We start from the raw sequence: 49,814 nt of genomic DNA on the forward strand, positions 1-49,814 counted from the left end.
TTCCTCGCCTCAAAATAGACCTCTTAATTAAGCAAATTGGTATTAGGTTATCTAGCCAGATATAGTTTTGGCGATAACACCGCTTGCGCGTCCTGCTCTCGCTAAGGCCTCTGCCTCCTGTAGGAAAGGTTAGCTTATGCAGCAATAGCAGGCTCTTGGAAGTAACGCCTTCAGATTGGCCAAGTATTAAAAGATAATGAGTATTAAATTCAGCCACAAATATGCAAAAACTAATGACTGAATTGGAGGCTTGTAATGAGTAACATACAATATGCAACGAATGACAATGTCCATACGCTAATCAATCAAGGTTACACATTGGTTGCCTACTATGCGCCTTGGTGTGGCCCTTGTAAACAGTTGGGACTCGCACTAGAGGCGCTGCCCAACACATTGACGCAACATCTTACTATTGTGAAAGTGAATATTGACGAATGTGGCGATGCGTTAAAGAATGCGAGCGTTGATGTGATACCAACTCTGCACTTTATGCTCAATGGCAATGTTATCGAGAAAAACATTGGTGCAGTGATCAAACCAAAACTGATGCAGCGGATCGCAAAAGAGATCCATCGCTGAGCAAGTCCAGTTGATGTGTCACTTTCAAACTGCATTATCTGTGCAGGCTTTTACGTTACTAACCGTAGCCTCCTTGCAAGCACATTACTCTACGCCATATTGGCTTCGTATGATCTTTCTCGCCGAAGCCAGTGCGGTCTCTAACTTTTTATGACCCAAAATCCGTGTAACCTCAGATCGTCGCTCTACATCAATAAAATCGTCTAAGCTTGCAATTCCCGCTTTCACAAGCTTGCGGATATTCATCACCCCCACTTCCTCAACACAAAGCAGCTTCGCGGAATCAGCCGTTGTGCCATATCTAAATCGGGTTTCTAACATATGCCAATATCCATCAGGACGCGAGATAGCACAGGCTTTAGCGATTTGTCTTAAGGCTTGAAAGACACGTGAAAGGTCATATTTAAAACCGTTTATCTTTTGGTATTGCACCGTTTTGCCACTGAGGTATGTCGCCATATCCGCTGGCAATGCCATTTCCGACGCAAATGGTACCACCCGTTGCAAACGCTTCATATAGTCATCGACTAGCTTCGCCTGACTACGTTGAATGTAGTCTGTGTTATAAGAAGGAGCCCCAGCGATAGCCCAGGCCAACGCATCATCGTTATCCCAAATCTGAGCATGGTCTACAAATCGTAACGCCGTATGCCAATGAAAAACATCCTCTGGCTTGTAGTACCAACGCGATGAAACTTTGCCAATCTCAGTTATTTCGTACTGTTCGTCATGTCCTTTGAGCATCTGTGTACGCAGTAAATCTCCCAAGACGCTCTCAACCACTTTTTGCTCAACCAAGCCTTGCAGTTTCGCTAAAGAACGGTCAAACCAGTTAACCAAATCTAGTTGATTATGAATCGTACCCGCATCTACTTCAGCGAGAATATGAAAGCCGAGGGTAGCTTCATTGACCAGTTGACTATGGACAGGCTTAGCTTGCTGTATACGATGTTCCCAAACTTTTGGCTGCGCACAAATAAGATAACAGTGCCCATGATAGCGTGCTAGATACTGGGGATCATTGTGTGCGATCCACGCCTTGGCTTCTTCGACGCTTTGAGCCAGGATAACCTTTTGGTGGTCTTTGACCTGTCGCATGTTCACTTTACGCTTTCTTCTCTGAAGGCGCGCTTCATTGTTCACGGCTTTGATATCTTGTTGATTACCTGCGTGGCGGATATCTATTATCGACTCCGCAGTGGACATATCTAACTCAGCAACACTATCTAATATTCTTAACGACAATCTATCCAAACTAGACTGGGCGTAACTATTTCCATCAGGAGCAACAACAAAGTAATCAGCTGGAAGGCTGCGCCCTGCACGGCCAGCCATTTGTAAAATATCTTCTATTTCCACTGGAGACAAACCTCGAGTTGTGCCCACAATTACAACATTTTGTGCTGGCACATTACACCCCCATGCAAGGGTTGAGGTGGATACTAAAACTCGTAGTTTTCCGTGCGGATCTTTAAATTCTTTTTCAATTTGTTGTCTGACATTTACTTTCAAATCGGCACTATGAAACTCAGCTTCAATACCCTGCGCCCTGACCTTTCTTAATAGGTCTGCGCCGGTTGCCTTATCATGGACAAAAAGAAGATATTTCTCATCTGACTTTTCGGCATCTGTCACTTTCTTGAGCGCTTCATTGATGCGACAGTCTCTACTTTGTTTGTAATTACCATTGTCTACATAGCGCGGAAAATGCCAAGTAAGGGGAGTTGGCCGCCAAGGAGAATTAATGATCTCACTTTGCAAACCATTTAATACACTTAGCCACTGTGCAAACTGCTCCACATTGGGCATCGTAGCAGACATAAATAGAATTTTCGCTTGATTAAACTGAGTAAAACGCATCAAACCAGCTTCTACAGCATGGCCACGTTCCGTGCCAATAATGTGAGACTCATCAACCACCAATAAGCCAACCCTGTCGATCCAAGCACTACGCTCACTGCCATACTTTCTAGTCCGAGAGTCCAGCATTTCAGAGGTGATACACAAGATATCCGCTTGATTTATTTCATCGTTTTTATCTGGTGATAAGGCGTAGTCTCCCGTCAATATCGCTATCTTGTATTGAGCACCGAATGTGTGTGACCAATCATCGTATTTTTCTTGGGTTAATGAGCGAAGCGGAGACACATACACAACCACTTCTCCTTTGGCTAATGTATGCGCCATACATAACTCGGCACACACCGTTTTACCACTACTGGTTGCAGTGCCCAGTACCAAGTTCACGTTTTTCGTATGTATCTGATTTTTAAGCAGCGTCGATTGCACTCGGTTAAAGTGACTAAACGGGTAATTAAGTAAAGTAAATTCAGACGTTTTGATAAGGTCATGATCTTCAACGAGGGACAACCCTACCGTTGACTGCGACAACTCTTCGCCCGTAGTTAAACCCAATTTGCGTGTCATAGACGCACAAATTGCGCCTGCGGGATAACCTAAATCATCATTGCCATGAGACAATAGAAAGAGCTGCTGATCAGCATTAAGGTGCTCTAGTGGATAAATTCTACCATTGGTTTTTGACTTTCCTGAACACACTGCATAATTACTACATAACTTCATGGCTCGACCCTGAGAAAACTGCACCATTTTGTGGGCGTAGCATTTTGGGCAATAGTCTAATTCGCCAATATCTATGTCTTGCTCGTCTGCAGCACTATCTAGACAACGAACGGCATGTTCAGTACGCCATGCAACCTGATACTCTCGATATGTGAGATTAGACACCGAGTCAAATATAACTAACTGAACCGCTTGCTCGACGAAATCGAAATGCGCATTAATACCTGTACATAACCAACGTTCACATCGGCCATCTACCGTTTTAATGACGACAAACCCGTCTGAATCTAATGCCAGTCCTACGTAACCCCAACGATTTCGGGCCCAGTCAAGCATATCATTTAACATAGTACCTCAGATCACTTACTCATTATGCAATGAGAAATAACGCTCCCACAGTAATAACTATCGCACCGTTAAAGGCTAGATTATGCAATAATCACCTGTATTTATAAGATATTTAGAAAGTCTATTAAACTAAATGGTTTTGGATCACGCTATCCGTATGTGCAATAAGCAAATGCTCGCTTTCTATAAAAACCATATAGTTAACTTCAGCTCCTGGTATAATTGATGCCAGCACATTCTCTAATGTACCTTCAAACTTTTCAGTAGCAATGCCCTTGAATGTTGCCAATTTACTAAGCCTTTGTGCTAGAGAGTCTTGTTCAAGAAATGACGCTGCATCAAACAACCAGTTATCCTTGGAAAAGTAGCGAGCAGCTTTTGTTTCAACTTCCACAAACCTTGCTGTTTCTCCCCCATTTACAGGCAAAACGAGTACAGCCGACGTATTGGGCATAACGATATAATTTGCATTTTCTAAATTCATACTCGCTCCATTCAAAAAGCCTGCCGCGCACCATTACACGAATTGTATAATCGTATGCTAAGCGTGTTAGAATGTCACGCATTAGGGAATACAAAGCTATCAGATTGGCTGTTATTCAAACATTTTTGACAAAATATCATCACTTATCGATACCTCCTTTTTTAAAAGTTGCCTAAAATGACTTTTATTGTACAATGAACTGAAAGTTACTGTTGTGCAGTCATTTTGGCTTGCTTCAACCTTCACTTTAAAAAAACCATCATGCTTACATAAAGGTGACAACATGACGCAATCAGCAGCTGAGTTTAACGGGATATTAGCGATAGCTCACGACCTCTTACCCGCAATGCACAGCGGACTTTCACAACTTAAGCCCAACGATACAGCCTTACTTGTTGCCGCTAAGCTTCATTATGCGTTTTGGTTTGCCACCTCAGAAGAGCAAATCATCGAGCTAACAAAACAAGCACAGGGGTCTGATAAAAAACGCAAAGACCTTGATAAACTCACAACTTGGGCAGAATCCGCCTCCAGCGTTTTCGATACCGAGGTGCAATGGGAAAAAATGCCCCGCCAATATCACAAAAAGTTTGAGAAATTCCCAAGCAAAGCACAAGCGACAATTGACAACCCGCTGCCTTCATTGTCAGAGACATTGATTGCTTTAGATGATTTACCAATACCGGAGCTATTAAAAACATTAGCGCAGCAGGCATCCCCTTTTCTAATGCCAGATACCGACGCTTTTCTTTCCTCTATGTTTGGCCAGCAAAGCCGCGAAAAACCTATCGACATTGTTGACGAATCAATACCAACAGAAACCGATCCACTCAGTAACAACAGTGATCTAACACCCGATGCGATTGCGGATATTCAAAATGCCTACATAGTTAAAAGCTATGTTGACGTGCCAATGACAGATGCTGCCGAGCAGCATGCGCTAACACAAACCACAGTGGAAGAAAAAACAGCGGCCAGCGAAGCGTCTAATGACACGGAGTTCACAGCGTACACACCTACCACAACTAAGAAAAAGATCCGTAAAATAGCACGCGCTGAAAAAGGTCACGGTGCAATGATCCGGATAGTACGCCATATGCTGGTTTTAAACGAGCAAGCATCAAAAGCTCAAATCATGGCTGTGTTAGATTTGCTGGGTATAAAATATGCGGCTTCAGCATTACCAGCTAAAATATCAGATGCTCGTAAAATGCTCTTGTATATGGGTGATATGGGTCTTGTAGACGAGGAACTGGCAAATTCATATGACTCAATGGTTAAAATATCTCAATACGATGAAAACCTCAGTATAGAAGATGCCAAGCGTATTGATGCACTATTAAGTGAATTGGAATTTAAACCCGTTAAGCGCAGAACTTAGATTAAATTTATCATTAATATATACAGAGTAATTTTTACATATTTAGCAATAAAACCATTGATAATAAACATAAAATACTGTTAACATCAGGGTACAGACCATGATGGTTTATCTAAAGTAATGCGGTTATTTTGGATAATAGGTATGTAGATTTTTTTGCCGCAAATTGCATTATATTTGAGCAACCCGCCTTATCAACTATGTGCGGGTTTGTTTTTAGTTAGCGCCATTATTTTCTTATCTCATTCACCAACTTTTAAATTCGCTTAAATAAAGCAAATGCGTAAAAACAAAAAAGGCCGCAACACATGCGACCTTATGAAGTATGTGTATCGCGAGCTTATACTAAGCGGATCTTGGTAATAAAACTTGGTACAAGCACATCAATTGCAGACCATACTGCAGCCGCTCTTTGGTTAACCAGCGGGTTAACACCATGCGGAAGTGCCGATGTAACAACAAGTGGCATATAAGGCGCGCTAACCAATGCACTTTCAAAATTTGACTTACCTTTATAAACACAGACTGCCGTATCAGCATCCATCACCTGTTGATTAGGCACACGTACAATTAAGATACCATCTAAGATACCGAAAATGTGTGGACCTACAGCAGCGCCGTCAGAAAGCTTAGTAAAGCCAGGTAAAGTTGCTGCCAATGCACAGACATTACGTCCCGCAACCATTGCCGAAATAGTGCCTCTGCCTGCATTATTTAAAATAGTCGCTTCAGCTTGCGCAATAGCATCTTTAAACCCTTGTTTGTGATCATTATAACTAATACCACTGGGTGCATTTTTCTTAAATGTCACCTCCCCCTGCGCTTTGGCTAATAACATGCGCGTAGCCGTATTCATTTGCTCTGAGTTAATGGCAGCGACGAGGTCTTGTGCAATTTCATCTTCGGCTACCATGCCAAAACGGCGGCGTAAAGCATAGGACTGCTGTAAACCAATCGTGTCTTTTAACGCCCATAAACGTGCTTGAACCGTTTTAGATGCAAACTTCATCCCTACTTTTGGAATGTCATCTGCCGCGTCATAATCACCACTATATGCAGCGGTAATGGTATGCTCCGCCTCTGGCGCATGCTTTGTTGATAAAGTAACCGTACCATTGACGTAATCAATTGTGCCTTGAATATCGAAACCAATTAACTGACCTAACCCATTGTCTTGCGCAACTAAATTCAACTCTGCGATTTCAACACGTACAGAACCTACTTGCACAGGCGCATTTTTTAGCGAGAAACTGTAGTCGCTCTCACCTGCTTGGGTTTGACCAAGTGCTTCACCCATCACATTTGACGTTGCAGACACACCTGATAATAACTCACCTGAGTTAAGCTGTGAGTCGCCGGATACAATATTTTTGAAGTAAATGGTGCCTTGTTCTTCATCAATTGGTTGAATTGACGCAATAGCAGATAAAGGTGAAGTACCGTAGGCAACAGTAAGCACATCCAGTGCAACATCTGGGATCTTACCCAACTGAGATAATGTGCCATCTTCTTCACAAAGCCGCTTATACACTTGGAAGTTTTCAAGTTGTTTACCCAGCGCATAGACATCCGTTGTATTAATTGCACGCACTTTACTCAATAAAGAGTTTCTTTCTAATGCTTCGACAAAAGGCTTGTATTTCGTGAAGTAGTGATCTGCTTTGCGCTCAATTGCTTGGCCCGTTACGGTTTCTTGTAACATGGTATTGTCCTCAAAATTCATAAAAAACTATCAACAGCACTCGTTGGATATAACGAGCATTCATATTAGGAGTAAGCTGTATTACTGTGTCGACTCAAACAACGAGCTTAATCGACTTGTGCCTGTATTATCTTGGCTATCTGACAGCACTACGCTGTCTTCATAATTGACGGAAAAGTTTGCATATAACTGCTCAGACAAAGAGCCTACTCGTGTTCGTGCAGTCGAGTATTGCCCACCTATTTTGCTTAACGCTGCTTGAACTTCACATACGCTACCTAGCTTTTTATAGTCTTCTAACTGCGCCATCATACTCGAGTTGAGCTGGCGAACTTCCGCCAGTGTTTGTTCCAGTAACTCAATATGCTCAGCCTGTGTTTTTGCCTGCTCATTTAGCGAATCATTTTTGCTACGCAGTGTCGCATGTTCGGCATAAGCTTTTGCCAGACTCTCTTCAACGTGGCTTTTCTGTTTCGCTAGAGCCGCAATAGTAGATGCACTCTCACTCATTACAGTATCCTTAACGGGGTTAGTCTTTAACGGGGTCTCATTCTTTTCATCCACACTCGTTTGAATGCTGGTATTGGCCAGCTCAAGAATGGACTGATGTAATTTCGTGGCCTCATCATCGAGCGATTCGACCAACGAGGGAATAGCTTGAGCAACACCTGGCTCTTGCACGAAATCAAAGGTTTCAAGTACAAAGCTGGCTTCATCTATCACCGGGGCATTGTCTCGTTTGTATGGCGTATAGCCTCCATAACCCCGACTAGATACAGGAAATTGCACACCGCCTCGAAGATAGGCGTTCAGTACTCGACCAGCTGGGGTATTTAACACTAAGATTTCACCCATTCCTATGCTGTTTTTCTCATCAATCCATAATTTAGAGATCCGATGCGATGCCCTTCCTTCCAATAGAGCCTGATCATCAAGTGCCTGCGTATGGCCGATTGTGCCTAGCATAGTTCCTGATGATATTTTAGCTTGGCTGCGCTCGATAGCAGTACGCCATAATTCACGCGTATAAAAACGGCCATTGCGAGATGTACCATCGACTAGAAAAAATGGCCCTACAACACGCGCCAATATGCCGACTCCATCTACCTGTGATGTTTCTTGCAAACCTTGTGTATGTTCAGACGCTTCACTGATCTGGTAGATCACATTAGACGTATCGAACGCGTCGATAAATAGTGTACGCTCTGTCATGCGCTGCCTCATTTAAACTCTAATTTTTCACGCAGTCGTTGTACAATGTCTTGCTTAGAATCATTGTTGTACAAATGGTGCTGTGAATCTTGCAACCACTGCACAGCATCCACTGTACAGTTGGCTTTGTTGAACGCTTTTCCTAGCTCAACCGGATGGACCAAAGCTAGCAAAATACATAGTTCGTCTTCTTGCAAGGGTAAGTTAGCTTCACCCTTTGTCGATAAGCTGTCTATTTGCAACCATTTCTGCTCAATATTGAGCAGCATTGGGATGGCGACATCCGTCACCTGCTGCCACTCTATGTGGTGACTTAACGTCTGGTACTCCTCATTCCCAGTGTATAGCAGGCTGCGTAGGGACGACACTGCATTTAACAAACGCTCCCGAACAATTAGCAGGCTTTTTTCATCCTGCCCGCTGATCCGAACAGCTAAATGTCGTCCCAAAATTTTGTGCATTCGTTTTCCAGCCGTACGACCATGAAATCGGCTAGCAACACGCATCAGCATCGCATTATTTACAACTGAGCCATGCGCTATGCACTCACTTCTAGCAAAGTCACTGGCGCCATAAACTAAGCGATTTCTTCGCTCAATAAAAGCATCCAAAACATCTTCGGGGATCTGTTCTGGCGCCCTCCCATCCTCATCAATCAAGTCAAGCTGACCCACTTCGCACAATAACAGTACCCGCTCAGCAGGCTTTGCAAACCTCATCACTTCTCATTACTCATCTTCACTCTAGCGTCGCATTTTACTGGTGTTTCACTTTGTATTGGCTCAGCATTATTTGCTGTTTTGCTTTGTGATAATTGCTGAACTGCGGTGTCTACTAACTGCCTTAGCGAAGCTTCATCCATATGCAATGCTTCTAATGGCTTGCGTTTAGGCTGGAGATTTTTTTTTTGCTTCTACGGGCTGTTTCTTGGCCCCTGAAGCCGCTTTTTTTTTCTGGTTTATCGAGCACAACGCTTTGGGGTTCATCGGTTTCTCTAGAAACCAAAAACGGGTCTAGCACACCAACCATATTTAATTGACGCCTGATCCACTCGAATACGGCTTTGAAATCAACTTTATCTTGAAAATGTGCCGAATCATCCAGATCCTGCATAAACGCCAGTAAATTTGATACAGAGAACAATACCTGTTCTGTTGACTCGAGCTGATCAAGCGCCTCTAAGCCCACTCCCTGACGGCTGAAATGAACTTGGATCTCTTGTACAGAACACTGAATGCCTTTTTTCGCTAAGTGCGTCATTGCAAGCTGTTTTAAACCATTTGCCAAGGCACCTTGAATTGATTTTACCTTTCGTAAGTAACGCGTATGACGTTTTTCAAACTCTCCTTGAGATTGTAAGGTTTCACCACCAAAGAGTAATTCAATAGGCACTCCTATCGACGCGCATACTGCTGCTCTAATATCACGGATACACGCGAGTAAATCATCAATATTTACGGTGTCCGGTACATCCATTCCCTGCAGCGTCCCCCTATCACCAAACACAGGTAACACTGTGGCTTTCCCTGCGGTGGCCATAATATCTCCCACCGCTGTCAGTGACTGCGCCTCACCGTTAAACGTGGTTTTCTGATTCAATAAACTTTCATAACGTCTGGCGATATTAAAGGCTTCTTTAGGCTCCGTGGCGCTTGGGATCGACACCCCAACCAAAGACCGAGTACTTAATTGATGCAACTTACTTGCCGGCACCAGCGCTTCAAGTAGTTGAAGCTCCTTTAGTTTTGACTGTACACCAAAAAGCAGCGGTTTACCCACTCGCACATAGTTAGGTAGCATTTTGGTGGCAAGGTGCTGCTTATCTCGCACCGATACTCCCAATTCATCGCCTAGGTCGACACGAAGTTTATTTCGCCCAAGTGCAAAATGCAGGTGAGAATTTGCGGGTGTGATACGGATACGCTCTTGTTCTCGAACTAAGAATTTGGCTGGCATTCCATGACGATATAATGCCACTACATCATTTTGTGTAACATCATCGATCACTTCGCTCACGCCATTGGCATCAGCAATAAGACGTAGTGTGTAGTCGCCATACTTTAGCAGATCTGGAGTCACATCTTCACAAAGTTGATCAAAATTAATCTCTTTTTGTAACGCGCTCAAAGCAGCTTCAACATCCTTGTTGCTACTATGGAGATTTACGATACAACCATGCTCGGGGTCGGCCACCAATACTTCATCACATATCAGTGAGTGCATTGCATCAACAAGGTAATAAGTGGATAGCTCTTCAACTGTACGGCTGTAGTCACGCTTGGTGCTCGCAGCTTTAGTAAAGGTACTCACCATTGCCAATGCTGCTGCGCCATCGGTATTACTTGCAGCAATTCGTTGTTCTATTTCTTCTTTTACAGCAGCCTGAAAGCCAAATAATGACTGTTTAGCAAAATTTGCTTCGTGGTGATGAGTCGAAGACTCAGTTAATTTATCAAACTCAACAGCCTGCTTTGTGTCATACAGATTAGTATTCACTAAGGGTACCGCCCTAAATTCACGTCTCATTAGTTCATATAATTGTACAAGGTAAGTTACAACTACAATTGTACAATGAAATGGTTGGTTCTAGTTTATCAAGACTGATGCTGTACAACAAGTTGCAAGAGAGCTTCCAATCTAGTTTTATTTTGATGCTGAACGCAAAGCACTATAAGGCAGGCAGTTACAATACATGAAATAAAACAATGCACATAGGTTAGCTGTACAGCCTTATATTCTCTCTCGGTATCAGTCTAAATTTACGCAAGCAACGTGTCACCGTATGTATATGCGAGCCATACATTCAAAGCGGCTTTTCTATTAATATGGATACGACGTACAGCGAAACCCCAACTATTGTACAATGGTAAAATCCTCCTTATCTGTCGACAAAATACCTGCGCCGCAGTGTGTTATGCTTGATTAGTGATTGTAGCCCAAGCTACACTTATCATTATTGTATAAAAGTATAAGTTGCTCTCATGGCGTTAAAAGAATATCAATCGTTCAAAAGCAAACTCAGCTCACGGGGTGACCGACGAGCATTGAATCTGCTATCGACTTTGAACCTATTACGCCATGATATGCTCATTGATGAGCAAACAATTATCAAAGCCTGCCTCTGTGCAAAGACTTTAGCATCACTTAAAGCGAGGTTGTCCGCGCATTTACAAGCCCATGCCTTTACTAAAAATTCAATCACAACTTATCGCAGCCGCCTCACTCAATTGGCAACCACATACAAACAACACATTAATCCACACGTATTAGATGAACAAGCCAATACGGGGCAACGTTTAATGCACTATGCCGCTAAATATTGGCCTAAAAAAAACAAAGGACAACTACATACGTTAATCAATGAGTACAGTGGTATTCCAATTGGGACAATAAAACGCTGGACGAGTCACGACGTGCAGCCAAGGGCACAGCATGTTGTAGCTCTGGCAAAATTAGAAACGCTCTTTGGATTGGATATGGGCACGCTCACACAGTGCGCTCGCATCAATAAGCAGCGCTCGCTAAGCAAGCACATTAAACCAAAGGTACCGTTACCAAAACAACAACCCGAAATCGACACCTTACCAGCACACTTGCAGTTACAAATTAACGCCCTGCTAGATTTCAAAAATAAGTTAGTCGCGCCGCCGCTTTCACAAGCTAGCTTTGCGATGAGAAAGCGCGAAGCGCTTCCCCTACAAGGCGCAGGGCGGTGGACTACAACCCCTGATGGCATCAACAGCAGCGCTGAAAATTTTTGCGCTCAAGTCTTACGTTTCTTCCGGTGGGTTGTGACCTCACATGACATTAAAGTTCAGCAGCTTGACCTTAGCATGCTTACTTGTGTTGAACTCCTTGAGGGTTACACACACGCATGTTTTCGAAGTGAAGTGTATAACACGCTATTAGCTTTTCTTACGCCGCTATATGGCCTATGTGAGGCAAACTCAGGTTATTTAACCAGGTATCATGCTCCGAAGTGTACCTGGATACTCTACGATGGCCATAGCACGGAGCAATTTGATGGCCTCGACGACTGGCTGAGTCAATCCATATATTTACATCGACAAATTGGTACTTGGATCAGAGATACAAAACATAAAATCAATGAAAGGCGACATGATAAGCAAAGCAGTGGCAGTCGAAATATTCACTGGTTACTCGATAGGCCGGATGCAGACTTATCACAGAGTATGGCAGAATTACAGTTAATGATTGAAGCCATGGTAGAGTTTGCTGATAAAATAACAGAACCTGCACGACAGTTACTGCCTTTACAGGTGGCAGTGTGGTTATCACTTAGCATAAAAACGCCATTACGCATTTCAAACTGGTGCGCTATGCAATGGCTTGATGCACCTTTTGCAGCTCAAGCGAAAACACCCGTTTTGTATAAAGATGCAGGCACATATTATTTAAAAGTTCCCCGCAATTGGCTCAAAAATCGCCGTAGTCTTGAAGTCACTATGATTGAGGCTAAAATAGAAGATCCATTTACAATCAAACTGCTAAATCGATTAGCAGCCATAAGGACGCAATTGGCCTGGCCAACCATGAGCGATGCGGTATTTATACAAACCAGAGACAGCAAAACGCGCGACCGTGGTGCGCCATACACACGTAAGGCACTTGCCAAAGTGATCCAACAGTGGACAGCTAAGACCGCCAAAGCACTTTGGCCAGAGCGGTTTATTGAAAATGGCATAAACCCCCACGCCTTGAGACATTTTATGGCCACCTTTGTTCTCGATAAAACCGGTGATTATGGCATGGCAGCAACCAAACTGATGGATAGCGTGGCAGTAGTGATTAAGGTCTATGGTAAAAACGACCATGAAACAAATACCATCAAACTGAAGCAGCTTGGTTTATAGTGAACATAACCTTTTGATAAATAAAATTTTCTGACAGGACATTTTAGCGATAATTGCGTTGAATCGACTTCCAATAGCGAGCTATTGGTGCATAGTGCAATATTTTACCAACTCCGAGATCTACTGAAAAAAGACCTCTGGTTCCAGACGATTTAACCCATCGACGCGACAAAAAGGCCACTATGAGAGATAAACAGATCATTGTCTTACCAGCTAAAAACAGCTTCAACAGGGCGAGACGATGTTTAAGATAGCGTGTATGTCATGTAAACGGTTTTGCACTTTAGGCCTTCTTACTCTATCTTTTCTTCGCAAACTTGCAACAGGCAAGGAAGTGGCCGCAGCCAAAGTTTCAAAGTTCGTGTGTAATGACCCAACCCAAAATTTAGGCTCTTCATATTGCCGATAGTTAACAGGGGAGCTTAGTAAAATGTCCACAAAAGTCCTAATTGACGACACTAATTCCGCCACATATTTGGACGTAAAGTGGATAAAGTACACTTTTTGTTGACTGAGCTCCTAGCCTCTCAATCGCAGTTTAGTGGTACCCCACACTACGGAGCTGGTCTTATCGTTACTTAGCTATAGTCTGAAAAATATAAATCGCTACTACGGTCATTAAGCTGAGTAGCACATAGAAAATGGTGATAGTCCCCTTGCCAGTAACCGACTATTTTTTCAAAATAAGTAAAGTGTAGTGACGACTCAGGCTCTTTATCTTGAGAAGGGGTTTGTGGCGGACTAAACAAATCACTTACCAATTTCAGCTGTGTTAGCGAGTCATTGTGTTGATCCAGGGGTAAATTGAAGCTCATATTAGTAACATCACAGCATGTCGGTTGATACATGCCAATGCTATCGCCATATTGATAAAATGACGTGCAAAAATTATCAGTATTCATCTTATTTAGTCTCTACTTTTTGACCGACTGGAATTATCATCTCTGGTGCTAAGGTCGTAGATCGACGCTTACGCTTAATCAGTATCGTAGGTTTGCCCACTGTTTTCTTAAGCCCCCCTTTTGACTTGCCAATATTCGGTTTTGATAGTCGCTTGGGCTTGTCATTGATAGCTGCATGAACTTTGACTAGTGAGTCGGATAAATAAGGCCGCGGAGCAATACGCTCACATAGATCTCGCCCATTTTCAGCCAGCAATTCGTATGTCTGTGCGGCGCTATCTTCTTTCGCGACCCGAAACAAGTAGCTAGCATATTTGTTGCGGATCTTAGCACGGGTAAGATCGCTACGAGTAAGCTCTGCTCGCATAATCCCAAGCACTATTTCACGCTCTAACCATTGTGCATAGCGTTCACTTTGCAACGCGTTATGCTGCTTAGTCAATCCAACAAGTTGATTAAGAGTATAAATCATTTCTCGGCGCGTGATTTTCCCATCTCGCTTACCATGCAAGTCAACCCGAGCAGCGCCAACGCCCCACAAAACGCAACATGTTAAATATCTTTTTGAGCGCGCCACATATGCCAACGTGTCTCTGATCACCTGCGCTGAAAACTCCCCTTCAAGTTTACGCAATAATTGCGCATGTAAAGCCAATGACCAAGGCCGAGGATCTTTACCAAAGTGTTGGGGGTACACCTTAGATAAGTGTTTTTGTAATTGCTTTCGCGCATTTAGCATGACTGCTTTTTGACTGCTCAGTCTAGCAGTGATGTCGTCAGCTGGTATTTGCTTGGTTTGACTAGGTGGCAATCGGTTTTCCATCTTGCCTCCCTCAAACGTTTTTAGCAAAATTAAGCAGGCACGTATATACGCATTGCGCTATCAGTCCTTTATTTACGATGCGCTTGTCATTTAAAGCAAAAATACAATAGTGCATTGTTCTTATCTCATTATGTTCACAGCAAAATAGCCGCTGCGATATCTCAAGTCTCATGTTTGATTTAAGTTGTACAATATAGCAACTTGGGTACAAGGATACGGTTATTCGAGTGCACTGTAAAGCATTTGCTAAAGCCCAATCTATTTTTTACTGCTCGGTAGTCTAATATTGTACAACTAAACTCCCTACCTCTCTGTGTCATGTCTCAAAAGCATCATCGATGTTGGCCACCTAACACATTTAGACAAACAAATGGTCCGTATTGATCTGATAGCCAGAGGACTTCAACCTATCAACCAGGTGGTTTGCTCGGCTCTTAAAAGCACTTTCATTTAACCCTAGCCGTGATGCAAGCGCACCAACCGATACCCCTTGCACTAGCCCCATGATAACTTCCTGATCCGAAAGCTCCATATCCTCAATAACAGCTTTGTGCACTTTAGCTCCCCCCAGCACAACGATATCTTTATCGTTTCGTTGTATTGATGTTAAGTTAGGCTGCTCTTTTGTTTGATTATTTATTTGCAAGCTACCCGATTTGCCTTGGGCTTGTGCTAATGCGGCATCCATTTGCTGAATGCTAGGCGCTTGTTGCTTTGCCATCTGTCGGACCTGCGTCGGAATATCTGGCGCTCGCTTTTGAGATACTGGAGCGATTTGTTCATTCACAGTTTTAGTTGAGGGATCAGAGGTAGTAGGCTCGCTTGTAATACTCTGCTGCACTTCGTTTTGCTCCCTCTCCGACTTTTTGTGTTTCGATTCATTCTGTTTTTGCGCTAATGCACCATTGGTTGCCAATGTTAAAATCACAGCTAAAGGATCAAACACGATAATAATGGCAAAAATAAAATACTTCACCGCTTCGTCTTTATCGATGTTAAACATATCAGCCACATACAATATCGGGCCTACATGTGACTTGGCTTCAAGTATGCGTTTGTTTAATTGAGTTAACACCTCAATCAAGCGGCCCTCTCGTTCTGCTAACACTTCCAGCTCAGGTCGACGTTCTCGCTGCAATTCAATTCTTTTGGTCACATAGGTATTCGGTACATTTCCTATTTCCGTATGTATACGCTCAATATCCTCACGAACGATGGCAAGTTCAATCTGTTTTTGCTCGACAAGCAACTCTATTTCGTTCAGTTGCTTGAGTGAATCTCCATAACCTTGTGATAGAAAACCAAATATTCCTAATGAAGTGATGGCCATAAGCACCAAGATAGCACTCACAAGATACCCTTTCATGGCTCTGCTAACGTCATCCCACGCGCGATAAACATAAGATGCAGCAACGAGTTTACCTAATTCAAGGCTTGCCCCCATAAATACCACTGGCCAATAGCTGGCAGAAAACATCGCGGCTAAACCTAAGATAGAAAAGTACGCCGCATTCCCTGCGATCAACAGCGCAGTAAAAGCCAAAATAGTTATAAAAATCATCATATTCTCCGTGTTTTACTGAGTACTACTCAAAAGAAGGGATAGTCATCGGCTGGCTAGATTGCGGCTGAATAGGTGTCAGCATCTCAATGACATAATCACAAGCAGCTTCAAAATCGAATTGTTCTAAACTCGTCCCAACCGAGTCATCTGCTATCGTCAACGCTACACAGCGCACACTCGCAACATTGAGTTTTTCGACTTCATTCCTAACGTGGGTGCGCAGCTGAAGCTGAGCTTGTTCACTTTGAAACTGACTTGGGAATAAGCAATACACTGTCGCAGCAGTATTGCACAGCCAATCTGTTAGTTGTTCACGGCTGGGAAACCCTTTGACTAACACCAAGTCATTATTCGTTTGCTCTATTCTATGGCGTTTAAATTCAGTGCTTTTCATTCATCACTCCTTTTATCATAGCCTGTGTAAAGGCGCCGAATAGGCAACCAACACTCTCACCACTGTACTTAACGTGCTAGTAATTAATATACTTGCTAGCATAACCAGTAAGCTGATACTGGCGTCTAATGCCTCAAAACTCATCGATAAACGGATAACCCTAGGTTTGGAGTATGCCAGTATCGCAGTCTAATCAATTACGGCTACAAAAAAGCCGCAGTCTACATTCGCTGCGGCTATTGTACAACAGATATTGAGAAAGTGTATCTCTCTGTCTAAATTGCTTGGTAACCCTTAGCTAGCGCTCTTGAGTCAACTCCTTGGCTGATAAGCGTAGCAGCTGCGTTAATTTCGTCTAAACGCGATAATGCACGCGCATCCATGCCAAGAGACTGAATCATATGCCCAGCTACTGAGCCATCTGCAAATATTGAGCGCGTATCCATACCACGCGAAGTAATATAGGGAGCAGACTCCATGTTTGCTTGATTGAAATACTCAGTATGGAAACCAAATCGAGCCAGCAGTAAGTTACCCTGAGTAGTAAATCGCAAAGGCTGTAAAGCAATCGCCCTTCTTTCTACAGCAGCAACAGCAACTTTGTTTTGCTCAGGTAAACCGGTGTTGGTTAAGAGCGCTTCCGAAGCTACTTGGGGGTGACTGATAAGCACTTTAGGCCGTATTCTATGCGTACCATGGAGAAGCGCAGCTTCTTGAACCTGAGATACATTACACAGATACTCTGGTTTTATATGTACGGTGTTATATAAAAGAGCATCACTATTGGCAATGGAGTCAAAGAACACATATTTAGGTTTAATAGACGTAGTATTAAACAGCAACGGATCTGAATTAACCGTTGTGTGAATAAATATATAGCTAACTTTGGGCGACTGAAAGCTGCCAACTAAAACCGGCTCTTGAAGTTCACCAGTATAATTAGTTAGCACACTCCACCTGGCCGTATGCGCCGTTTTGACAACCAGATCTGAATAATTAGCATCGCCAAAAAACAATAGCTGTTCTTGTGGATAGCCAATAAACTCTGTAGTGTGCTGTTTTGCCTTCACCCAATGTTGTCGGTAGCGAGAAACAGGCTTCTCCTCACCGTTCCAACTGTCGCGTAACGTGATCCCTTTGTATCGTAAAGTAACGTGCATAATGTCTCCTAGCCGTCAGACGCAAATGGTAGGTAATGCCTACCATCACTATCACTCTCCCAAAGCCTCTATTTCAGCACCGCTTTTGAGTGTATCCACAGAGGAAAGGCGGTTAAGTGCCGCTTCCATTTGTGCTTTTGCATCTGACCAATCATGAAACATATTGGTGAAGTAAACATCGATAAATTTACTCACTAGAGGTAAATTCACATCACTTTTGCTCATATCCAATCGTGTTAACTGCAACGGAGCCTGTGAATCGTGTAAGCCAACCGCCATATCAAAATATTTATAAGTTAGCTGCGCTACATCCAGCGGTGCAGAGCCATCCCAGATTTCATTAGGCCAATCCGTAATGTCTGTCTTGCTACGCACTTCGTCTTGATCAACAATGATAAAGGCCTGTGCTGCGGTACCACTGTTACGAATATCAATTGCAAATTTAGAGGTGGGGTTAAAGCGCAGTGCCGGCATAATAGGCAAACGCCTCTCTTCTGTATCAAAGTTCGTAGCTGGATCTCCCTTATCAGCGGCCTTTCGATATGTATATGATACGCCGAATTCAGCTAAAGGCAGTTGAGGTCGGCCCGAAGACCATTGGGTATACCCCACACTCGATGCTAATACCTGCTTATCTGCATCTAACACCACCAATAACGCGGGTTTACCTTCAACAATCCGCATTCTTTTAAGATCTTCCGATGTATCTTTGAACTGAGACTGGGTAGCATACTGTGGCTGCTCAGATGCAGCCAAGATATGTGGTAGTATAATAAGTGACATACAAAATACTCCTATTGCATCATGATGCGCAGTGAAAGTGGCGTAATAGTTTCAAATTCGTAACCCCGTCTTGGCAGCTCTATTTGCAAATCGGCACCGCTACCAACCAGGCCAATTGTACCAACAATAATCGGTCTTCTTTCGGGTTGATAATCATAAAACATGTGTGAAACATAGCCTGTTACTTTTGTGCCATCAGGATTTGTGGCACTCTTTGGCGCATACACTTTGTAGCTTTGCATTGTTGGTAAAGAACTTGATTCGCTAATCATAAACCACGTGGGCAGATCACCAGATGTAAGTTTGTTCTCTCTACCGGCCTGTATAACACCATTGCGATTACCCGCATTCCAGGTATATTCCTTCTGCCCGTCAAAAGAAAAGTCCATCATCCACGATGTCGTTACTCCTTCCAAAGGTGGCAGCGTTTGCATACCTTCAATCGCTGACTCCAACCGCACTCCCTCCGGCAGTATCAAGCCGCTAGCTCGAACCGACTGACCAAATACAGCTCGAGAACGGTTGTCAGTATGGTCACAGGACAATTCAATAGACCCGAGGTGAGGAAAGTCAAGGTCAAGAGAGAAACCATATTTTTCAGTTGCATCCGCAGTAACGACATCACCTTCTTTCATCGCAAAGGTGCCGTAAAGTAATTCTGCTGGGGTAGGCACTCTACCTACAAAACCATGCAAATAATAATTACGTGCATCTTTGTTTTCTGAAGACGTGTCAATGTATGCAGGGCTGCCCCAACGATGTACAATTTCTTTAACCGCCTCATCATTAATCAGTGTGTTTAATGTAGACATATATTCTCCAAAAATTTAATTACTATGTGAGGCTAAAGGCCTGCGTCCAACATCTCTTGTGGGCTTTGCGTCGTGCTTACCGATTCAATACTATTTAATCGCGCTTCTAGCTCCGCTTTAGCATTGGACCAATCACGTAAAAAGTTAGTGAAATACACATTGATATGGGGCTCAATCAACTTTATGACTTGATCGTTTTGATCAACGTCTAAAGAGGAAAATCGCAACGTGGCATCCGACTGCTCAGTACCAACCGTTAACTCTAAATATTTATAACCACTGGTTGTTACGTCAAACGGTTCATCACCACGCCACATCTCACTAGGCCAGGTTTCTATATCTATTCTGCTATATTGTTCATTTCTATCGGTAATCAAATAGGCATTCGCTATGGTGCCCGAATTTCTAAGTGCTACATCGAAATCCTGATATGGCGTAAACCTCAGCGCAGGGGTAAGCGGTTGCAAATTCACAGTTTGTGAAAAAGCAGTAACAGCATCAGCGTTGGATGTACGATATGTGAAGTTAACACCATGCTGACTAGGAGAAAGGTTTGAACGTTCCTTTGTTGACCAATAAGTCGTACCAACCGTAGATGCTAAAATGTTATTCTGCGCATCCACAACAATAAGTAGCGCAGGTTTATATTCAATCTTTCGTGTCAGATGAATATCTCTTGAAGATTCATGGATTGAAAGCTGAGCATAGTGAGTTCTGTTTTCGGCAGCTATCAATACAACCGGGTGAATAACCAATGACATAGTAGCTCCTAGTTACTTTTAATTTTCAACGATACTAAAGTTGCAGAGTAGATATTGTTTTCATATCCATCTGAAAGTTCAATTTCGGCACCACTACCCACAGAGCCAAAACGGCCATACAAGACCCCTAACCTAGAAAAGTGGGTACTTTGCAACGAATTAATTGTCGCAATATGTTGATTATCACGATCCATCACTTTTTGTGTATCTCTAGCAGGGAAATCTAAGCTTTCAGAAATATAAAACCAGGTGGGCTTGAACCCATGTACAAGCCGCCCCTCATCATGCGCTGTCTTTAACGCAGCTTTATTGCCCCCATGCCAATGTTTTTTTGCGCTAGGACTAAACGTTACACTCATCATCATAGACGTATCATGGTGCTCTTTCACTGGCAATCGAGTATAATGTGTATATCCTTTTACCAGTGATATTCCCTCGGGAAATACTCGCCCACTGACTTCAGCGTCAATAGTTGCCTGACCGGGAGAAGGTTCAGTATCAGCGTTACCACCTGCTCTATAATAATGCGCGTCAGCTGATAAATCGGTTCGAATACCAATCCAGCCTAGATAGGCATCAGCTAAATCGTGAGGGGTATTAGATACAAGATCTCCAATTTTATTAATAAATGTTCCGTAGTACATTTCAGCAGGCGTTGGCACTCGCCCGGTAAACGCATGAATATAGTACCGAGAGGCCGGTGAGCTACCATATTTGAGCATCCCCAAATAGTAAGTAGGACTCCCCCAACCATGTAATATTTCTTGTAGATCTTGCTTATTTAATAAGGTCTCTAACCTTGGTGCACCTTGATCACTCATCTGATCTCCTAATAACTGTGTCTCATCAATGCAAGCTATGTTCGGTGGACTGTTTCTAGCCATACATCATAAAATTTCAAGTCTAAGTAAACGTGCTGATGCACTAAAATATACACTAACTAGTATTGTACAATGTAAATTACTCTCAACATACCGCTTAACTACAACTTACTATTATACAATACCTAAAATATGTACATCGTTCACGCCGGTGGTGTACGTGTAAATAATATCGTAAGTGCCGTACCAATTCCTATGCCAATCAGGTGCGAGTACACCTGTAAACTGAAGGCGAATACTTTTAACATTGTGAATAGGCGTTGGTAGATAAAGGGTTTCCACACCGCTTGCGCCTTCGATAACAAATGTGTGTGCACTAGACCAATTACCAGCTGCATCAGAGTATAAAAACTCAATTTGCTTGGGGCAACGATTGCGTCTTTGCGTTTCGCCTGAAATATGTAACCCAACCACGGTACGTTGTAACGTTTTAAAGTCAACTTGCAGGTAACTCGTGCCATTCACTTGGTCGGAAAGCCACAAACCACCACTTTGAAAAGCATGAAAAGGCAAAGTGTATGTCCAAAAACGTGCGCCACTATAGGGTGGACCCGCGTTACGAAACCCAGTGAAATCGCTCGAAACTAATCCGTTGGTACTGGGTAGAGACAGTTGCTGTGGCTTTTCACACACATCTTGATGCGGTTGGTGAATATAAAATGGCAATGGAACTTGATGCTGCTCAAGAAAAAGCCCCCGACCCATTGCAAAATCTTCAATGTGTTCAATTTCGAGATCAGCGCCCGAGCCTTTCTTTCCAACTGTTCCTACAAAAAATACGTATCCCCTCACACTTAAATTGGCATCAACAGATGCGACACCATCTAGTTGGGTCATCACGAATACAAATGATCGTAGCTCGCCAGTGTGCAGATACAAAGGAAAAACGCCTCCTTCTGTTTCCTGTGGCCATCTAAATGACATAATACCTTCGTCATTGACCTCAAGCCGTGGCATATCTCGATAAGCAGCAGGCTTGTGCCCTGCACTCAACATCAAATTGATGTCATTTATACTAAGGCCGTTATTAAGCCTCAAGTACGCTGCAAGCTCTTCAACTGATCGAGAATCTAAACAAAACAACGCACCTTGGCTCAGGTCATTATGCCAAAGTGTTTTATCAAACGTTGGTAAGTTTGCATTTAAGTCTGTCGCTAGCTTTTTTTTTATTAACCCAATAATGTTGGGACACCACCAGATCTCCTTTACATATTCAACGAGTGCAAAACGCACCAGAGCCTCTGTATTCCTGATCTTAACCCGCTACAACAATGGATTAGTAAACATGGCAAAGCCTTATACAACACCTAGAACACGAATATCACTGATACCGATTGTACGGGTGAAAATTCGTCCAGGCCCGTAACGGTTTTTATGTGAATCAGGATTCAATACATCATTAAACTTCAAGCGCACACCTTTCACATTTTTTACCGGCTCTGGTAAATATAGAGTTTCAATTCCTCGTGTACCTTGAATGACAAATGTATGGACACTGTGCCATACGCCCTGAGCATCAATACAAATAAACTCTATCTTTTTTGGACAACGGTTACGTCGCCCTATCTGTCCCGCAATATACACTCCAGAAATAGAGCGCTGAATGGTTTCAAAGTTAACCTGCAAATGACCATTTAAAGCACTTGAAAGCCACAAATTTCTTTGAAACGCAGAATAAGGTGGTGTTGATATACCACGCGGTGCTCCACTATACAATGGCCCCGAATTATTTACACCTTGATAATCTCTGGTAGTCATACCATTAGTACCAGGTAAAGATAATGCCTGTGGATGAGTACTTTTATCGGCATGGGGCTGATGGATGAAAAATGGCATATCGATGCTATTATTCTCCATAAAAAGCGCGCCTCCTACCTCATATTCAGAGATTTCCTCAAGCTCCAAATCGGCGCCAGAGTCTTTGCCACCGACTGTGCCTGCAAAAAATACGTAAGCCCTAGCACTTAAGTTGGAGTCAACTGAAGCATACGGGCTTACCCTTGTCATCAGTAAAAAAAATGACTGAACGGGCCCCGCTTCTAACTGTAGTGGATAAATCGCTTGGTTCGTTTCTTGTGGCCAAATAAATGATATTTTACCGTTGTCACTGACGACTAATTCAGGCATCTGCCTGTACGATACAGGCTTATACCCAGATACTAACATAGCATTGATTTGAGCCGCATTAAGACCATTTTCTAACCTCAACTCATCCGCTAGTGCTTCAACAGGCCTAGCATCGAAACAAAAGAGCGCCCCATGATCTGAGGTACCTCCCCAAGCCGTACCTGTGAAAGTAGGTAAGTATGAAGCTAAATCAGCTCCTAGCTTGCGCTTATTTATCCAATAATATGTGGATCCCATAATCTCTCCATTCTTGGTATAACACGGAAATAGGCAACCAAGTTCGTGCTAAACACAACCTAGTACAACCATTTGCTCTATCGCGATGTGATAGTAGTAGTTGTAATGACCTGACCAACGGTTATAGACTTTGTCTTTAGCAAGTGATTCGATCAGTTCAAATCGCATGCTGACCACGCCTTTTAGGGGATCTGGGAATGTAAGGGTAACAATACCATTTGAACCTGTATTATCAAATGTGGGACCTGTTCGCTCAACACCATCGGCCAATGTATAAAAGACCTTGATTATCCTTGGTAAGCGATAACGCCAATTAAGCTGACCTTCAACAAACAAGCCTGTAATTTCTTTTTGCGGCTCTTTGAAATCAACTTTAACATAGCTGCCACCAGAGGCCGCCGTAGTCCCCCAAACACCTCCAACCTTAAATGGACGCCAATAATTGCTACTTGGATTTGTTGAGCAATTAGCCACACGAATACCATTTGTTCCAATTAAAGACAGCGGCTGTGGTACATTCAGACGGTCAATATGCGTGTTATAAATATTAAATGGTGTAGTTACTTTATTATCTGGTACATACAAGGGTCGACCATTTTTATATTCATCGACCTTTTCAATTTCCAGCTCGGCACCACTTCCTTTCGCACCAACTGAACCCACGAAAAAAATATGAGTTCGAACGCTCAGCTGGCTATCTAACGTAGCCCTATCACTAGTATTACTCATTAAAAAAGCAAATGACTTAACCTCCCCTTCTTCCAATTGCGGAGGGTAGCAAAGGTAGCGCTGTGCATCAGGCCAAGAAAACGTAATGCCACCAGAACCATCGATAGCTATTTGTGCGCGATCACGCCAGCCCATTGGTTTCGATGGTTGCGTGAGCATATTATTAACCTGCGTTTTACTTAGCCCATTTTGATGGCGTAAATATGCTGCAAGGGCTTCAGGTTCTCTGCTATCGAGTAAAAACAACGCGCCTTCATTGTGGTCACTAGACCAGCTTGAGCCTTTAAATGTTGGCAGATATTCACTGAGACAGTTGACTAGCATTTGGCTGCTAATCCAGTAGTGGGCAGCGGTCATGAATATACTCCTTATAAGGGAACTCTTACAGGTAACATATTGACAGGATCTGGCGCCTGCCCTTGATCATAACTCTCAGTTATCACCAGCAAGTCCTTGCTAGAAACAGTATCGCCGACACCAACTGAGCCTAAAAACTCGATGCCACCGGTTACATTTTCCACCTGTTCCCAGTCACCCTCAAGAACAGCAAACCATGTTGGTATTGGCAACGGTTCGCTCGCACTATAAAGCTTGCTAGCCACTTTGTGAGATAATGACGCTTCATCATTAGCTTGGCTGTATAAAAGGTTTGTGACTAATGCAGATTTGTTCCAATTAGGCGTTCCATACTCTACCGAATCGGTGTAAGACAGAGATTTACCAGATAAAATTGGAATTAACTCATACGTCGCGATGAAATCACTGCTACGTGCTTTTAAAACCTGCAACATGTCCTCTTCTGATAGTCCCATGTCAAAAGCTGGTAATGCCCCTGAAAAAAGCATTAATCTGCGTTTGGAGTGATTTAAAAACAACAAAGTTTTTAAAACCGTTGAGTAGTTTGTTATCACCGTATTCCCCTAAAAATAGTGCTACTGGCCTTTACCCTCAGCCCTAAATGTCATTCTATACATACCCGCCTAACTACTAGGTTTGTTTTGAACCAAGAAAGCTTTTTTGGTAGCACCGCTACCGAAACCTGCTGTCGGCAAGAGATTTAGATCTATGTAGATAACCAGGCAAAACTTTGCTATTTAGTTGCTCTAAATAAGAAACTTTTAACGCTGTTAGCGTCAAATTTACTCCTTCAAATTGAGCAAGTATTAAGTCAAATTGGTATTACTCTTTAAAAATGCTTAACTGATATTACAGATCAGTATCAGCCAATTGCGCATCAATGCTTGATTGGTCAACACCCAGCTCAGCTATGGTAGACAACAACGCTTTAAGCTCTGTATTTGTTTGCGTCCAGTCACTCAACAAATTTCTAAAACAAATATGGAGCGCTTTGCCCGCAACATGTACTGTGTGGCTATCAGGGTCAAGTTCAAGCTCGGTGAGTCTTACGTCTGTATACGCACTTATCTCTCCAATGCTCAGTTCTAAGGTAGGTAAGTCGCTTAGCGCTCGATTAAATTGCCCTTCGTTGAATAGAGCATCATGCCACCCCAGCGCCACCTTTTTACTAAAGTACTCTTTATTATCAACAACTAAATAGGATTTTGTCGCGACTCCTTTTGCTAGGATCCGCTCCGCTGACACCGCATTAGACGTAAACACAAGCGTAGGAAGGACGGGCTTAATGGGGGTATTGTACTGGCTCAGCACGGGCTGCTGAGCTTGTTCTGACATTTGTTCATAAAAATAAAACCCGCTTAAATCATGCTCATTTCCTTGTCTTTCTTGAGACATGTTCCAATGGGTTTCACCTACAGTTGTAAGTAATACCGTATCATTCTCGTCTGTAATGACCAGCATGGCCGGCTTGTTTTCTAATTGTCGTGTCAATGCAATATTTGGATCACTTTGTTTAAACGCGCCCTGCGTCGCCTCATTCATCGACTCTGACTGGTAGACAAGCATGGGATTTAACATTATCGCCATCATTGTGCTCCTAAGTTGTGATTATACGTAAACCAGCCATCCGGATATGTGAATTAAACCCGGTTGCGCCTGAAATCAGTTCAAGATCTGAGTTAGTGCCCATCGCACCCACATTTCCGACAATTAGAGGTAACGCACTGGTTTGCATATCAACATGCAAAGATTCTATCACTGCAGTGTTATCCAATGAGTGTGGGTTTTGTACAACTCGTGTTTTCCAGCGAGGTCGGTTTTCGCTCTCCGAAATATAAAACCAAGTCGCCCCAGTGGTATTTAACCCTCCAGACAGCGCTTCTTGGCTAAGCCACCCGAGATTCCCATTTGACAGCACGAGCGTTTTAGTTGATTTAAAAGACCAATCTAACATCCAAGACTGCGTAGCCATTGATGCAACGGGAAGCGGTGACAAGGCAGTATAACTTGAAGCGATAGATACCTGCTCTGGCCATATACGACCTGTCGATTTGACACTTTTATTTATGACACTCTCACCAACAGCCGTCGCAACGTTAAAGCTACCTAAATAGCGCTGCTCCAGCGTAAGCGGCATATCGCGATGGCTATCTCCTACTCTGTCAATAAATGTGCCGTGTAAAACCTCACTTTGAGTAGGGATGCGGCCACAAAATAAATGTACAAAATACTGCCTTTGTGCTGTATTTGCTACATTCGCATTCGAAGGCGTTGCAAATGCTGGACAGCCCCAACCGTGTAAGATCTGGCGCAACGTGTCATCAGGTAAAAGTGATGATACCTCATAGCTATCAGCCATATAGTCTCCTAGGCGTTATATCTGAATAACAGTTCACAACAAGTTATTTAATAGCGTCATGCTAGACCCTAGTTACTAACATAAGCACATCATACTTGTGCTACTTAATTCTACGATAAACAAATGTAATGCACTCAAATGAAAAGTTATTGTACAATAAAAATAAACATATGACAGCCTATTCATAAATAATCACAACGAGATGGGATGCAACGACCTAAATTAGCAGTATGATGTGTTAGCTTGGGATATAATTTAGTACGGCTTAAGAATATTGTACAATAATAAAAAACTAACAATTAGAACAATAATTATACGTGCAATCGATACATCGCTCATAAATACAACAAGTCCTTAAAAAACGGCTTTTTCTTCTTGATTTTTAGTGCCTATTAAGAATAGCATACTGACCTTAATACAGAGACGCGATAGTTTGCTCATCGCATATTAAATATCTTACAGACAGGTCTTATCCATGATACGTGACAAGGTTCTTGTAGCCTCCGTTTACGCTGGCACAAGTGCGCGCGCAACTCGCTACTATCTATCGTCCAACAAACAATTTGACGTAGACTGGCATATTGGTAAAGAGGAAGCGCTACGCTGGTTTGCTAGAGCACGCCTGTCTGACAATAAAGTTTCTGATCTCAAACCATGTGGGCAACCAACTTATGAGACTCGTCGAAAAAAGCGGATTTCACGGCAAGAGTATTTAGCTTGGGCGTATCAAGCGACACATAAAACAGAAACAACAGCATGTTATCTAACCCCCAACTTGTTTTTTGATTGGCGAAATACACAAAATATAAAAGGGCTGACAGCTCATTGGTTAGAAATTGATACCGCAGGTCATACTCCACTCACAGCCAATCAATCATGGGAAATATATCAGCAAATTGCAGACTGTTTAGGTGCATCGAATTTACCAGCACCAACTAACTGGGTGTTAACAGGCTCAGGTGGCGTTCATCTGTACTGGCGTTATGATCAGCCTGAGCTGGTACAGAACAAAACCCATCGTTTCACACTCTTAAAACGCTGGAAAGATATAGCCGCAAAGTTAGGCAAAAAGCTTGAAACCTGGCGTATTAAATTAGGCTACAACGACTGGAAAGTCGACCATGGGGCATCAAACGACCCTTCTAGATTAATGCGTATGCCGGGTAGCCAACATAACAAAACCGCGCGAGAAGTGCTCTACCTCACAGGAGGACCTGTGACAAGCTTACAAATGCTAGGAAAAAAGCTAGGGTTTAAAGTGCCAATTACAACGGACGCTGTCACCGCACCGCCCTCTAAAGCAATGAAAGCGCATCATATAAGAACTCCCAAGGTTTGTAATAGTATTGCGCGAGATCCCGCGGCTGACAAACTGGCTAAACTGGCAAAAGATTGGGAGGTGTACTTACACCGACATGGGCAAGTGGTTAAAGGTAAACGCGATTTAACGCTATTCCACTTGTACAATATTTATCGTCGGATAATGGCTCCACAAACTGCATGGGACAAGATTATTCAGATCAATGATAAGTATATCGGCTTTACTGGGCAGCAGTTAAGCGCGTACCTATCAAGCTCAATAAAAACAGTATACCGATACACACTTAAACGGCTCAACGACATACTGACCGACGAATTAGAACTCCCCTTAAGTGTGCAGCTAAAGAGTCGAGAAAAGTTGAGTCCAGCAGAGCAACAACGTCGCCAATCTATCAGCGCTAAAAAAGTCAGTAAAGCGAGAGCAAGTACTACGTTAAATACCTTGGTGGAATTAGTGCTGAGGTTATGTAAAGCCGGTTACACCTTAACGTCTCTTACCCCCAACGTCCTGCTTAACCACTGCCAGATTTCCAGAGCTACAATTTATAGACACTGGAATAAAGTCATTAAGACTGTACAGCAAAAACGTCCGATACAACTAAAAGAATTACTCAAGGCTCAACACTATTCGTCTCATTCGCTCGGGTTCTTTATAACCCCCCCTAAATCGCGAAGCGGTAATAATGTTTTGAAAGAGCCTGCACAGCAATCCTCCGTTAACTTATTAAGTGTTCATTGTGATATTCCGATACCTGATATTTGAATGTGTTTAGTTAGTTGGCCTTTGTATCACTCTCAAGCTAATTTATTTTTTAAATTAATAAAGGTACCTTAGGATCCATAAGTAAGGTCATAAGTGAAATGCCTAAATGATTGCACCCTAGGCATTACCGTGGCAAGATACCGCCCTACTCTCAGGTCTGCTATACGTTGCGTTTTTACACAGAAAGCCTGAAGTTTAAGCTTATAAATATCGAATAAACTGAGTCTTGGAGTTTTTATGGGTGATGATAATAAACAAGGATCTTCAGCGCTGGAAAAACGACATCGACGTCGCTCTCTTCGTTTAAACCAAGAAGAGAATCAAACAAGTGCGTTGAATACTGATGAGGTGCAAAGTCGACCTCGCCGCCGTCACTTATCCAGTGAACGTAGTGATATAAATAATCAAGAGCACACTAATAGACAAATCTCCAGGCGCAGGACTAAAGGTTCAATAATGCACGACCAGGTAACAACACAGTTACCAACTGAACAAGCATTTATGCCACAATACCTAGGTAGTGACAATCATATCAATATAGGTAAGGATGAATGGCGCTTACTGAAACGAAAACTAAAGCGACCCGCTCTTGTATCTTTACTCAATGAACTGGTTGAGAAAAATAATATAGATGTGCCCTACCGCATGACTAGCAAAGAGCAAGCTTGGGATGACTTTCAGGCGCTAAAAGCTCTCGATGCAGGCAGTTTACTTCATGTTAATTATAACCACGCGCGTATGAGCTACCAGCATCCTATTTCACTATTAACCATTGATGTTGATAACACCGGTAGCAGAGCGACAGATCCGTACTTTCAAGCAATCCGCTTTACATGCAAAGGAAGTCGTGTAGGCTCCGCTACAGATAGTTGGAATGACCAAGAGTCAAGACGTGCCGTATTTAATCACATTTTGGATCAAGATACGCCCTTCATTGACAGACATGTTATACGCAAGGCGCTAGGCACAAGACGTTATATTGCCGCACAGTACAGGCCAGCAGTAGCGAAAGCAATTTTTCACTACTTTAAACCTAAATCAGTGATCGATATGAGCTTGGGATGGGGAGATAGATTACTGGGATTTGAAGCCAGCCCTTACCCTAAACGCTTTGTTGGTATTGATCCTGATAATAGAGTTATTCAGGCTGGTAATCTAATGCATAAACAATTGAAGCAACGCAGTAAAAAAGTTGAATTATATAATGCACAAGCAGAATCGTTTAAGTACGAAATACTTGAAGAAAAAGCTGATTTACTGTATTTCTGCCCTCCTCCATTTCACGATGAGAGATATACTGATGAAGAGAGTCAAGCATATAAAAGGTACAAAACTGAAAATGCGTTTATTGATCACTTCTTAGTTAAAGCTGTTGTTAATGCTTGGCACATGCTCGAGGAAGGCGGTGTACTGGTCTTAGATATGGGTGATTTAAGAGGTTCCAAGCGTAGTGAGCCTATTCGTTTTGTTGATAGTGCGATAGATGCGATAGTTCATAAATGTCAATTTGCTCGATATATCGGAACCATTGGAGCAAGGATCAATGACCGAACAGTAGACGACCAGTTAGGTGCAAGAATTGACCCTATTTGGATCATCAGCAAAGGAACACCATCAATTACAGAGCAAGCGCTTTTTGGCCGATTCACATCAAAGTAGTCTATTTAATTCAGCGCGTCTGTCGCGCTGACACGGCTTATAACTCCCTCTCTTACTAATCTAAACTTTATCACATCTTACGCATCACATAATGTGACTCATCGCTTTGTAATAGTCATGTTGACTTTTACGAGCGAAATGCTCAGTTTCCTCATATTACAACCCAAACTCTCTTCATCAAGCATATTCAGTCAGGCTCTTGGTATTATCAGGTTTTAATAGAGCGGCTCTCATCAATATCTAGCTTTGCCAGTTTTGCATTGCAATCTTTTTTCGTTTTGCTTGTGATTATTTATTTTAAGCAAACTCAAACGCTTCTTTTTCACAACCATCGCCCATACCATTCTTGCAATCTTATTGGCTGAAGCCACTACGGATTTGTTAAATGGCAATCGCTTACGTAAATTTTTTACCCACTTACTCTACCCTGTTAACTTAGGGGTTATCTTCCGCTGTATACTGTTTAGCGACTAAGCAGAGCTATGCAGATAAATAACAGCCGTTATAAAAGTTTTATCAATAACACGGTAAAAAGTGACGGCTAAGATTGTGCCTATTCCAACCATGGTTTTTTTTAATCTTTGGCATACGCCCTTTGTATTGCTAAATGCACTTAGTTCTTAACCCAGTACTTAAACTTGTTTATTTAGCTCGGTCACTTAGTCATACAAACTCGTTAAGTGTAGGCATAGTAAAACAGCCAGATTATTATCTACATTTTCTAAGATATTAGTTCTTGTCGTTGCATTATCTATGTAGGTGTAGGTACTTTGGGGGGTAAAGGTGTTATCGGCCAAAAAGTTTTCTCGCGTTAAAATAAATAACTTGATTAAACGAGGTAGCATTACTTTGTTTTAACTGTTTCTAAAAATAAAGTGTACCATTGGTACAGCATTATTTTTTAAAAAATGATATATCAAGAGGGAATTTAGAAATTGGTTTTTAGTACCTTGATTCTGTGTCGCGATGTCAAAAAGCATAGCAATATTCTGACCCCATAAACAAAACCCGACGCATAAAACGTCGGGTGTCACTCACTATCTTACAAACTTATTTCAAGTTTTTAGGTATAAAACTCCGCGAAGACTATAAGGGATATGGATCTCAATGTCGAACTTTTTATCGTGTATTTTGATAAGCTATCCATGCTTATCTATTTATTTTCCCACTACTTATAGCAAGCCTGAATAGTGTGTACCAATGGTACGCTGCTTATTTCTTTGTATATGTCCAAATGCAGGATAAAGTCATATCGAAGACAATCCTATATCAATAGGTTTAGCGCAGACGATAAAATCGAGTGTACCAATGGTACGTTGCTTATTTCTTTGTATGCCCTACACACTGGGTGACGTCGTTCAAACGATAACTCTGTTTAAATGGATTTGACACTGACTCCAAAAATTAGTGTACCAATGGTACGCTACTTATTTTTCTGTAAACATCTACACATGGGATGAAGTCGTTAAGTAGCCAATATTATTTCAATAGGTTGGACACTGACACTAAAATTGAGTGTACCAATGGTACGTTGCTTATTTCTTTGTATGCCCTACACACTGGGTGACGTCGTTCAAACGATAACTCTATTTAAATGGATTTGACACTGACTCCAAAAATTAGTGTACCAATGGTACGTTGCTGATTTCTTTGTATACTTCTACACACTGGGTGACGTCGTTCAAACGATAACTCTATTTAAATGGATTTGGCACTGACTCCAAAAATAAGTGTACCAATGGTACACCAATTTTTTATAGTTAATTGGTAAATCAATGTAGTTAGACTTCTATGGTTGTTAGCCGCGTGCTCGAAAGAAACGAACTAAAGAAATGGAAATGTACCATTGGTACGTTTTCTTAATAAAGAGTTCAGCCTAAGTCTAGGTACGTTGATAGTACGCATGAGTAATATTTAGTTCCATACTCGACCGAGCCATAAAGTAGAACTTCAACGATACACAGTTCATATAAACGAACAGTAAATTGATCTCATAGAACCACTTTTGCTTATCCACTGAGCCGGTATTAGCAACCGCCAAGCACATAGAAATTCCATAGAATGATGAGAGTAGGGTACATAGCAAAGATCTAAGCATTACGCCAAAGTAGGGTGGCTCTCTCAAAATACAAGCAGTAATGATATAAGCACGTCTATTAAGCTTGTCTAAACCAGTTTCAATCAGGTTAACATAAACTAGATAAAAACCAACTAACACAGTTAAAATAGTGAGTACTATAACAAGCTCAACGTAAAGTCATTTCGAATTGATAGCCAGAGGAAGAGAAGGGTGCAAGTACATTGACGATAGCAGAGCGCGGCAATGGCATTGTTGACAAGATTTCTCACCTCAAAATAGCTTTCTTAATGAAACGAGTTTTATAACTTACCATTAAACTAGTAGCTCAGACTCAAAAAGTATTATCTCCTAAGCGTCGCCAAACACATTGTTGGCAGTTGATACTTTAAGGGTAACCTTTATGATACTAAATTTTTTAAGTATGGAGTGAATGAGTAAATACTGATAATTGAGTCATAGTACCAAGTTCATTCATCCCTTATGCTATTTCAACATTAAATAAACTATTGAGTAGCGAGTATGAGGATGTGGTGTAAGGGATTTAAATTTCCATAATAGCCATCGATATTTGCTTTGACCCATTCATCCTTTGATATGTCGGGCCAATTAGCAGGCATATCTAGAAAGAATAATAGTTCCTCAAAGAAGAAACGCTGAGCTCTACCATTCCCTTCTCTAAATGGGTGAATAATGTTTAATTCACAGTATACGTCTGCGAGTTGAGCCAAAATTTCTGCTTTAGCTGCATGTATATTCAATGCTTGAACTTGTTGGAACTGCTTTTTTATTTCAACGTCGATACGAGAACAAGTACAAAACCGGGTATCTCCCTTGGAAATATCAACTGTTCTGATTTCACCAGCCCAAGCGTACACGTCTTGAAATAAATACCAATGGAGGTGCTTTAGGTGATTTAAATTAAACTCGTCAAGAGAGTTTAGGGTAGATGAGTATTCACTATATCTAAAAGCGGTAAATTCTAACTCGGCCTCTGATAACTCATCTGCATTCGTAATATTAAGCTTATTAATTAGTACATCAGATCCAGGATAGCAGTAGCAATCCTGTGCAACACCATATTTATCTCGCATACTTTGCTTTTAGATCAGCGATCGACTTGCTTAAGTCTTCCTTTTTAAAACTCAGTCCTTCGTATTTAGAACTAATTTCAAAGTTGCTCATTTTAGGTATGAACGTTCGCACATTTTCTGTTTTTTTTACCGATGTAACAGCCATAAATTCCCCCTTCTAAAGCCGTATAAGTATAACGTAGCGACATAGTTATGCCAAGGTTTGCACCTATGCCCTTAAACGAGGTGATAGGTCACTTGGCACATGTTAAGACTAACTACATAACTTTATTTCTTGGCTTGCTATCATCTCAGCTAAAATAAATATGACGACACAATCGAAAGACTTTTTGCCATACACTCTTTCAGTGCGAAAGAAAGTTATCTGAATTAAATAATAGAGCAGGGTAGTAGTTAATTTGTTTAGACTCTTTGCGATATCTGGAAAAAGTGAGATCTGTAGGTGAATAAAAACGGGTAGCAAAAGAGGTAATTTAACCACTACGACAAGCAACGCCTTTTTAAAAGGTAGCCCGTCTCTGAACTCAGTAAGCTCAGGTATTTAAAAGCCCAAGCACATACTATTTACTTATAATCAATTAAGTTTATTGGTTCATTTTATAACGCGATGGTACATCAACATCTAATGATAAATCAGCAAGTACCCAAGAAATAAAGTCATTATCATCTTGGCTCACTTTATCACAGTCTTTAGCGTTTTTTCGAAGAAGTGTAGTTCCTTTGTGTAGATCAGCATTCGAACCTACTAAATTCATATTCTTACACTGCTCGCCCATAATCTCCCTCCGGTAAGTAATCTTCAATCAATGTAGTGTGCATCACTACTCTTAAGTCTCATTTCGTCATGGTAGAATGTAAAGTCGAACCACACTTTAAGACAAACTAACATGCACCGCATTTTAATTTTTACTATTTAGTGAGTCAAGAAAGGGTAGGTGAGTCCTTGATCAGAACGCAAAAGATGAGCTCATACAGAAATTGGTTATTGTACAATAACTATAATTCTTTATGCTCAATCACGGTTTCAGATTGAACTTTTCCAGTCGCTTGTACCATTTTGTTAAGTTTATTATTTTGTAACTGAGCAGCATTAAACTCCTCATGAGGATAAAAAGTGATCTCGTAATCAACAATTTCCCCATCTTTACGAATAGCTGTTTTAGTGAATTTTTGCAGCACCTTAGAATCAACTAGCTTATTGCATGCAGAGTTAACATCCCGACCACAGTTATTTAGTTGAGCACGAGATATTACTTCACTGGCTGGTAGTTTTCCGTAATCATTCAATAGCTTTCGCACGCGTAAGGAGTATGTTTTTCCCGCAGCAGCATAGGTAAATCGCATCATCAGTCTCATGTGAATATAACGAGATAGTCCTTTTTGCATCTCTACTTGTGCAAATTGATAAGGACGATAACGCATCGCTTCAATTGCAGCATTGAGCAGTGGATGAAATGTTACATAGCATTTATCGTCCCTGTGGCCAGTGGCTTTGCCGGAGATATATTTTTGCGGAAAAACTGCAGAGCTAAACTCCTGAACATCTTGACCATTACCTGACAAGCTTCTGATCTGCAACGCACTTTTACTCATCACTTCAATGGCTTCTTTAATATCATCAGGATGAGCGCTCTTGCCTATTTTTTCGAGCTCTTTTTGTATTCTATGTACAGAGAAGTAACACCCATAAACCGGTCTATTATCATCTCTTTGGTATCGACCATTTGCTTGAAGTAAACCACCATCGGATGCTATACGCATGATCGCTGCTTCAACTTTTTCTTCCCTATCTCCAGGCCATATAAAAACTTCTTCTGTATCACCATCTTTACCTTTGCGCTCAATGGTTGCTGGTGACATTTGGATTTCGTAATCAATATTGTCATGGGTAGTTTCAAATTTTACGACAGCGGTGTCGACTTCTGAAAATCTTGCCCAATTCTTTTTTTTACGCAAAAAACGAGGAATACACGCTAAAAACTCAACTGCATTTGCATAGTCAATTTCAGTTCGTTGGTTAACCATACCGAAGAGGGCAGTTTTTTCAGACTCAGCTTTGATAAAATCATCTCGAGTGATCTCTTTACTTGACATTATCATGATCCTCATTTGATTAGTTTAGAACAGCGCGTAGGGATATTGGACTGAGTTTGCCGCAAAAAAGTCATATTCGCAAGCGACGGGCATAACCTCTGATCTATCTGATTAATACAACATAAGTGGTTGATAATTAATGTGTTATCGAGATATTAATTTTAACAAAAATTAGGATCTTTATAAAAATAATCAAAGAGATCAGTGGTTCAGGTTAAAAATAATCACTATGATCAGAGGTCCGTGAGATTTTGCATGACGTTGCGTTTCTCCTGTTTAATGATATCAAAGTGAATTTTTCATTAATAATCATACAGTTAAAATTTTAGTGGTGAACTTTTCGTTGTTCTTGAGCTATAGAATTTAGACTTTACCGCTGATTTTTATGATTGCTATGATTTCATTGATTACTCACCATTATCAGCTGACCTATGATTCCAATGATTATTTGATACTACAGCGATTTTTAAAGGTTTTCGTACCACTGATTTTATTGATTACATTGATTTTTATGATCATTAGAATCAACTCAACCACTGATTCTAATGATTGTACTCATTTTATTGATCACTCAAATCGTGTAACACCTATGATTTTTATGATTACACTCATTTGATTGATCGTTTAAATCCCCCATTTTGAGCAGTAAATGGATTTTACTGATCAGTAAAATCAACTTAGACCCTTGATTTGACTGATTAGTCTTTGTTAGCACTAATCATAACCTCTGATTTTGATGATTAAGGTGATTTACTTATCTACCACTTATTTTATTGATTTAAACTTTTAAGCTTATGTTTTAATTGATAATTTTTACACTTAAAAATAACTACTTTAGACTTTCCCTGTTCTTATTGATTAATTTTAGTTCGTCAGTACGTATTTAGTAAGCAGTGAAGGGCGTTTTATTGACCGCAACTGTTAAACTTATTTTTTGTAAAAACAGCAAGTTTGGAACTTTGAATTTCTAGTGGTTAATATAGATTAAAGATCTTTATATCTACTTAGATCTATAGGTTAGATCTGGTTAGTTAAGGTTAGGTTGTTAGTAAGTTATTATATTATAAAAGGTTTTAAGGAATTTTGAATCATTAAGATCAGGGGTTTCGATCCTTTCAGATCAGTGGTTACCAATCATTAGAATCAGTGGCTGTGTTTTTTATCTGATTTTATTTCCACAAATTTTCCACAGAATTAGGTTCTTTATTCACAGATTTTTTTATAAATTTCATATTGATCAGTGGTCAATATCCACAGCAAGCTTAATTTTTCAGCTGTTTTACCACTGATTTTTTTGATAAATCAGTGGTGGGTAATCACATGGATCAGTGGTAAATGATCGCTTATCCACAAGCCTATATTGCTTACTTTTCTTCTTCGTTAACACTTCAAAATGATGGCTATGGCTGTTGATCTAGTATGCTTTGTAATTGACAATGCATATCATTAGGTACGTCGATATTGTTATAGTGTTTTACCTCCCACTCACCAAGCTGATCGATTTCGATGTTATGTCGATATGCTTGTAGCCTTGCACTCACAAGATCTTTGCCTTGTTGTCGATACACTGAGCAACCATAATCGTCTAGTGAAACGAAATGACGCTTGTTTGGCTGATTCATGATTGTGTCAATTTCGTGCATTATTAATAGGGTATGCTGCATGAATCCAAGCAATTGCTCGGCGCAGTAAGAAAAGACAGTTTCGGGATCTGGCTGAGAGATTGCACTGATCTGGCTGACAAACGCATCAAGTGCATTGAAATAGACTCGTTGCCACAGTAAATATTGTGCGCTGGTTTTTACTTCCCATTCACTCAATAGCGTATTTTTGAGTTGCTCTGTGGCAATCTTTATCTGCTGCCTTACTGTGCCATCACATTGATCAACTTGGCTAAGTTCAGATTCTAAGTCGAGCAACCAACTAAACCATTTGTCATATAAAGACATTAATAACTCTTGGCTTTCAATATGAAAAGGAGGTTCGTAGCTGACCATTTCATTCAGTGAGAAAGTTTGGTTTGATTTAAATGTTTCAATCCACTTGGATGAATTCATTCTAAATGCAAGCTTTTTATGATGTGTACTTGGTGCTACATGCATTGTATTTTCCCTTGATAGAATGCAGCCCACTGATGTGGGCTGAGGTTAATTTAACGGTTTGTTGTAACGAGCGGCTGATGCGGCGACTAGGAGCGCTGAAATGTTTCTCAACTCAGTTTGAATTGTCGCTAATTGGTGGCTACTGTTTTGGGTTTTGTCCACGATGTTATCAAGCCAGTCTCGTACTTCTTTTTGCGTTTCGTTATGTTGATTAACGGTGGCGGAGGAGAGCTGCTCTAAAGCGTCTGGGTGCGACTTGATAAATGATCTAACATCCTCATGAAATCTGAGTTGATCCGCATCAAGATCTTTCATTAATTCAACAATATGCTCAAGTCGCTTAGCGGTTTCTCTATGCGCTTTAGTCAGTTCGTTGAACGTACTGGTTTGCTCAACCCAAGCGGGGAGTGCTTGTTCAATTTGTTTAAATAACGGAGACATTTTGTAGCGATATAGAAAGAACAAACCGATGATAAGCGCTGATGATAAAAACACATCCGCCATCACTCGAATTGAACCATCTTGCTCTACAACAAGTGCCCAGTTAAAAAGAGCTTTGATTATACTCTCCATGATACTTCCTTCTTGAGTAGGCGTGCTAGCGCTCGCTAGCACGGTATTTAAGCTAACTCTTGTCTATCGAATACCAAAGTAAGAGATAGATCAGCCATGGTTGCATCCACATATGCAGGCGTGAGTAAGCTCACTCTATCACCGGGAACTAACTTGGTTCTGGTCAAGCTTGACATACTGGTCGTGCCGTTAGGATCGACCGTAAATGTGCCCTTTTCAACATCATTTATGAGTACTTTGATAGGGTAGGGGGCGGCCGGTGGAGTATCTGCAAAACCAATAAATCCGCCCCAGTTATTTCTAATATAGAGTTCACGAGGTACCACAAACGTCAATAGTTTGGTTGATAGATCAGGGCGCCCTGCACGAAAAAGGTCACATCATATGTTTCCGAATTGAGTTCTTGTAGCTTACCCGCCTCATCTAACGGAAGAAACTTACTTTTCGCTATTTCCTCTACAACAAAAACGATTTCTCGGAAATCTTCTCCTGCTTGCGCACTGGCGCGAAAATACCTAAATTTTGCAATGCCTTGTGGTGCTATCAGTTCGACAGATCCCTCATCGGATGCTGACTCTGATTCTGGCACCGTAACACTCCCCTCGAAGATGTCATGCCAAGTGTGATCGTCATTACTACCTTGGACTACATAGTTTACCGTGGTATTGGCCGTAGATTTGAAGCGCACACTTTTAAGGTAGGCTAAACCTGTGGCATCATAGCTGCCGTTAGGGGCATTGACTGAAGATATCGCACCAGCCTCAATATGATACATCTCTTCTTTTCGAACAGAGCCATTGAAGAGCACTGTCAAATTACGATAAATGGTTTCGAGTTGACGCAGATCGCCTTTATCACCCAGCAACAACAGGGCTTCTTGGTTTTCTGCCTGTGCGGCATAAGATGGATCTGAGGTATCCAGTTCTACGACGGCACCCTGTCGGGTAACAACGTAACGCTTATTGGCTTTTAAATACTGGCGTCCACCGCCTTTTCTGACCACAAATAGGTCATCAATATTACTCATCTAGGTATTCTCCTTAAGCTATGAATTCAACCGCATTAAGCAGTTACAACCTCAATTTCATCATCGACCGATAAATCGATATTTAGCGTAATACTCTGCGTCCCGTTGATGGTGTACTCACTTTTACGCAAGAGTTTCCGATTCAAGTAGACGGTAAGGAATTTGGGTTTGAGCGTGAGTGGCTCACCATTAACCTTAAAAATGTATTCCTTAATAGATGCAGACATCACGTACTCAACATCTGAGTGCTGCATATTCATTTCCGAAGCAATAGTGACAATTGGTTGAAACCCCTCGGCCGTTTTCCGCTCAACAACAGTGGCGTCGCCCGCAGTGTTAAACCAAATGTCGTTAATGCCAGCATCTGTATTTGGTGGTGGCTCATCACCGCCGAAAACCAATGTTTTATGCATGGTTTCACCAGTAGCAGTTTTACCTGAACGTAAGTTTGCTACTTCCACATGGGTAAAGTCATCTGATGGGTGTGGCCCCACACCTGATAAGTCGGGTAAATCAGCAATGTCAGCCATTTTCACACTTTGCAGCGCACTATTGATTTTATCGATCAGTTCATCAGTCAAATCATGGGTTGAAAGGCCTTTTCCCGGTACATTATCAACTTTGCTTTGTACTGACTGAGTTTGTGCTACCGCTTGAGCGAAGTCAGAAATTGTCTGTGCCGTCTGTGTACCTGTATGATTTGCTCTATCTCGATCCGCTTCGTGATAGTGTAGGTGAGTACTTTCACCTGTCGTGAGTTGCTGGTGTTGTTGCTCGGTGAGCAAGCGTAGGTCATCTGTGCGAACAATGGCACGCATATCGCCATCGACACCAAGTGTCCACGCATTGAGTGTTTCATCCCATAAAATGGCTGCATTGGCCGAGTTACCACGCGTAATTTTTAGGCCTGCGTCCAAGGTTGGTTCATCAGTGGTGCCTGCTAATAGCGTGATAAATTGCTCACCAGAGGTAACATTGGTCGAGTTAGTTTCGGTGCGTGTACCTGCTACGTCTAGGTTTTCTGACACAACCAAGTTTTTAACAGTTAACTTGCCTTCTGAGTTTAAGTTAAAGAACTTACTGATCACGGTGAGCAGCTGTTCAGCGCCACAATTGATATTAACGTTGTCATCACCATTGCCAATACTTGCATGCTCCGAGAAGCTCACTGGTGCATTGAAGGTGGTTGTGGCGTTGATTTCAGCGCTGTTTGCAGCGCCACTACCCAAAACGGTATTAGCACTGACATTGAGGTTTTCCAGCGCGCCGTGTACAACATCAATACGTGCGCCAGTAAATGCCTGGCCATTGATTTCTAGAGGCGCACCGGTTTCATCTATTAACTTTAATTGACCAGTTGCTTCGTCGTAACGTAATAGATACTGCGTCTTATCAGAGCCAGTCAGTATGATTTGTGCTGGGGCAACACCTGCGCTGGTTGTCCGCGCTTGAATATCTACTTGGTTAGCAAGTAACTTTCCTTGTTGTGTGTCTGGATCTTCACTTTGAGAGCGTGTGTCGACTGAATTTGCTGATATAGTCGCGGCGTGTACTTGGGCAAATGGGTGATCAGCTCGACCTAAAGTTTCTTGATCGGTATTAGGTAATAAGTCTTTTATGACCTTGGTGTGATCGAAATCGGCGGTAAACATGCCATTAAATGAATCGATGTGCTGTGCGTGATCGGTTAGCGTTGTCCCTACATCGGTTCCGTCAACCATCAACCCATTGCTATCCGCTGTTACTTTGCCCTGTGCAACAGAAATAATTTGGTTAACGGTTAGCATTTCGATAATGCCATCTTCAGTTGCCAGTCTAGGGATGGCCAAGTCGCTATGGATAAATACCACTACTTTACCTGACACCGCATGACTGAAATTTAATTTAAACTTGTTTTTATCTATAGGGGTTGGATTGGCATGTAATATATTGCCGTTGTCGTCATACACCATAAACACATACTCATCGGTGTTATAGTTATGCGACACTGTCCATTCGAAAGCGGGAGTTGATTGAAAATGGACATGGGAACTTTTTTTATTGGTTAATGGAAACCAAGTTTGCGTTACGCCGATCTTGGAATATATGTATAAGATCCCTTCGACAAGTGCAAATTGCCCAGGAAAAGGGTTCAGTGGAAAAGAATCAATTTGATCAAAACTAAGCGCTGAACGACCGAACATTCTCATATTCGTCATCACGCGCAATTCAGAAGTAGACATATCGTCTCCTATTTTTTAATTGGGTTCTCTGGTTTGGCTGTATCGTAAGATGGACACGATTGCTCTGCGCCTGTTCGGAAGGGGGGTTCTGTTTCCCTATCTATGTCAATGCCACTAAAGCGGCACTTACCATCAAAATTTGTGGCAACTTGCTGCAACAAGCTCAATAACTCGTATTGCTCTTGAACAAAAACCACCATGTCTTCAGCAGACATCTCATCTGTACTGTCGATGAATTGTTTGCTTTTGGTGTGCTCAAGCTTGTGTGCTAGGTGTGTTGGTACATCGACGGGCACCTTGCCATTATTTGATTTGAGTAAGAAGCGTTCAATCTGTTTTTGTAGCTGATTTATCCAGCCTGCACTTTGTACCGTTTTGACATCTTTCACCGTCATTATTTGCGCCTCAACACCGTTTTATTGATTTGGATAGCATTCAGTAAAAGCACGCTCTGTTGTTGCTTTTGCTGTAACTTGCGGTAATCCAAATGTCCTTCGTCAAGGATCAAGCGTTCAATACGCTCATAAAATCGGCGTAAGAACGTAATGGCTTGCGTTAGCTCTTTGATTGGCACGCCTTGCTCACTGAGCATGGCAGCCTTTAGCTCCGATAGTGCATCGTGCAATACATACAAAGCATCTTCGCGCGTTTTTAGAGCAACAACATTGACGCGGTAAAAACTAAACAAGGTTGACATATTTGCCTCCTTCTTCATATGTTGTACAACATAAATGAGCCGACAACTACGTCGGCCCATTTATGTGCGTTAATACAAGGTAGGCCGAAAAACTTAAGCTGTTGGGTCTGCAAGTTTACGAACTGCTTGGACAGAGACTTTTACTCTTGCCGCTTCAGTTAGGTAAATCATCACAACATTGTCTGATTCTTGCTTGACCATGGTAATGTCGTTATAGAAGCGGGCATCTTCGCCTTCACCGCGCTCCACCCATACCATCACGTCGACATATTCAGAGTTTAGATTGTGTTCGATTTTGTGCTGCATCAGTTTGTTCTGTGACAGCTCGAAGTAAACATTATCATTAACTTGGTTTACGACATTGGTGATATTAGAGCGTACGCCACCCAGTTCAGATGCCATTTCTACATCTAACTTGGTGATAGCGCCAAATAGCGACGTTGTATCCTTGATATAAGTGTAGCTATCAACACTTTGCATGCTACCGTCTGCTGATAGTCCTGCCCCTTGTTTGATAGCGTTGTCAGCGTTCTCTCGGGCAATCTTTTCAGCGACTAACTCGCTAGAGACTGCCTTTAATGCGCTATCTAAGAGTAAGCTTGCATCGTGTACACTCGTCGCGGTGTTTAAGTAGTTGCTGTCGGTTGCTTGCTTATAGCTTCCATCCAGCTCTAGACCCGTGCCTACTTGTGTTTTATCAAGCTCTAACTGTAGCGCTTGTCTTGCATTGTTATGTGCTTCTGATTCACTGGATAGACGTTCATCAACGGCTTTAATTGCATCATCTAACGCTTTATCAGCTGTTTTTAAGCTAGTGACCGCTGTTAAGTAATTCGTTTCTGAATCAGCAATATAGCGACCGTCTGCCTCAAGGCCTGCAGCAATTTGGGTGGCGTTGAGTTCATTGGCAATGGCATTCACACTGTCTTGGAATGTGGCTGAAACCTTCAGGCCTGCATTACTTTTTTCTAGTGTATCGCCATCTATCTTAATCTGTAGCTTAGCCGCTGACGCATCTGACTCGGTGCTGCCATCTTCAGTTGTAAATAAGCCATCGCCAAAGTCGATACCAATCTCATCAGTTGGAGATTCCTTAACACCAGCCCCAAAATTCAAAAATAGGGTATTGCCATCTTTTTGAATACCTGCACCTGCTGTTAGCTGGCCTGCGCCCGAGAATTGTACGAAAGTCAGCTCGGTGGTTTCTAGACTAATTGGGTTGGGGGTGCCAAGTACAAAACCAGCATTGGCATAGGTTGCACCTTCTTCAATGAAGGTGTGCATGCCATTAGTTACTTCACCATCTGGCGTACCATCCGCGTCTATCGCGCGCTCAAATTCAGCTTTTGCTTCGGTCGTTTGGTCAGAAACCTCAGAGATAGTGACGACATAAATACCGTTATAAATCGCGCTTGGTGAGTCGGTACCATTTTGGCTTGCTGAGTTTTTGATAAGTACGCGGTCGCCACTGACGAGTGTTACACCATCAATTTGATAACTGTTATCGCCATTATCTTGAATATCACCACCGAGGTTGGCAATGGGGGCGGTTGTTGCGACCCGTACGGACTCTCGGACATCTAAGCCGGCACGCATACCATCGATGTATTTTAAATTAACTAGGTGATTGGGTTGCGTAGGTACGTGCGCGCTACTGATTGGGTTGGTACCCATATCGAGTGCGCCAGTCATTACACCGCCCGCAATATTTAGTTTTAAGTCATCGGCTTGCTCAGCGGCAACTTTATTGCTTTGTACCGTGTCTGTTAGCGACTTTATTGCATCATCTAACAACTCGTCAGCAGCGGCGAGAGAAGGCACTTTAGATGCGTTAGTAAAATCTTCTGATTTTAGATAATTTGCCCCAGTTGAAGGCGTATAATCGCCAGACTCACTTAACCCTGCTGCTGCTTGGGTTTTGTCTAACTCAGCTTGAATAGCCTCTGAGCTGACTTTACTGGCTGCTTTGTTGATGTCGATTTGATCAACCATCGCATCTAGGGCTGCCTTCAACGTGGTCGGTGCAATACTAAATTCACCTAAACCACCTGCTTTACCTTCGTAGCCAATTTTATTGGTACCAAGGCCTGCATTTTGCGCACCTAAATCAGCTAATGCTTGTTTGTCTGCATCAACAGCATCAATGATGGCGCCGATGATATTGTCTAGCGTGCTTGCTTGCGCTGAAAACTTCGCATTGCTGCCTTGCTTGCCTTCGTAACCGACTTTAGAAGCACCTGAATTGCCAGCTTCTTGAGATGCAAGCGCTGCTAAAAAGTCAGTAAACTCTTGGGTTGTTTGAAAAGCTATCGTTGTCAGCGCACCGCCTTCGTCAGTGATCGATGCCTTAAATTGCTTTTCAGCAGAGTTATACCACACGCGGCCTTCAGAAGCGCCTTGCGGATCTGAAGCCAAGGATTCAATAACAAGGTTTTCAAATGTTGCGCTATTTGCTAGCGTGATACCGTGAAAAATAGGGTAGTTAGCCATACTTTGACTGTCCTCTTACGTCGAATTATGAATAAAACACAACGTCAATGAAGCCGGTTAGGGCTTCGGTGAGACTCACCACAAAACTCATGTCGTCAATGATTTCGTGATGTGCGAACATGCGCACACCTTGACTGTTAAAAATTTCAATCGAGAAATCTTTGGTATTTCTCTCATGTTGTACAATCCACTGCGTTGATTGCTGAGAAAATTCAAATCTCAGTCTTTTTGGCAGTGATACTCGAGTCAGTATTTGTGCCATGCGGTCTTCGACCAGCTGTGGCACGGTTTCAGTTAATTTTAACGTGACCAGGTTTGGTATAAAGGTCGACTTTAATGTTTCAACCTCTGTATCTACAACGGTACGAACGGTGCTGTCTACCAAGTCAGGAACCGCTTCTTGGAGCGCAGCTTGTACTTCATTCAATGCGTATTCAGGTACTATGCGCTCGATAAAGGGTGACACCGTTGTGTCGACATACTCTTGTACAATACCTTGCGCAAGCGCGGTTACATTGTCTTGAAAGTATGCGGCAATACTGCCTTCATCTTTTAGACCCTCATTGATCTTGAACTCAACTAAACTCGGTAATTCTGAGGTTATCGCGCCAAACGCCTTATCAACCTCACCGCTCACAAATAGTGGAAGTTGATTAGATATCTCTAATTGTACAACAGTAGAGAGAATATCGGGTAGTTGTTTGTCTACTTCCTGCGCTATTTTTGGAACGACGGATCCGTTGATGTGTGTATCGATCTGTGCCGCAGTCTTTGATGCGATAATGGGCCACAATGTATCTTCATTTAGCTGAGCATCAATCATATCCGGAACAGTGATCGCGTCGACAGTCGCGGCTATTTCTTGGATCTGTTCTTGAGTCCAATGGTTACCCAAGTTAATACTATCGATGGCTTGGCTCAGCTCCGTGCGATACGTCTCAGTGATTGACTGGGCTAGGTTTGATAGCGCGTCTGCAACGGTCTGTTCGCCAAAAGTGCCGAGCTTTTCGTTAAGTTTGTCTTCTACAATATCTGGAACCGTAGCACTGTCGACGGCCGCTGCAATATCCTCTATTTGAGCTTGGCTCCATATTCCTTGACCAATATTCTCAATTGCTTGGGCTATTTCAGCCCGATAGGCCTCAGTTACGGTTGCTTGTAACGCGCTGAGATCATCGACAAGTGCTGCTTGGGCAAGTGGCGCAAGTTTTTCCTCAAGTTGTGTGTCGACAATGCCTGGCACGATTATGTGGTCTATTGCCGCTGCAATGTCTTCTATCTGTGCTTGAGTCCACTGATTGCCTTGGCCCATATTTTCGATGGCTTGCGCGATTTCAGCTCTGTAAGCGTCGGTGATGGAAGTTTGCAGGGCGTTCAGATTGTTTTCAACAGCAGCCTGAGCCAGTGGAGCAACTCTCGCGGGCAGTTGTGCATCAAGCATGTCTGGCACGGTGACACTGTCGACTGCTGCGGCAATTTCTTCAATTTGAGCCTGGCTCCATGCACCCTGAGCAATCTGCTCAATAGCTTCGTTTATCTCGGTGCGGTACGCCTGCGTAATAGACTGACGAATAGCAGATAATGTATCGGCAACCGTTTGTTCTTCCAGATCACCTAACCTTTCGGTAAGTATAGTCGCCACAATGTCTGGGACGGTGATGTTGTCAACAGCAGCGGCGATTTCCTCGATTTGAGCCTGGTTCCAGATCCCCTGTCCCATGCTCTCAATTGCCTGAGCGATATCAGCTTTGTAGGCTTCGGTGACGGCTGCCTGCAAGGCACTGAGGTCGTCGACAAGCGCCGCTTGAGCTAGAGGCGCTACTTTTAAAGCGAGCTGTGTGTCGACAATATCCGGTACCGTGACGGTGTCAACGTTGGCGGCAATGTCCTCAATCTGTGCTTGAGTCCATTGGTTGCCTTGAGCAATGCTATCAATCGCTTGTGTGATTTCTGCTTGGTAAGCCGCGGTGACAGATGCCACTAATGCGCTCAAATCATCAGCAAGGGCAGCTTTGGCTAAGGGTGCAACTTTTGCGCTTAACTGTGTGTCAATGATCTGGGGAACGTTAATAGAATCGACATTGGCGGCAATGTTTTCTATCTGTGTCTGCGTCCAACTGTTGCCTAAGTCAATGCTCTCAATTGCCTGATTTATCTCAGTTCGGTAGCTGGTTGTGAGCGACTGAGCCATTGTCGAGAGTGCATCTGCAACGGTTTGTTCACCCAACGTACCGAGCTTGGCATTGAGGTGATTATCCACAATCTCTGGTACGGTGATAGTATCGACATTAGCGGCGATGTCTTCAATCTGCCCTTGCGTCCAATTGTTAATTTGATCAATGCCTTCAATGGCCTGATTTATCTCCGCGCGGTAGGTTTGGGTGATGGACTGCGCCATAGCAAAAAGCGCATCAGCAACGGTTTGATCCCCAAGTTCGCCAAGTTTTGCATTTAATTGATTATCAACAATGCTTGGCACGGTGATAGCATCAACTGCGGCGGCAATGCTTTCGATTTGTTCTTGGTTCCAGCTATTGCCTTGACTGATACTGTCAAGCGCCTGTGTAATGGCCGTATTGTATGCTTCGGTGACCGCGCTCTCCAGCGCGAGTAAATCATCGGCAAGGGCGACCTTGGCCAGAGGAGCGACCTTCAAACTCAGCTGAGCATCTACAATATCTGGTACCGTGACCGTGTCGACGTTGGCGGCAATGTCCTCAATCTGTGCCTGTGTCCACTGGTTACCTTGATCAATGCTATCAATCGCTTGTGTGATTTCTGCTTGGTAAGCTGCAGTGACGGACGCCACCAATGCGTTCAAGTCATCAGCTAGCGCAGCTTTAGCTAGGGGCGCGACTTTTGAACTTAACTGGGTGTCAATGAGCTGGGGAACGGTGATAGAATCGACGTTGGCGGCAATGTCCTCAATCTGTGTCTGCGTCCACTGATTGCCTTGTTCTATGCTATCAATCGCTTGTGTGATTTCTGCTTGGTAAGCCGCAGTGACGGACGCCACTAATGCGTTCAAGTCATCAGCCAGCGCAGCTTTGGCCAAGGGGGCAACTTTTGCGCTTAACTGAGTGTCAATGAGCTGGGGAACGTTAACTGAGTCGACATTAGCGGCAATGTTTTCTATTTGAGCCTGTGTCCAGCTGTTGCCTAGGTCAATACTCTCAATTGCCTGATTTATCTCAGTTCGATAGCTGGTCGTGATCGATTGAGCCATTGCGAAGAGTGCATCTGCAACGGTTTGTTCTCCCAACGCACCAAGCTTGGCATTGAGGTGATTATCGACGATATCTGGTACGGTGATAGCATCGACATTAGCGGCAATGCTTTCTATCTGTGCTTGTGTCCAATTACTACCTTGGTTGATATTGTCAATTGCCTGGACAATTGCCGCGGTATACGCTTCGGTTACTGAGTTCTCCAGTTGATATAGTTCGTCAGCAATGGCCGCTTTGGCCAAGGGAGCGACTTTTAGGTTCAGCTGAGTATCAACGATATCTGGTACGATAATATTGTCGACGGCTGCGGCAATCTCTTCGATCTGCCCTTGCGTCCAGCTACTACTTTGCCCTATGTCTTCAATGGCTTGGTTTATTTCGGCGCGATAGCTAGTCGTGATAGACTGGGTCATGGCCGAAAGTGCGTCTGCAACGGTATTGTCGCCAAGAGTTCCTAATTTTGCGCTGAGTTGATTATCAACAATGTCAGAGGTGATAGCAGTACTTACCGCTGCAGCAATATTTTCTATTTGCGATTGAGTCCAACTATCGCCTGGCTCTATTCCCTGAAGAGCTTGTGCGATTTCGGCTCTATAGGCTTCGGTGACAGAAGCTTGCAATGCGTTAAGGCTGTCTTCAATTGCTGTGATAGCAAGTGGTGCCACTTTCAAATTAAGCTGTGCATCAACAATATCTGGGACAGTAACCATGTCGATGTTAGCGGCAATCTCTTCTATCTGTGCCTGTGTCCAATTGTTACTTTGGCTGATATTATCAACCGCTTGCGTAATTGCCGTAGTGTACGCTTCGGTTACAGCGGTCTCAAGCTGATATAGATCGCTCGCAAGAGCCGCTTTAGCTAAAGGTGCGACTTTTAAACTCAGCTGAGTGTCAACAATGTCAGGTACGATAATGTTGTCGACGGCTGCAGCAATTTCTTCGATCTGTCCTTGTGTCCAGCTATTGCTTTGCCCAATACTCTCAATGGCTTGGCTTATCTCGTTGCGGTAGTCAGTCGTGATAGACTGCGCCATGGCCGATAGCGCGTCAGCAACGGTATTGTCGCCGAGGGAACCCAATTTGGTGCTCAATTGATTTGCAACAATATCCGGCACCGTTAAGTTATCAACTGCCGCTGCGATTTCTTGAATTTGCGCTTCGCTCCAACCGCCACTTTGGTCAATGCCGGCGATGGCTTGGGCAATTTCTGTCTGGTAGGCGTCAGTGACACTGGCTTGCAACGCGTTGAGGTCATCGGCAAGGGCGGCTTTGGCCATTGGCGCGACTTTTAAATTCAGTTGTGTGTCGACGATTTCTGGCACCGTGACGTTATCAACCGCCGCTGCTATTTCTTGAATTTGTGCTTCGCTCCAACCGCCACTTTGGTCAATGCCGGCGATGGCTTGGGCGATTTCTG

At 42.6% G+C, this 49,814-nt stretch carries 39 protein-coding genes; 5 read left to right on the forward strand and 34 right to left on the reverse strand.

The window, feature by feature from the left end:
* Window positions 1-255: 255 nt before the first annotated feature.
* Complete coding sequence (locus D9603_RS13910) at window positions 256-579, forward strand: thioredoxin domain-containing protein (RefSeq protein WP_128731768.1); 324 nt, start codon at window positions 256-258, stop codon at window positions 577-579.
* 84 nt (window positions 580-663) lie between these two features.
* Here D9603_RS13910 and D9603_RS13915 read toward each other — a convergent pair whose 3' ends face one another.
* Window positions 664-3,510, reverse strand: coding sequence for a DEAD/DEAH box helicase (locus D9603_RS13915; protein WP_128731769.1), 2,847 nt, complete (start codon window positions 3,508-3,510; stop codon window positions 664-666).
* A gap of 124 nt (window positions 3,511-3,634) precedes the next feature.
* Window positions 3,635-3,994 carry a hypothetical protein gene (locus D9603_RS13920; RefSeq protein WP_128731770.1) on the reverse strand — a complete coding sequence of 120 codons (360 nt, stop codon included), beginning with the start codon at window positions 3,992-3,994 and terminating at the stop codon, window positions 3,635-3,637.
* 283 nt (window positions 3,995-4,277) lie between these two features.
* On the opposite strand from D9603_RS13920, the gene D9603_RS13925 reads away from it, so the two are divergent.
* On the forward strand, window positions 4,278-5,375 hold the full coding sequence (locus D9603_RS13925; RefSeq protein WP_128731771.1) for a hypothetical protein: 1,098 nt from the start codon (window positions 4,278-4,280) through the stop codon (window positions 5,373-5,375).
* A 340-nt stretch (window positions 5,376-5,715) separates the two neighbouring features.
* Here the strand turns inward: D9603_RS13925 and D9603_RS13930 are convergent, their stop codons facing one another.
* The 5 genes from D9603_RS13930 to D9603_RS13945 form a co-directional block, all read right to left on the reverse strand.
* Window positions 5,716-7,077 carry a hypothetical protein gene (locus tag D9603_RS13930; protein WP_128731772.1) on the reverse strand — a complete coding sequence of 454 codons (1,362 nt, stop codon included), beginning with the start codon at window positions 7,075-7,077 and terminating at the stop codon, window positions 5,716-5,718.
* A gap of 81 nt (window positions 7,078-7,158) precedes the next feature.
* Complete coding sequence (locus tag D9603_RS13935; RefSeq protein WP_161972753.1) at window positions 7,159-8,289, reverse strand: hypothetical protein; 1,131 nt, start codon at window positions 8,287-8,289, stop codon at window positions 7,159-7,161.
* Window positions 8,290-8,297: 8 nt separating this feature from the next.
* Entirely contained in the window at window positions 8,298-9,008 is a 711-nt protein-coding gene (locus D9603_RS13940; RefSeq protein ID WP_128731774.1) for a hypothetical protein, read from the reverse strand.
* Window positions 9,008-9,151, reverse strand: a complete 144-nt coding sequence (locus tag D9603_RS21670) for a hypothetical protein (protein ID WP_161972754.1) — start codon at window positions 9,149-9,151, stop codon at window positions 9,008-9,010. The genes D9603_RS13940 and D9603_RS21670 overlap by 1 nt, the downstream gene beginning before the upstream one ends.
* An 11-nt stretch (window positions 9,152-9,162) precedes the next feature.
* Complete coding sequence (locus tag D9603_RS13945; RefSeq protein ID WP_128731775.1) at window positions 9,163-10,785, reverse strand: hypothetical protein; 1,623 nt, start codon at window positions 10,783-10,785, stop codon at window positions 9,163-9,165.
* 485 nt (window positions 10,786-11,270) lie between these two features.
* Here D9603_RS13945 and D9603_RS13950 point away from each other — a divergent pair, with 485 nt between their 5' ends.
* Window positions 11,271-13,163, forward strand: coding sequence for a tyrosine-type recombinase/integrase (locus D9603_RS13950; protein ID WP_128731776.1), 1,893 nt, complete (start codon window positions 11,271-11,273; stop codon window positions 13,161-13,163).
* A gap of 578 nt (window positions 13,164-13,741) precedes the next feature.
* On the opposite strand, the gene D9603_RS13955 is transcribed toward D9603_RS13950, so the two are convergent.
* The 15 genes from D9603_RS13955 to D9603_RS14025 form a co-directional block, all read right to left on the reverse strand.
* Window positions 13,742-14,065 (reverse strand): hypothetical protein, encoded by a 324-nt coding sequence (locus tag D9603_RS13955; RefSeq protein ID WP_128731777.1) that lies wholly within the window; start codon window positions 14,063-14,065, stop codon window positions 13,742-13,744.
* 1 nt (window position 14,066) lies between these two features.
* The gene (locus tag D9603_RS13960; protein WP_128731778.1) at window positions 14,067-14,888 is read right to left on the reverse strand and encodes a ProQ/FINO family protein; all 822 of its coding nucleotides are present in this window, start codon (window positions 14,886-14,888) and stop codon (window positions 14,067-14,069) included.
* A gap of 358 nt (window positions 14,889-15,246) precedes the next feature.
* Window positions 15,247-16,452, reverse strand: coding sequence for a hypothetical protein (locus tag D9603_RS13965; protein WP_128731779.1), 1,206 nt, complete (start codon window positions 16,450-16,452; stop codon window positions 15,247-15,249).
* Between the two features lie 22 nt (window positions 16,453-16,474).
* Window positions 16,475-16,846, reverse strand: a complete 372-nt coding sequence (locus tag D9603_RS13970) for a hypothetical protein (protein ID WP_125251948.1) — start codon at window positions 16,844-16,846, stop codon at window positions 16,475-16,477.
* Between the two features lie 275 nt (window positions 16,847-17,121).
* A complete protein-coding gene (locus D9603_RS13975; protein ID WP_128731780.1) occupies window positions 17,122-18,006 on the reverse strand; it encodes a hypothetical protein in 885 nt (294 codons plus the stop codon).
* Window positions 18,007-18,057: 51 nt separating this feature from the next.
* Complete coding sequence (locus D9603_RS13980; RefSeq protein WP_128731781.1) at window positions 18,058-18,789, reverse strand: hypothetical protein; 732 nt, start codon at window positions 18,787-18,789, stop codon at window positions 18,058-18,060.
* A gap of 11 nt (window positions 18,790-18,800) precedes the next feature.
* On the reverse strand, window positions 18,801-19,601 hold the full coding sequence (locus tag D9603_RS13985; protein ID WP_128731782.1) for a hypothetical protein: 801 nt from the start codon (window positions 19,599-19,601) through the stop codon (window positions 18,801-18,803).
* Window positions 19,602-19,633: 32 nt separating this feature from the next.
* A complete protein-coding gene (locus D9603_RS13990) occupies window positions 19,634-20,362 on the reverse strand; it encodes a hypothetical protein (RefSeq protein ID WP_128731783.1) in 729 nt (242 codons plus the stop codon).
* 8 nt (window positions 20,363-20,370) lie between these two features.
* Window positions 20,371-21,183: a hypothetical protein gene (locus D9603_RS13995; protein WP_128731784.1), complete on the reverse strand. Its 813-nt coding sequence runs from the start codon at window positions 21,181-21,183 to the stop codon at window positions 20,371-20,373.
* 174 nt (window positions 21,184-21,357) lie between these two features.
* Window positions 21,358-22,476, reverse strand: a complete 1,119-nt coding sequence (locus D9603_RS14000) for a discoidin domain-containing protein (protein WP_128731785.1) — start codon at window positions 22,474-22,476, stop codon at window positions 21,358-21,360.
* 63 nt (window positions 22,477-22,539) lie between these two features.
* Entirely contained in the window at window positions 22,540-23,607 is a 1,068-nt protein-coding gene (locus D9603_RS14005) for a hypothetical protein (RefSeq protein WP_128731786.1), read from the reverse strand.
* A gap of 48 nt (window positions 23,608-23,655) precedes the next feature.
* Window positions 23,656-24,693 carry a hypothetical protein gene (locus D9603_RS14010; protein WP_128731787.1) on the reverse strand — a complete coding sequence of 346 codons (1,038 nt, stop codon included), beginning with the start codon at window positions 24,691-24,693 and terminating at the stop codon, window positions 23,656-23,658.
* An 11-nt stretch (window positions 24,694-24,704) separates the two neighbouring features.
* On the reverse strand, window positions 24,705-25,247 hold the full coding sequence (locus D9603_RS14015) for a hypothetical protein (RefSeq protein WP_128731788.1): 543 nt from the start codon (window positions 25,245-25,247) through the stop codon (window positions 24,705-24,707).
* Between the two features lie 295 nt (window positions 25,248-25,542).
* Window positions 25,543-26,283, reverse strand: coding sequence for a hypothetical protein (locus tag D9603_RS14020; RefSeq protein WP_128731789.1), 741 nt, complete (start codon window positions 26,281-26,283; stop codon window positions 25,543-25,545).
* A 7-nt stretch (window positions 26,284-26,290) separates the two neighbouring features.
* Window positions 26,291-27,052, reverse strand: coding sequence for a hypothetical protein (locus tag D9603_RS14025; protein WP_128731790.1), 762 nt, complete (start codon window positions 27,050-27,052; stop codon window positions 26,291-26,293).
* Between the two features lie 475 nt (window positions 27,053-27,527).
* On the opposite strand from D9603_RS14025, the gene D9603_RS14030 reads away from it, so the two are divergent.
* Both D9603_RS14030 and D9603_RS14035 read left to right on the forward strand, forming a co-directional pair.
* Window positions 27,528-29,135: a hypothetical protein gene (locus D9603_RS14030; RefSeq protein WP_128731791.1), complete on the forward strand. Its 1,608-nt coding sequence runs from the start codon at window positions 27,528-27,530 to the stop codon at window positions 29,133-29,135.
* Between the two features lie 237 nt (window positions 29,136-29,372).
* On the forward strand, window positions 29,373-30,794 hold the full coding sequence (locus tag D9603_RS14035) for a hypothetical protein (RefSeq protein ID WP_128731792.1): 1,422 nt from the start codon (window positions 29,373-29,375) through the stop codon (window positions 30,792-30,794).
* A 2,583-nt stretch (window positions 30,795-33,377) separates the two neighbouring features.
* Here the strand turns inward: D9603_RS14035 and D9603_RS14040 are convergent.
* The 12 genes from D9603_RS14040 to D9603_RS21680 all read right to left on the reverse strand — a co-directional run.
* Window positions 33,378-33,965, reverse strand: a complete 588-nt coding sequence (locus D9603_RS14040; protein ID WP_128731793.1) for a Fic family protein — start codon at window positions 33,963-33,965, stop codon at window positions 33,378-33,380.
* A gap of 584 nt (window positions 33,966-34,549) precedes the next feature.
* Entirely contained in the window at window positions 34,550-34,720 is a 171-nt protein-coding gene (locus D9603_RS21675) for a hypothetical protein (protein ID WP_161972755.1), read from the reverse strand.
* Window positions 34,721-34,961: 241 nt separating this feature from the next.
* A complete protein-coding gene (locus tag D9603_RS14045) occupies window positions 34,962-36,059 on the reverse strand; it encodes a hypothetical protein (protein ID WP_128731794.1) in 1,098 nt (365 codons plus the stop codon).
* 1,400 nt (window positions 36,060-37,459) lie between these two features.
* Complete coding sequence (locus D9603_RS14050; RefSeq protein ID WP_128731795.1) at window positions 37,460-38,161, reverse strand: hypothetical protein; 702 nt, start codon at window positions 38,159-38,161, stop codon at window positions 37,460-37,462.
* A gap of 45 nt (window positions 38,162-38,206) precedes the next feature.
* Entirely contained in the window at window positions 38,207-38,734 is a 528-nt protein-coding gene (locus tag D9603_RS14055) for a hypothetical protein (protein ID WP_125251965.1), read from the reverse strand.
* A 47-nt stretch (window positions 38,735-38,781) separates the two neighbouring features.
* Entirely contained in the window at window positions 38,782-39,069 is a 288-nt protein-coding gene (locus tag D9603_RS14060; protein WP_128731796.1) for a hypothetical protein, read from the reverse strand.
* Complete coding sequence (locus D9603_RS14065; RefSeq protein WP_128731797.1) at window positions 39,066-39,761, reverse strand: hypothetical protein; 696 nt, start codon at window positions 39,759-39,761, stop codon at window positions 39,066-39,068. Before D9603_RS14065 ends, D9603_RS14060 begins: the two co-directional genes overlap by 4 nt.
* A 35-nt stretch (window positions 39,762-39,796) precedes the next feature.
* The gene (locus D9603_RS14070) at window positions 39,797-41,983 is read right to left on the reverse strand and encodes a hypothetical protein (protein WP_128731798.1); all 2,187 of its coding nucleotides are present in this window, start codon (window positions 41,981-41,983) and stop codon (window positions 39,797-39,799) included.
* An 8-nt stretch (window positions 41,984-41,991) separates the two neighbouring features.
* A complete protein-coding gene (locus D9603_RS14075) occupies window positions 41,992-42,378 on the reverse strand; it encodes a hypothetical protein (RefSeq protein WP_128731799.1) in 387 nt (128 codons plus the stop codon).
* The gene (locus tag D9603_RS14080) at window positions 42,378-42,680 is read right to left on the reverse strand and encodes a hypothetical protein (RefSeq protein WP_125251969.1); all 303 of its coding nucleotides are present in this window, start codon (window positions 42,678-42,680) and stop codon (window positions 42,378-42,380) included. The genes D9603_RS14075 and D9603_RS14080 overlap by 1 nt, the downstream gene beginning before the upstream one ends.
* A 93-nt stretch (window positions 42,681-42,773) precedes the next feature.
* Window positions 42,774-45,170 (reverse strand): hypothetical protein, encoded by a 2,397-nt coding sequence (locus D9603_RS14085; RefSeq protein WP_128731800.1) that lies wholly within the window; start codon window positions 45,168-45,170, stop codon window positions 42,774-42,776.
* 25 nt (window positions 45,171-45,195) lie between these two features.
* Window positions 45,196-49,814, reverse strand: a 4,619-nt coding sequence (locus D9603_RS21680; protein ID WP_161972756.1) for a hypothetical protein, incomplete at its 5' end; no start/stop codon positions are given.

Source organism: Pseudoalteromonas sp. PS5 (assembly GCF_004103255.1).
GTDB classification, from domain to species: domain Bacteria; phylum Pseudomonadota; class Gammaproteobacteria; order Enterobacterales; family Alteromonadaceae; genus Pseudoalteromonas; species Pseudoalteromonas peptidolytica.

Coding starts and splice junctions, on each gene's coding strand:
- D9603_RS13910 (WP_128731768.1), top strand. CDS start 256: ATGAGTAACATACAATATGCAACGAATGACAATGTCCATACGCTAATC.
- D9603_RS13915 (WP_128731769.1), bottom strand. CDS start 3,510: ATGTTAAATGATATGCTTGACTGGGCCCGAAATCGTTGGGGTTACGTA.
- D9603_RS13920 (WP_128731770.1), bottom strand. CDS start 3,994: ATGAATTTAGAAAATGCAAATTATATCGTTATGCCCAATACGTCGGCT.
- D9603_RS13925 (WP_128731771.1), top strand. CDS start 4,278: ATGACGCAATCAGCAGCTGAGTTTAACGGGATATTAGCGATAGCTCAC.
- D9603_RS13930 (WP_128731772.1), bottom strand. CDS start 7,077: ATGTTACAAGAAACCGTAACGGGCCAAGCAATTGAGCGCAAAGCAGAT.
- D9603_RS13935 (WP_161972753.1), bottom strand. CDS start 8,289: ATGACAGAGCGTACACTATTTATCGACGCGTTCGATACGTCTAATGTG.
- D9603_RS13940 (WP_128731774.1), bottom strand. CDS start 9,008: ATGAGGTTTGCAAAGCCTGCTGAGCGGGTACTGTTATTGTGCGAAGTG.
- D9603_RS21670 (WP_161972754.1), bottom strand. CDS start 9,151: ATGGATGAAGCTTCGCTAAGGCAGTTAGTAGACACCGCAGTTCAGCAA.
- D9603_RS13950 (WP_128731776.1), top strand. CDS start 11,271: ATGGCGTTAAAAGAATATCAATCGTTCAAAAGCAAACTCAGCTCACGG.
- D9603_RS13955 (WP_128731777.1), bottom strand. CDS start 14,065: ATGAATACTGATAATTTTTGCACGTCATTTTATCAATATGGCGATAGC.
- D9603_RS13960 (WP_128731778.1), bottom strand. CDS start 14,888: ATGGAAAACCGATTGCCACCTAGTCAAACCAAGCAAATACCAGCTGAC.
- D9603_RS13965 (WP_128731779.1), bottom strand. CDS start 16,452: ATGATGATTTTTATAACTATTTTGGCTTTTACTGCGCTGTTGATCGCA.
- D9603_RS13970 (WP_125251948.1), bottom strand. CDS start 16,846: ATGAAAAGCACTGAATTTAAACGCCATAGAATAGAGCAAACGAATAAT.
- D9603_RS13975 (WP_128731780.1), bottom strand. CDS start 18,006: ATGCACGTTACTTTACGATACAAAGGGATCACGTTACGCGACAGTTGG.
- D9603_RS13980 (WP_128731781.1), bottom strand. CDS start 18,789: ATGTCACTTATTATACTACCACATATCTTGGCTGCATCTGAGCAGCCA.
- D9603_RS13985 (WP_128731782.1), bottom strand. CDS start 19,601: ATGTCTACATTAAACACACTGATTAATGATGAGGCGGTTAAAGAAATT.
- D9603_RS13990 (WP_128731783.1), bottom strand. CDS start 20,362: ATGTCATTGGTTATTCACCCGGTTGTATTGATAGCTGCCGAAAACAGA.
- D9603_RS13995 (WP_128731784.1), bottom strand. CDS start 21,183: ATGAGTGATCAAGGTGCACCAAGGTTAGAGACCTTATTAAATAAGCAA.
- D9603_RS14005 (WP_128731786.1), bottom strand. CDS start 23,607: ATGGGATCCACATATTATTGGATAAATAAGCGCAAGCTAGGAGCTGAT.
- D9603_RS14010 (WP_128731787.1), bottom strand. CDS start 24,693: ATGACCGCTGCCCACTACTGGATTAGCAGCCAAATGCTAGTCAACTGT.
- D9603_RS14020 (WP_128731789.1), bottom strand. CDS start 26,283: ATGATGGCGATAATGTTAAATCCCATGCTTGTCTACCAGTCAGAGTCG.
- D9603_RS14025 (WP_128731790.1), bottom strand. CDS start 27,052: ATGGCTGATAGCTATGAGGTATCATCACTTTTACCTGATGACACGTTG.
- D9603_RS14030 (WP_128731791.1), top strand. CDS start 27,528: ATGATACGTGACAAGGTTCTTGTAGCCTCCGTTTACGCTGGCACAAGT.
- D9603_RS14035 (WP_128731792.1), top strand. CDS start 29,373: ATGGGTGATGATAATAAACAAGGATCTTCAGCGCTGGAAAAACGACAT.
- D9603_RS14040 (WP_128731793.1), bottom strand. CDS start 33,965: ATGCGAGATAAATATGGTGTTGCACAGGATTGCTACTGCTATCCTGGA.
- D9603_RS21675 (WP_161972755.1), bottom strand. CDS start 34,720: ATGAATTTAGTAGGTTCGAATGCTGATCTACACAAAGGAACTACACTT.
- D9603_RS14045 (WP_128731794.1), bottom strand. CDS start 36,059: ATGTCAAGTAAAGAGATCACTCGAGATGATTTTATCAAAGCTGAGTCT.
- D9603_RS14050 (WP_128731795.1), bottom strand. CDS start 38,161: ATGCATGTAGCACCAAGTACACATCATAAAAAGCTTGCATTTAGAATG.
- D9603_RS14055 (WP_125251965.1), bottom strand. CDS start 38,734: ATGGAGAGTATAATCAAAGCTCTTTTTAACTGGGCACTTGTTGTAGAG.
- D9603_RS14065 (WP_128731797.1), bottom strand. CDS start 39,761: ATGAGTAATATTGATGACCTATTTGTGGTCAGAAAAGGCGGTGGACGC.
- D9603_RS14070 (WP_128731798.1), bottom strand. CDS start 41,983: ATGTCTACTTCTGAATTGCGCGTGATGACGAATATGAGAATGTTCGGT.
- D9603_RS14075 (WP_128731799.1), bottom strand. CDS start 42,378: ATGACGGTGAAAGATGTCAAAACGGTACAAAGTGCAGGCTGGATAAAT.
- D9603_RS14080 (WP_125251969.1), bottom strand. CDS start 42,680: ATGTCAACCTTGTTTAGTTTTTACCGCGTCAATGTTGTTGCTCTAAAA.
- D9603_RS14085 (WP_128731800.1), bottom strand. CDS start 45,170: ATGGCTAACTACCCTATTTTTCACGGTATCACGCTAGCAAATAGCGCA.